This is a genomic window from Sivoneniella epilithica UHCC 1019 (assembly GCF_040830845.1).
Taxonomy (GTDB): Bacteria; Cyanobacteriota; Cyanobacteriia; order Leptolyngbyales; family Leptolyngbyaceae; genus ULC077BIN1.
In genome coordinates this window covers 57,672-115,342 of record NZ_JBFPDP010000008.1, presented here as the reverse complement: position 1 = coordinate 115,342, position 57,671 = coordinate 57,672, and the positions used below count along the sequence as shown (strand labels likewise).

Sequence of the window (57,671 nt, the reverse complement as noted above, 5' to 3'; positions counted from 1 at the left end):
GCTAACCAGAGAAAAATAAAGATAACAAAATCCTCCCAACTGGCAGAGGAATTCAATTGGACGGTCATGGATACTCAAAACAACCCATTTGAATCTCTTCGTTATTCGTGATGGCAACTCAAGCAACTCATTCAGATAAACCAGGGGTAATCCCGACGATGAATCGGCAAGCATATATCTGCCTGTTGGAAATGGCTCAAACCTGTCAGCAAATGAATCAATCAATCCAGACGATCGCCCACCAAACATGCCTAACTGAAATCGAGCGATCGCAACTCAACCAGATCGACCAGCAGCTTAGCGATCTCAGGCAGGCGCTTAAACAACTGGGCTTCACCCTGGTTGGAGTCACTCCCCAAAATCTCAATCTACCCACCGCTGAAACCAGTTATCCTGCATCAACCTCGGTGCAATGATTGGCAAACAAGTGAAAGGACGGGATTTTGGTGGCTGCGTCCGGTATGTGCTGGAAAAAGAAAACGCAGAACGAATTGGCGGCAACCTGCTGGGAGAAACTGCCCAGGAAATGACCGCCGAGTTCAATGCCTTTCGGTCTTTGAACGTTCGCCTGAATGTCGTGGTCTACCATGCCACCCTCTCTGTCCCTGCCCAGGAATGGCAAACCGATCAGCAATGGCGGGCGATCGCAGCAGACTATCTGCAAGGAATGGGGTTCCAAGACTGCCAGTACCTGATTGCTCGCCACAATGACCAGCAGCACGACCATATCCACATCATTGCCAGCCGCATTCGCCTTCCCGATGGCAAAACCGTTTCTGATAGCTGGGATTACCGCCGCTCCGAAACCCTAATCCGAGAATTGGAGCAAGAGTACAACCTCACCTCCACTCCATCCAGCCGCGATCGCTTGGAGCGTGCCCCGACCACAGGCGAAATGCGAAAGTTCAGGCGAGAGCAGCAAGCCTTTGAACAGGGCGATCGCCCCACTCTCCCCACAGATCCCACCCGCACAACGCTGCAAACCCTGATCAGCCAACTTAGTAACTCTCACCCCTCCTTCACAGAACTCATTACCCAGCTACAGAGCCAGGGCGTTGAAGTGCGACTGACCCAAACCAAAGCTAACCAGTGGGGCATCTCCTACCGATTTCAAGGGCAACAATTCAGCGGTACTCAGCTTGGTAAAGCCTACACCTTCAATGGACTGCAACACCACCAAGGAATTCACTATGAACCCATCCGAGACGATGTCACCCTCCTCGCTGCTGCTCGACCTGCAAACGAATCAACAGCAATTGATCCAACAACAGCAACAACTGATGCAGCAAGTGAGCGAGTTAACTACCTTTGTCCACCAGTCCCATCAGTCGCAGACGACCAGCCTGGAAGCTTATCACCAAGACTTCAATCAGGTATTAAGCGACTTTCTGATGCAATTGTCCAATACCTTAACGAGCAAGCCCTCAAACTCCTTGCAGACCCAATTAGACAAATTACTGAAAGCCTTACACAGTTTACAGACGCAACTTCAAGCAACGCTGCAACAGCAAATCGACTCCGAACAGCACTTACTGACCAATATGACCAACTTGCAGACCAGCTTGCTCAAGGACGAACAGGCTTCCTAAATCAATCTAAACAAGACTCTGTAGATTCTCAACAATCAACTAATCCACCAAAACTCTACAAATTTAAGCCAACCCTATCTGCCAAACAAAACCAACTGGAACTGTAATGCCATCAAAATTGGAGTTGACTCATGACTCAACATCGACACCACATCATCGAGCATTCTCATCAGACTCGATGTCCTGCTTGCCATAGCGTTAAAATTCAAACTGCGGCTCAAGTCTGGGCTGAAGGCACCACCTACGGCAACCATCAGGGCTATGCCTTATCGGTAGGTAAAATCCGCGCTCGCTCCGTCTACCAAACTGAGTTAGCTGCCCAAGTGAATCCGCCCATCAAACCTGAGATTGCCCAATTACCGTTTGTCCTCTGGCTGCTCTACTGGATGCCGGGATGGATCTGGGATCTGTTCTACTGCCTCACTGGAGGCATGAGCCAACCCCAGTACGTCAGGTTGGTCATCACAAAATTCATCACTTTAGTGATTGTCAGTCTGTTGATCTTTGGACTGCAAACACTGATCAATCTCCCCAGAGACCAACAATATGAGCGAGATCTGCGCCGCTGGCATAACACATTCGTGTGTGCTGATTGCGGCACTTGCTTTGTCAAAAAGTAGTTGACGTTCAACAGATACCCTTTATCCCCCACTTGGTAGAGGCTGCTTGGGAGATGATATTTCATCCACATCTACGCTATTTCTAAAGCATCTACCCTTCGCTACCGCGCCTCTGGACGTGACGTTGTTCACTTCTAGCGATGCTTCCATGCACTCTACAAACCTCAATCAGTTCATCTATCCCATTTTCTGTTGATGCCGAGGATTTAGCTGAACAAGCACAATCCGTTCTAGATGAATTAAATCGGCGACGGGAACCGGATCAACCTCAGTACAGCCTGGAGCAGGTGCAACAAGCCCTCACTGGCTGGCTTCAGGAAAGCCTGGAGCAACTCCTGGAAGAAGCGGTTTATCACTGCTGCACAGGTCCCCGTCACTATGCCGTCAACCGGGATGACTTCCACACTCATTTGCAACGAGCGATCCTTTGTCCAAACAGCCATCATGCAACCTCTAGAGTCCCATCAACTTAAACAAACCTTGCGGAAATTCCTCAATCGCATTGGTTTCAGAACAGGGAGTACTATCTGGTTGCGAGTGTCCTGGAACCATCCACTGGAAGCTGCCCCGTCTGCCTGGAGCCGTTATCAAACTCGGAGTGGAAAAAACCAGCTACGGCATTATCTGCTCAGAGGAGTGGTCACTGGTAAAGGTTTGATTGCTCAACTTTGTGAATGGCAGGGACGGGATGCCAATGGTAAAGCCTGCTGGAAACCGAGTGCTGGAGGCAAACGGCGTGGCTTCATGCATCTGCTGAAGCTCTCGCTGATGGGCGCAACCGTGAGCTTTTACCCTAACCAACCGCAAGATGGTATTCATAACCGGGATGTTCGGCGTTGCTATTGCCTGTTCTACGAAATCGATTCTCTTCCCCTACTTGAGCAACACGCGACGCTGGAGCGAGTCAAACGACAAACGGGATTGCACCCTGCCGCCGTGGTCTACACCGGTGGAAAGTCCCTCCACGTTTACTTTCGGCTCAACCAGCCTGCTTCGCCGAAACAGTGGTTGTGGCTCAACCGCAAGTTGACCGTCGTTGTCGGAGCCGATGCTGATCCAGCGATCTGCAATGTTGCTCGTGCTATGAGGCTACCAGGCATGATGCGCCGCAAATGGCTAGGAGAGCGCTTGGATGACCCCGTGCCAATTACGCTGGATATCGACTCCGACCATCAGTACAGCCTCAAGGAGATGAACCAAGCATTGAATGCCACTGGTTTGTTCCCGCATGGACTCTCGGAGCAACGTTGGCGAACTTGGGTGAGACTACTACGCAAGGCAAAGACCAACGATACTGTTGATCCTTACCATGCGGTGCTTGATGCCGACCTTTCCACCCGTCCCGACTGGCAACCAACCGTAGGACGGGCAGGGGACACAGCCCATGACCCTTCAATCATGCCCCAAGGACGACGCGATAGCGGCATGTTGTCATCCTTTTATTCCGCTTCGGTTTCTAGCGGTCTGCCTTTGGTAATCTGTCTAACTCAAGCGGATCAGCAGCTCTTGCAACAGGGCGAAAGTGAAGGCAATCGTAACAATGCAGGCTACAAACTGGCGCGTAATCTGATTGGCACCGCCGAGTTACTCGATGGTGAGGCTATTCGCTATTATCCCAGCCACGATGACTTGTTCGCTCAGTATTGCGATCGCTGCACCCCTCAACTAGATGCTGATGAAGCCGCCGCAATTTGGCAAAGTGCCAGCCGTACTCCCGCTAGTGCCAGTCGGACGCTTGATTCCATCTTGAGCAGTATCGCTTGGTGGCAACGGCAGGAAAAATGGCAGCCAGTCCGCGATCGCCCCCGTAAAAGACGCTTTATTGCTCAGGCGTAACCTGTTTGATTAATCCATGATTGCTCAATCTCAGTCTTTACCACCTTGTAGTCCTCCAGCTTTACGGGATTATCAATATCAGGTGATTGCCGATTTGCGGACTGCCATTCGGGAGGGGCATCGTCACTGCCTGTGTTATTTACCCACGGGTGGGGGTAAAACGGTAGTCGCGGCTCAAATCACTCACAGTGCTGTGAGCAAACAAAAGCGGGTGATTTTTCTGTGTCACCGTGATCCCTTAGTGACTCAGACCACTGCTACGTTTGAGCAATTTGGCATTCCCACTGGAATTATCAAATCGGGCTATCCGGTGAACCTGGACGCACTTGCACAAGTGTGCGCGGTACAAACCCTGGCGACAGGTAATTACCCTCTACCCGATTGGGATCTCTGTATTCTAGATGAATGCCACAGCACCACCTTCTTCAAGTTCGTGCAGCAATTGTTTGAAGCCAGTCAGACTAATCGCCGCAAGATCATGATTGGGCTGACTGCAACCCCGTTTCGTCTAGGTAAACAATCGCTGGATGAGTTTTACACTACCCTTGTCAAAGGACCGACTCCCAAAGAACTGATCCAGCGGGGATATCTGGTGCCCCCTCGCTATTTTGGCTTCAAACAACTGGATTTGAGTAAAGTTGGAGTTAACCGTCGCACTGGAGATTACAACGAAAAAGAACTCGAACGCGCCCTGAATCTGCACACCCTGAATCACCAACTCGTTGAGCAGTATCAGCACATTGCCCTAGGACGGAAAGCGATCGTGTTTGCCGTTGGGATTGATCACTCCAAAGCGATCGCCCAGGCATTTCAGGCAGCAGGAATTGCGGCTCAACATCTCGATGGAGCCATGTCCACCCCTAAACGACAGCGACTCTACTATGCCCTTAAAACGGGTGAAGTACAGGTTGTGACCAGTGTGGGTACGCTGACGGAAGGCTTTGATGAACCCTCCCTGGAATGCGTCGTTCTGGCACGACCGACTCTCAGCCGTGCTCTGTACGTTCAGATGGTCGGTCGAGGGCTGCGGTTGTCGCCAGCAACGGGTAAAACAGATTGCATCATCTACGATTTTGGCACTGGGAACATCAAACGCTTTGGCAGAATCACCGATCATCAGCCGATCGTGTTGCAGCCCAAGAAACAGCGAGAGTCAGACCAAGAAGCCCCGCTCAAGCAATGCCCGAATTGCAGTGCCTTGATCCGGCTGTGGCATCAGAACTGTCCTGAATGTGGCTATGTCTATGAATCGATCCTGGAAGAGGTTCCGATCGAAGACGTAATCGAACTACTGAACGAGGAAGAATTGGAGCAACGGACATTCCTGCATCAGCAATACCAGCTTGCTTTTGAGCGAGGATATAAACCGGGTTACGCCGTGATGCGATTCAAAGAACAATATAGTTATTTCCCGGCTGGCTGGTGGAGTTTTGGGGCAGTGTTCGGTAGCCATCCGACAGGTGTGCAAAAAGCACGCTATCGCAAGTATTTGAAAGAGATCGCTCAACGGCATGGACATGATCAGCAGTGGATTGACCGATACATGCAGCTTGAGTTCGGTCATGGTTTCTTACCAACTCTTTCCCTCGCTGAAATGGCGGATGCTGGCTGATTCGCGACTGCTGATCCTAGGTGTCCTCTTCCAACTCAGCCATGACCACATCTCTTGCCGACCTAATCCCGATTGACCGAAATCGCCTGATCCAGGCATACGCTCGAATGCACTACACCAAACTACATCGAGCACCGAAAGCAGCCCAACAACAGACATTCTATGGCTGGCAAATCACAGCCACAATGCTGCAACTCAGCTATCCCACTCTAGATGTGAATGATCCACGCTTTCAGCAAGAATTGAAGCAGCGTGTCTATCAATGGTGGGCAGTCAAAGGAGCCAAAGGCAAAGGTGTGGATTGGTAGTTGCAAAAATGCTACCGCACTCCAGTGGTGATGTTGTTTAACTCACTGCTATGACAATCACAGCAACCGTTCAGCCGATTCACTTGATCGTCTCGCCTGAGTGCCTGCCTGCCCTACACAAACTGCGAATTCATACCCTGCTCGATCTGCTGCACTACTATCCTCGCGATCACGTTACCTATCACGGGGTCACGATTCCAGAAGCCAGAGCCGGAGATCAAGTCATGATCACGGGCAAAATTCAGCAGCACCGCATCTTGACCCCGAAAAACGGCAGACTGACTGTCCAAAGCTGGATTGTGACGGATAAAACTGAAAATGCGATTCGCGTCACCCAATTTCATCATGGTTCCAGCTATCAATCGGAGCAGTGGCGAACCGAGCAGCACCAGTTTTATCGTGCTGGTAGAACTGCTATTGTCACAGGTAAAGTCAGGCAAGATGACTATACAAGAGCACTGACAATCGAGGCAACGGAAGTAAAAGTTGCTGATCTGGCTGGAAAGCCAGCTATGACCAAAGACAACTTGATTCAACCCATTTATGCCTTGACCAAAGGGTTAAATGCAGAAACTCTGCGGGATTGTATTCGAGCAGCATTGGACTATTCAGAACTAACCGACCCACTACCTAAAAAGCTGCGGCAACACTATGACTTGATGGAACTGAGTCAGGCGATCGCTCACATTCACTTCCCCTCCAATCCACAAACTCTATCCGCTGCCCGCCATCGTCTAGTCTTCGATGAATTCTTCTACCTGCAATTGAGGTTGCTGAAGCGAAGAGCCGCTTTGAAACAAGTCCAACGAGAAGCCCTATCTACACCAACCACCTTGCTAAAGCAGTTCTACATCGCCCTGCCCTTCAAGTTGACCGGGGCACAACAGCGAGTGATTGATGAAATCTTGTCTGACCTGGCAAAACCCTACCCGATGAATCGACTGGTTCAAGGAGATGTCGGGGCTGGCAAGACCGTAGTGGCTGTGGCAGCGATTTTAGCTGCAATCCAGTCTGGATATCAAGCCGCGCTGATGGCTCCGACTGAAGTACTTGCAGAACAGCATTTTCACAAGATTGCCCAGTGGTTCAAGTCCCTCCAGTTGCCCGTTGCCCTGCTGACGGGTTCGACTCCCACTGCCCAACGCCGGGTTATCCATGCAAATCTAAGATCGGGTCAACTACCCCTGTTGATCGGCACCCATGCTCTAATTCAGAAAGCCATTCAGTTTGATCGGCTTGGGTTAGTTGTGATTGATGAGCAACACCGCTTTGGCGTGCAGCAGCGGCTCAAGTTGCAGCAGAAAGGGAACCATCCCCATGTTTTGAGCATGACAGCGACCCCGATTTCCCGCACCCTTGCACTGACATTGCATGGCGATTTAGATGTCAGCCAGATTGACCAATTGCCACCCGGACGTAAGCCCGTGTTGACCAGAGTGCTAACCGAGAAACAGCGACACCAGGTAAAAAGAGTGATGCAGCGGAATCTAGCGTTGCACCGCCAGGTCTATGTGATTTTGCCGTTGGTAGAACAGTCCGAGAAGTCTGACCTACAATCGGCGATCGCAGCCCACCAAACCTACCAACAGCAGTTCAGTCAATACCGGGTGGGTTTGCTGCACGGTCGCATGAGTGCCGAGGAAAAGCAGAGTGCAATTGCCCAGTTTCGAGATCATCAAACGCACATCCTGGTCTCCACCACTGTCATTGAAGTCGGTGTTGATATTCCGAATGCCACCGTGATTGTAGTTGAACATGCTGAGCGGTTTGGCTTGTCCCAACTCCATCAGCTACGGGGACGAGTCGGCAGAGGCAATGCTCAATCCTATTGTCTGCTAATGAATACCTCCACCTCTGATGAAGCGAGAGACCGACTCAAGGTGCTAGAGCAGACACAAAATGGGTTTGTGCTTGCCGAAGTGGACATGCAACTCCGAGGAACCGGAGAAGTACTGGGTACGGCTCAAGCTGGATTACCTAAATTTGCCCTTGCAGACCTGATAAACGATGCTGGCGTGTTGGAGCAAGCGCGGAAAGCGGCTGAATTGGTAATGCAAAGAGGAAGCTGCTTGCAATGCTGGAATGATTTGGTGGCGGAGATACACCGCCGTGATCGCCACAAACTGGATGATGGGTCAACGCTTAATTAGCGACCGCTTTTTATGCGTGATAAGTTTCCAAACATTGAGTTGTAGTCATGTACATAATTTATACGGGACAACAAGTTATTGTTCATACTGGCGGTGTCACCATTCGAGGAATCGTTCAGCAAATTCAGCCTAATTTATGGGGTGAACCGTGCTATTTAATTCGTGATCAGTGGTATTGCCAAAAAGTTTACCCTGATCCAAACAATAAACCGAGGTCACAATGGTTTCTTGGCAAGCTCTACACCGAACCATCTGACCCGCCTGTTCTACTGGTCAAATATGAAGGTGAAAAATTTCAACAGTCGTATTTAGTGTTGAAATTGACCCAACCCTTTGACACTTTAGCTGACGGTGATTCAAGCCTTCAGGGGTTGTCCAGATTAGTAGAAGATCTAAGCGAGTTCAACCTTAGACATCTGATTACGGTAGCCAATGGATTGCTATGGTCGGAAGAGACTGAAAAACTTGTCCATCAGTTTGTTGCTCAACGATTGCAGCCTTTGATCAAAAAGGATATTCTGTGAATGGTTTAAGCAACGTGAAAGGCTACCGCTCCTCATGCTTGATCATCTACATGAGGCTTTTTCCCATGAACCACTACCTCAACTTCACCTTGATTGGCAAAGACGGTCGATTTCATGTACTGCTACCCTGGCAAAACGTATATTCTGTTGGGTTTAACGAGATCGACTCTCACCTGCAAACGGTAGTACCAGAAGCCGTGTTCAATCTCACCCGCCAACTAAAACTATCTGCACACCAGCCTGAATCGAGCAGCGTCGATTTTCATACCTGGCAGCGACAGCAAAAAATACAGAACTTTGAAGCTTATCAGCAACGCCTCTCGGCACTCATTGGTGGTGTGGTGCAACAGGTTGGCATCAGCACCACAGGTCTGACCTATCTTGTCATCGCTCATCCTGATACTCAACACACTTTTCGCGTTGCCGCAGAGCCAATCACAGACTCTACTCGTGTCGGATATTTGAATATCACCGAACAGCAACCCAATTCAGAAGAAACGAACGATCTGTTCAGAGCTTCGTAGCTTCAGGGAATAAATTTAAGGGTGTACGTTGGTGTCGCTACCGCGCTTTTGAGCCTGACGATTGATGGCTCAAACCCTATGACGTATTTGAATTTTCAACGATTGCAAAATCCACTCGAGTTAGGTTGGTTATGGATGCTTGAGTTCAATATTCCCATGCCAAAACCTAAATCACATCAAGCTCTGAAACAGGTAGAAGCCGCCCAATTTGAATCTGAAGTCGAAGCCCGTCGTGATTACTATCAAGTGGGTGGGAGGTGGTAACAATGTCGAAATCAATTTCTCCCTCTATTGCCATAAGATCGCTCAAAGGCATCAGCATTCTAGCCGCGCAAACCTGGCGACACTTGACTGGGGCTGAAACTCCAGAGCAAGAAACCGAAGTGCTGGAACAACTCTGGTTTCTACAAGACAGTCAGGAAGCCGCGATCGATGCCCATGCCGAACTTGTGGATCAGATTGATGCTGAACTAGCAGCTATCAAAGCCAGGATGGAACACCTGGTCAAAGTTCATGTTGTCGAGATCGATCGCTTGACCCGCTGGCGAGAAAATCTGGATTGCACCGTGTTACAACTCAACGAATCAGGACTGATTACCTCCGAAGCCGTTGGGCAGCAGCGCCGAATTCGGATCAAATTCAATCCACCTGCTTGTGAAGTCCTGGACATGAGCCAAGTGCCCACCGAGTATATCAGGGTCAAAATGATTGAAGAACAGCGAGTTGATAAAGCTGCCGTGAAAGATGCCTGGAAACAGGGTATTCCCGTCGCCGGAACGCACGTGGAACGGAAGCGTAAAGTAGTTTATGAACTCGCGCCCACTAGCCTGGAAAGAATGAAGGCATCGGTTTAATCACCAACTCATGGGGCATTAGAACCTGTGTTTGATGCCCTTTTGCATTTCATCATCCCCTATGACTACACCGAATGAATGGCTCACCCTCGAAGCTGCCGCTAAAGCCACCCAAACCGATGTCGCAATCCTAGAGGACTGCCTGAAAACAGAGCCGGAGAAACAGTTTCACAAATATGGGTTGCTGTACGATCGCGAACGGCGAGAGAGCGGCAAAACTGCCTACCTGCAACAATTAGAACCTACTCAACCAGAACCATTTCAAACCCGCAAGCCTGCCTGTGAAGTCAGCGATCGCGCTTATACCTGGGATAACACCCCAGTTCGATTAGAAATTCTCTGGCTACCCTCAACTGATGGGCAAGACCGCAAGGTGTTGATCAGCGCCACTAGCTACGACGACTTTCCCGTATCTGACCTGATTGCGGCAACTCAACTTGACGCACTTCCTGCCCCACTATTGGCATTGCTGGAGGAGCTAAAAGCTGATTTGCCGGTTCGCAAACTGCGTTATCAACAACAGTCGAAAGAACAGAAACCAGTGAGTCGCCCTGTATCCCTTAAATCTGCTACATCCATATCAATGCCAGTGCCCGCAAACTCCAAACCCTCCACCCAAATCAAACTATTTTGACAATGACCATCCCTGATGAACCCAAAGTCCTGGTGTTGCTTGAAACGCAGCAGCACTGGGTCAAACAAAGTATTGCCCAAAATGACGAGCTACTCCGCGAATTGTTCAAAGTCCTGCATCCTAAGTTTGCGGAAGCCGATATCAAGCGAGACAACGGCAGCATTGAAATCATTCCCCGCAAAGGCACCAAGGGACATCGCCCTGCCCCTAAAGTCCTTGCCCTGCTGGATGCATCCCCCACTGAAATTGACCCCGCGATCGCTACTTGCATCGCCCTACAACAGCTTGAACTGGCAGCAGGACTTGACCCTCAAAACGCCAAGCCTTTAAGTCAGCAAATCGAAACCGCGATCGCCCAATCAGAGCAATGGCGACAGCAAATCAAACAGACCCTTGATCGGCTTGAAACGGCACCCAGTTCCTCCATTATTGCTATTGGGTTCTGACCATGACCATTCCGACTGATAGCCAGGATGCCATTTATCGGCTGCGGACGTTTCAACCGAGTGCGGTGCTGCATCGCCAGGATGCCCTCGAATTTCTCCAGCGTCGTTTTTTGACCTATCGTTTGCTGGAACTCTACCAGACCTTCTTTCCCGACAAATTCATTAGCAGTCAGTCATCTATCTACCCCAGGCAAGGAACAGAAGAAGACACTCATAGCGATCGCGACCTGGAGTTTTTCAAATGGCTCGATATGAAACTGCCAATCTCCTGGTGGATGATCGAGCGGGCTGAAGACTGCCTCATCCACCGCTTTCCATTGGTCGATATGGGGATTGACTGGCACGAAGAAGGAGCACTTGAAACGCTGAAAAGTGAATGGAAATTCCTGTTGCCTTTTATCCAAGACGGACGCTACTGGCTGGAATCAATTGACCCCGATGGCATGGAGTGGTACGAAGCTGAAGCTGGCGTTCGGCTCAACGCCATTCAGCACCCAGATCACGTCTCACTCAAACACTTGCGTCGCCACTGTAACTCGCTGATTTCGCCTCTGAAATTTCTGCCGATGGTACTGGCGGTGCTGGAAAAATCCACGGGCAACCTCTGGCTGGACTCGACCAATAATGAAGCCTTCTACGGCTGCGAATGCGAAACCACACTGCCCTGGGCGGAAGACTCCTTGCGATACCTGGAACGGGAATGGCACCGCGCCAACCGCTACCTGAACTTGTGCCAAGAGTTTTCTGGGTGGCTCAACCAGGATTTAACCCCCCGCTTTCAGAAAGTGCTGAACTTATGGAATCAACCCTATCCCAAAAACTGACCTCAACAGATTTACAAACCATTGAAACAGAACTTCTGCGCGATCTGCTCTCCAATCCTCTGCAAGGCTGGAAAGAATTGGATGCCGCCATCCTTATTTCTAAAGGCAGATACTTCTATCAACGCCGCGATGGTAGCCATCCTGAAACCTACACCTACAAATCCCTATCTCCAGCGACCATCAGCGCTGCCTTCAATACCCAAACCTCTGACTCAGACTGGCTGCTGCCAGGAACTGTGCAAGTGGTGCGGCATGGGCGCAATGTGACAGGCAGTTGGGCAGTCCTGTGGATTCCACCTGGTCAGCAGACAATGACCCTGGAAGACCAAGCCCATCTGACGACTCCGTTACCGGGAATGCTCATGATTGGCATGGAGCAGAAGTATTGGATCACCGCGATCTCCACGAAAGAGCTTGAGCAATCTGCTCGTTGCTATCATGCGCCTCTGCCCAACATTTACGACGCTGGACAGGTTTGCTGGGGCAACAATCAACCTCCCACTGCCACTCCTCAAACTATCGCATCTGCCTGGGATTTGTTTATCACCAGCCCATTCAACACCCATCTAGTGATGGGCAAATCTAGAAAGCATCACGGTAATGTCTGTGCTCAACTTCAAAGCCTGCATCGACGCAAGACCTATCCCGTGAATGACCTGTTACCGATGGGTCATCCCACCTGGACTGTAGAGAAATGGGTTAATCACATCATTGGAGTAGACCATGACTGAGTTAAGCACTGATTTAATTGGCTATAAATTTGTTCAACAGTTGCCACTACCAACCCACACTAGCACCGGATTAGAATATCTGATTGGTGGCAATGGGATTTTTGCCAGAGCCATACGACCCGGACTCGAAGTCCTCATGCCGATCGCTCGTACCCAACCGATCAAAGGATTAGTAACCATTACCCCTTTTGTGGCGATCGAGCCAAAAGTTCCTGAAGCCCTACTGATTGAAATGTGGCGGCGATCGTGTCAGGCATGTGCTGATCCTAATAACCCGCTGGAGATTCTGTTTCATCTGTTGTGGGTAGAAGAAGACTGGCAATTGGTTGTGCCAGAACAAGAGCAAGGTAGGTTCCATTGCCGTCCAATTCGCATTGATGGCGATTCATCCGCAGTTCAAGCGGTGCTTGAAGTTCACTCCCATCATCAGATGTCAGCCTACTTTTCATCCACAGATGATGCCGATGAGTGTCATGGCTTTCGGATTTATGGTGTATTTGGCAAGGTGCGTAGCATTCGCCCTGAAATGCAATTTCGAGTGGGTTTGTTTGGACATTTTTGGCAGGTTCCAGCAACCTTAATCTTTGAGTTGAGTGCAGATGTTTTTGTAGATGATGTTACTAATCGGAGAGAGGATGATGACCTTATCTCTCAATGATGATTTGGTTAATGCAACGCCCGTTGTTCCTAAGCCCTACAGCCATTTGCACCTGTGGATTGTCGGCTGTGGTGGAACGGGTTCATTTCTGGTGCAACTGGTGTGCCGCATCGCCAGAGAATTAATTCGGTCTGGCAATACGGTTGATATTACCCTGGTCGATCCAGACCTGGTAGAAGCCAGGAATATTACCCGTCAGTGTTTTTGTGAAGCAGAAATTGGGCTCAACAAAGCCCAAGTGTTAGCGGCTCGATATTCCCTTGCCTGGGGACTGCCGATCCAAGCGGTTCCAGAACCCTTCAAAGGGCGCTGGGTCGCACGGAATGCGTTGACGGTGCTGCTGGGATGTGTGGATAACGGTACGGCTCGACGAGAACTGGCAAATGCATTAGACCTCGCCAACCACTACCCTGATACGCCCAATGCCTGGTGGATCGATGGCGGCAATCATCACCATTCTGGGCAAGTGCTGGTTGGCTCAACCCTCTCAACCAATCCTGACGACTTTCAGTTTCACCCAGAGCTGGGTTGCTTGAAATTGCCCGCCCCTTCCATTCAAGCTCCCGAACTCCTGCTTAATTCAGTCGCACAACCGTCCCATCCACCATTATCCTGTGTTGAAGTTGCTACTCTCGATGAGCAAGGGCTGCTGGTGAATCCCCAAACGGCGATTCTGATGGCACAAATGCTAGCGGAACTATTAACCGGAAAGCTAAAGCGGCTGGCAACCTATTTTGATCTGACCAGCGGCACAATGCAATCTGAATACACCACTCAATCCGCTATCATTCAAGGACTTCAGCAGAGAGAGGGAGGAATTCACGTCGTGTGAAAGATAGAATGCGATCGCACTCTAGAACCCTTAAACTAGTATCAAGACTAGAGGTCATGACGATGCCCACGCCGCCACAGCCAAATCAAAAACATCTCAGTTATGATGCTGCACTGACATTGTTGGCAATGTTGCCCGATCGCATCCGCGATGCTTATTTGAATCATGCGAAGCAAATCGGCTACACCATCGAATTAGTGCTAGAGATGGCGTTAGCAGATTTCCTAGACCCTGATTCCTTGACGTTTACCGATTGCAAGCCTCAAATTAGTTTGCCTCTAGATTCTGACCAAGTAGCATAATTTGACACACACAAGGCGATCGCCCAAATTCACCTTAAAATCGAGCCATAGTCTGAAATAAAGCCATCATGAGTAATCACCCGCTCCTAAAAATTGAAATCGCTCAACTCAGCATTGCTGAACGAATTCAACTTGCCGAAGATCTTTGGGACAGCATCTCAGAGCGGCAAGACGAACTTCCCTTAAGCGATGCCCAAAAGCAGGAGCTTGATCAACGACTAGAACGCTATCAGCAAGACCCAACTGCTGGCTCAACCTGGGAAGCAGTCAAGCAACGATTAGGCTTCTCCCAATGAGCTACAGTCTGATCATTCGCCCAGAGGCAGAATTAGATATTCAAGACGCTTTTGAGTGGTATGAGGCACAGACTTCAGGTTTAGGCTCTGAGTTTGTTCGTGCAGTCGATACCTGCCTATCTGGGATTGGGCGTAGCCCACTTGCCTATCCAATCATCCATCAAAAACTACGGCGAGCATTAGTCCGACGTTTCCCCTACGGAATCCTCTACGTCTTTGACCAGGACATCATTGCTGTTGTTGGTTGCTTTCACGGTAAACGCGATCCGCAGTCGTGGCAAGATCGGCTTTAGTTTTTTCTAAATTGTTCATAGTTTTGCTTTGTCCCATTTGCTGTCTGGTACAGACTCTTTCTTGCTCCTAAAACTAAAGTTCATAATCAGCAGATCGCGATCGCTTCTGTAGCGATGCTGCCTGTTGGCGATCTCCTCCCTCCTTTCCTCTTTCTCTTCTACCCGCCAACTCCACAACCACCGCCTGAGATTTGTGCGATGATTCTGGCTCCCGCTCTTGCCCAACGATTCGTACTGAATCTGGTTCCATATTCAACGACAGAGCTGACCGCGTTGCATCCCCAACTGTTGCCGTAAACCGAGTTCCAATCGGCAATTTGGCAGATTCCGGTGCGAACACTCCAAGCACCCCAGCATCCTCCACCTGAATAGCTGGAACTCCATTGTAGCGGTGATACTGAGGGTGATTTGAGTGCATTTCCATTGCCACTACAGAGAACGATCGCTCCTGTCCCTGCCAACGGTCAAAGTTTTCATTCGCGTAGTCATTGTGCCGCAAGCCAATCACTCGAATCTGGTCAACCTGATGTTGCTCCAGCAAGTTGCATATTTGCTCTGTCATCAACAGATACGCCAGTGCCGCCTTGCCCTGCATGACCTCGGATTGGGTTCGCGCTGCTAACTCCGGCGAAGGCGTACTCCGCAAATCGTGAGGCACCTGCCCATACAGACTCAAGCGGTCGGGAATTCGATTCTGTCCAAATCGTGCCTCCAGCATCTCAGCGTTGGCTTCCACCAGGTCAGGCAACACCAGATCGACCAGTGCTGGAACCTGGAGATTCTCCAGCACCTCCACGGCAATGCCATTTGCCGTTAACTTCTCAATCCATTCCTCTGCTTTGTTTTTGGGCACCGTCAATACATTGCAAGGCTGGGTGAACCCATCGTCATTGAAGTCATATTCCTGCTGCCCAAAGGTAACTGGCAGCGATCGCGATACCTCCGATGCGATCGCTGCTAATTCTTCGACTGATAGGTCTGGCATGACAAAATCTACTACAGGCAAATCTCTCGGAATCACTGCATCGTAATGGACTTCCCATCCATCTAGGCGATCGCACCAGTCCTCTGCCCGATCAAACGGCACTGTCAAGATATGCGCCTCTAGCTCAAACGGCACACCCGGTAATTCATAGCTCCCTTGCTCAAACAGCACGGGCAACCCCTCTGCTACCTCCAACGATGCCTGCCGCTCACGAGTTAGATCATCCCGTCGATGGGCAATATCCCAGATTGCCAATGCCACCTGTTCCTTCTCGGTTTCAGCCTCAAACACCTCTTGAATCTCTGCTCGATACGAGTCATACAGGATTGAAATTGCTTCCTTGAATGTCTGGTCATTCTCTCCAGCCTGTTCTCGCAGTTCACCCATGTCTCGATTCAATCGCGCCTTGAGTTCTTCGGCATAATCCAGGATGTTGACATCAACGCCCCGCATATCGCCAAACAAGCCGCGAAAATGCTCACGGGTATAAGCTTGCAGCTTCACCGATTCCCACCGTTGATTGACTGCTTCCGCCAACACACTGACCGCTGGTGTCTCTAACTGTCCCGGCACCTGAGTCGGCATCGCAAAGGTGCGATAGAGATTGGGATGTTTGTAGTAGTCGAAAAAGGGCGAGGGATGCTTGGTTGCCCAAGCGCGAACATCTTTGAGCAGGTCAGGATAGACATCCTCCACCCGCTCTGCACTTTTAGGACCATCCACGGCAACCTGCAATGCTCCCATCAAATCCATCAATAATTGCTGCTGCTGTCGCCCGAACAGTTTCAATCCTGCTGTCGATGACGTTTGCTCAACTGTGGGCAATGCCGTATGGACTCGTCCGATCGCCGTCGCCACCCGCCCAATGTCATTGTTGCAGTAGGCTGCCACCGCCACTTTGGACAGCGTGTCGTAAACATGGTTCCCCTGCTGATCTCGAACCGCCGTGTAGGGCAGTTTATCGCGTTTAGCGATGGGTGGAAACCGACCCGGTTCGCCCGCCCGTAACGTTTCTTGGGCAATATGGGGCAGGTGCCGAGCCGAATCCACCACCACCTGGTCGCCATCAAAGTCGCCCTGATGATGCTCCTGCCAATCCTGGGGATGCACCCAAACGCAGCCTTTGTATTGGCTCAATTTGGGAATGTGGCGATTCTCGTAGCGGCGAATATTGTCCGAGGAAATGATTGGCAAGCGAGTGATGATCACCTCTCCTTCCGGTAGATGGGGCACACAGACTACCCCACGCGGCAGGTCGTAGCTTTTGGGTATGGGCATTGCCATCCCAGAGTTGTGCAAATAGCCGCCGTTGATTGCCCCATTCTGCCACGCTTCTGCGGTTTGCTGCTGTAAGAAATCCACCACTTTGGGTGCCTTGCACAATAGCCCTAACGTATCAGCCCGAAGCAATGAAATCATCCGCGACTCCGTGCGTTTTTCTCCTACTTCATCCGCTTCCGTTGGGTCAGAACCGCCACTCAGCGCTGCTGTTCGTTGGTCACTGCGTTCCACCAAATACCGCGACAGGGACAGTGGATCACGCTGCCGTGCCGTGAGTTCATCCACCAGTTTGAGTGTTGGTTTGAGGAAGTCTGCCAACACTGCCTCCTTGGAAAACCACATGGAGAACTGCCAGCTATTGCGGTAAGGGATGTGCTGAGCATTCGCCCGATCGCCAATGGTGGCAGTTGGTAGCACATAGTCCCCACAGGGGAATGTGGAGTTCAATCCCTTAATGGCAGAGCGATCTAGAATCACGTCATAGCCATTCATCACGGTGTCATCCACCATGAAAGTGCCCTTTGCCAGAAATGCCTGCGGTGGAGCGTTTGGAGATTGCCCGGAAGACTCAGGCTGGTAGGCAAGCCGAAACTGGAACGGACGATTGGCTGACCCCTTTAAGCCCAGCTTTTGTAACTGCTGAAAACACGACGCTGACAACTTGCCGTGACAGTCTTCCGATTCAAACGCCGCATCTTGATCGTCTTTAAAATCGACCACCTTGACTCGCAAGCCTTTCGCTGCAACGACTCCCTTGTAGCAATCGCTGACGGGCAGAGAGCCATAGCGACAGGCAGTATCCCTGGCGGTGAAAAATGGGTCAAGCTTTGCTTTCAGTTGGCGATCGGCAAAGTAGAAATTACCATCCGAGCTAAAGGTGAGGTAGCGGGCGACCCCATCCCCGAAGCGACTGGGCTTGAGCAATTGGTGGGCGTTCTCTGTTTCTGCTGTGGGTCGATCCAGTTTGACCAGCAGCAGTGACTCCAGTTCTTTAGGTGACAACAGCGTCTCCAGAATTGAGTGACGCACGATCGTCGGCTCCACCCATCGCCGACTGCCATCTGCCAGCATGGAGCAGGTTGGAATCGATAACCCGCCGTCTTTGAGCCGCTCTGTTTTCATCGCAATGTCCTACCCCTGGATTAAAGCTGAGGTGTGGGCTGACGTAGGCGAGGGGATGGCTGCTGTTGCCGTCGAGGTCGCTGAGGGCGATCGCCCTGATCTGCTTGATCCGTCGGTCGCGCCTCATGGGTTTGAGCCTCTAACAGTGACTCCATTTCAGCCGTCGGAATCTGGCACTCTAAAATCGCAGGCGGATGATCTGGTTCCACTCGTGCCAGGAAAACGCGATCGCTCGTATCGGCGATGTACCCAGCTAACAGGCGAGATCCATTCGGCTGCACTGCCTCCCGCTCAAACTCGTACTTCAGATGCCCATCCTCTGCCCAACCAAAGGCAGACGATTGCGGATCTGCAAATGCCTCTGGAGATTGCTGCACGAATTGCTCCACCAGACTTTGAGCGGTTGCAAGCTGATGATAGTGCTCAGGGGTTTGAGGCAGTGCTAGGATTGCCTGCTTGTCTTCTGGTGACAGGGCATCTTGAGTGACTTGCCATTGCCCAAATCCGATGCCTTGCTCAAGTTCTGAATCAGGCAATGTTGCCGCAAATAACGCTTGCTTACTGAGTGTTTGCTCGTTTGATTCAGTCACTCTTAAATTGATTCCAGATGCCTCGTCATATCCAACCTGGAGTGCTTTTGTCGGAGAGAGGGGCACTGTGTCAATTGAATGTCCCTCAGCCGCAAGAGTTAATGCATAGCGATGTAAGTGATTGGCGCAGTCCTGTTGCTCAACGTTTTCCTCTGGTTGTGCGGCTTCAGTTGCATGGTCTATTTGAACTGACTGCACAGATTGAGCCGCCATCTGTTCTTCTAAGCGAGACATGGATTGCTCCAGCCGATCCAACCGCTTAGACAACTTCTCCAGGTATTCCTCTAACGCCGTCAGCCGATCTTCAATCGATGCCTTGGAGTTAAACCGAACAGGCTGTAATGGTTCTAGAGAGGGGTCAATGGCTTGCTGCACCCGATTCACCTGCTCACCCATGACCGTCATTGCCTCTGCCAGAGGTGCATCAGGGGGTTGGGTTTGGGGCGATCTCGGTTGATTCTGAAGCGATTGGATAGAAGGCACAGGGGCAATTGGCTCAACTGCGTCTGGCTCATCCAGCAGCGCCTCTGCCCATTCACCCAATGTATCAAGCCGCATCGCCTGTTGGTGTGCCCCCCGCGCTACTCGTTGCAACCGAGCTTTCAGACGTGCATCCTGGATCGCTCCATGAACGGCTCCAACTGCTAAAGCTCCCAATGCCGCCACACTATTTGCCATCCGCCCCGACGCTCCCATGACATTCATGCCATCCATCGGTCCGCCACCCGCTGCGAGAGATGCGGTTGCCTGGTCGGTTGCCAGTAACATTTCCTGTGCCAGTCGTCCGGTTCTGGATTGGGGTTGAGAAGCCGGTCGCCGTTGACTGTCAGCAGACGGTTGAGAAGGCGGTCGCCGTTGGGCATCAGAAGAGGGTTGAGAGGACTGCCGCTGAGATTTTTGAGCCGATGGACTGGGTGTACCCTCCACCGCGACCGCCTGGTCGATCAGCCCCAAATCTTCATCCTCTGGCTGAGGCGATGGTGTGGAATGCTGTGGCAGAACCGCTAGCTGGTCGATACTCCGTAGCTGGTTGTGACCATTGATCAAAGGTTCTTCCTGCAAGTCTGCATCATCTGTTCCGTCGCTATCACTCCAAGCTGCTGTTTCTCCTAAATCAAGGCTTGGTGCAGTCACCTCGCCCACTTCCCCTAAGTCGAAATTCCTGTCCAACCCCAAAGCTTCCGCTAGAACAGAGGGCGTAAAGTAGTTGTCCGGCAGTTTGGGATTGGCACCCGCTTCTTTGAGGTTAGCAATCAAATGCTTGCCGCTGGTGCGCTCGGCTGGCTCATCGGCATAGTAGAACCGAAAGCCCCCCACCATGCCATTGTTTTCCACCAGATCCATCCCCACTGCAACTCGCACTGAACTTTCGGTTTGAGCAAACCCTTCGATATACGCTTTGACATCCTGCCAGGATTGCAATGACCCATCTTGAGGGGCGGCGGCAACTGCCTCCTTCAAGGTTTTATAGATTGTCGCTAACTTCTTAGGATTCGTCAGGTTTTGCCACTCCCGTGCGGACTCCCGACTTCCGATTCGACCTTTGGTTCCACTTGCCATCGCCTCAATTCTCCTATTTCAATCCTTCAACCTTGCTGCCCCTAAACGCCCCTGACCAGAATGGTGGTCAATGCTCCGGTGAAGTTTGACACGGCATTGAGGATGGCGCTGGATGAATTGCTGATGGCGCTGTAGATCGCTACTCCACCCCGAAACGACAGCGTGGTGACAATCGATGGCGCAAAAATTGCGATGAACAGAGGGAATGCCAAATCCGTAATGGTCTGTGCCCCGGCAATCACCAGCACCGTTGACATAATCCCAACCAGCAGGTTCCATCCCAGTTGCATCGAATACAGGGATGCCAACCCAATCAGCCAGGTCCAAATGGGCTTCGGTTCCATCGGGATAATGCTGAGCGCCATCGCGATTGGCGCAAAGATCCCAGTCAGCAACAATGCCGCTTCCAAGGCATTGAGAAACGCCCAGGTTAAGCCCCATAGAATCAATTCTGCTAGCTTTTGCAACGGTGCAGACAAAGGGTCAAGCAATGTCCCACTCAGTCCCCGTTCAACAAATGACCCCAGCGGGTTTACAAGTGAATTGAGGTTTGACAAGTAATCTCGCAATACCTGCAATCCGTTGCCACCATTTGCTCGTTCAGCATCCGCCACAATCTGTTGTGCCGCTGTTTGCTTTGCCGGGTCATTCCAGCAGCGCACCAATGCATCCCCTGTCTTGTCTCGACATTCCAGGTAAATCGCATCAATTTGAGAGCGTGCCGATTGCGTTAGAGATGTATTGGCGATCGCCCGCTCAAACGTCAAATCACCCACTTGAATTTCCAGCACTTGCCGCACTTGAGTCGTCGAGAAGTTGCGAATAAACAGCACCGTATTGGATAGTAAATTGCCATCGCCGCTGAGAAATAGAATCACAATCAACGGCCAGACAAAAATCGCTGCTAAGTCTGACCAGGACTGCCGGGATACGATGTTTTTACCGTCCTTGATCGCCAGAAATAAAATACAAATGGCTGCCAGCGTCAACGAGAACCGCACCAATGACACCCACAGTCCCGCCTCTCCCGTCGCAATATTTTGGCGAAAGATTTCTGTCCAAACCCGGTTCCAGGCTTCTGCGGTACTGCGGCTCAGGTCGATTGTCTGCGTAATCACGGTAAAGGCAGAATCAGCCCCGGTTTGAGCCAGCACGAATGAATTGAATGTCCTCATTGATTTTCTCGCAATTTCCTACTCACCCAAAGCTCGTTGCAGATTTGATGGAGCCACCGCCTCTTGTGCTGCCCGAATTCCCCCCGGAATTGAGGCAGCACTGCTACCGTCCAACACTTTGCCACCCGGTAAATTGAGAAACGCCGCACCGCGTCCAGCCCCTCGATTGACCGCGATCTCTGCTCGTCGTTCAGACGCATTTTTTCCATTCAACAGTTCCGCCATCTGGGTCTGAAGGATCAACCCGTTTGCTCGGTCAATCCGTGCCTGATAGGCTTCGCCGTACAACGATGCCTGAATCTGAGCATCCTGCGCCATCTGCCCGGAGAGGTTCTGCATGATTTGCTGAGTCACATCCAACGTCTGAGACTCCTGCCCCAGTTGCGTGTTGACGGTTGCCGCATTACTCACCGATTGCAGTCGTTGCTGCCCTTGCGTCTGTGCCGATTCACTGATCGCGGAACTGTAAGCAATCCCCCGTGCGGCATCCCGATCCGAACTGTGATTTAGATCCGCTTTAACGCCAAAACTGGGCTGTTGCGTTTTGATCTCTAACCGATTGGCTAAAGTTGAAGACTCTCCGACATTGCCATCTTGAAAAATTGTAGATGCGGTTTTGGAAGCATCTGGAATTCCCAGTCCTGACAAATTGCCCTGTAATACTTGAGCGATCGCGCCGTCTGAACCAAAAATGGTACCCAGATTGAACCAGCCTGAGAGTTGGGCAAGGACTGAGCGAATTTCTGATGAAACATTACCAAGCCCCACGCCATCCAACACCGAAGTAATGGTTTGAACAGTCTGCTGAATATCATTAGGCACGGTTAAAGGCGTTGGGTTGAGTGCACTGTTCGGTAGTTGACCGCCATTAATCGGACCCGCAAATCCACCCGTATTCACAGGCACTCCAGTGGAATCGGTGTACTGTGCCAATGCTGGGTTGCCACTGTCCAACCATATTGCTCCCGCTGCGATCGGGGATACCAACAGCAGTTTCCAAATTGATGACCGATGCATATTGCCTCCTTACGTGTAAAAAGTCTAAATTAGTGAACCTGAATCAAAGGGTGATGAGATTCGGGTGGCTGGTCTGATGCCATTGGATGCCGCGATTGAGACTGAGAGGATTCGGCAGCAATCTGGTCAAACCCATTCCCCTCCTTGAGCGCTGCGATATACAGAGGTGTAAGCGCTGCCAGCCCTTGAATCCGCCCCAGTTCGGTATCGGGATACTGTGCTAAAACCCGTGCCCGTGCCGCGCGTTCGCCTTCGCCACTGGCAACGGTTGCCAGCAGCATCTCTGCTGGACTGTAGAAGGCACTCCAAAACTGACCAGATCGCTCAATTAACCAGCAAGATGACAGATTGGAGCGACGCGGTAAAAACTTCTCAGATGCATTCTCCACAATCACCTCCATTGGATAGCCCAGATAACGATGGAATGACGAACAGGCATTGGCGGTTAATCGCCCGGTCAATCGATAGGTCAGGTTCTGCATAATCATTGACCCCGCTGAACAAGTGGCGATCGTGTCGGGGTCTTGAGAAGAGAGCAGAATGGAAATGCCATCCTTACGAGCCGTGGCGCAGAGTTCTCCCACCACATTGGCAAAGCCATCTTTTTTGAATAGCGTGGACAACTCATCTCCGACAAACAGGCTCTTCGGACAAGAGAGCGCCGTCCGAATGCAGGCTCCATAGGCGACGATCGACAGCACGAGTGAGTCAAAGTCGTTGTCCAATCCAGTCAGGGCAAAGAACTTCATTAGGGGTTCCGGCGAGATGTTGCTGGGACGACCGATCGCATCGCCTAAGGGAGAAGCTAACACTGCTTGCAGGCGCGACCGAATCTGGTTAATTGCCTGGGCATCGATCGCTTCGTAGGAAGTCAACTGCAACCGCTCTTTCGAGACATACCGGATGAAATCATACAGCGTTGGCATCTGTTGCCATTGGGGCGATCGCCAACCAAACTGAAATGCCAGATTGTACCGCTCGATGATCTCCCCATCTTCTAAAAATACCTCCAAGGCTTGCAGCAGGATGTCATCGACTCGCTGTGCTAGGTGGGGAATGTGCAGTTTGCCCATGACCAGCGTGTTGAGCGCTTTGCGAACAAAACTTTTCCAGGACTTCAGCCGCGACTCAAACTGATCCTCATCAAACGACCTTAAGTCCGGCGGTTGCAGCAAATTATCCTGCTTGGAGCGGATATCTACATAAGCGCCCAGTTCCGGTCCTAAGGCTTCCACCAGCGTTTTGAACGTCGATTCCCCCGCTGCGGTTGGCATATCCATCCCAGTGACGGGAATGTTGCATAGCAATGCCCGGTAGATGAACTGTGCCAGCAGCACTGATTTTCCTGAACCCGTTTGTCCAGTGAGCAAGGCATGGACGGTCTGCCGCTCAAACAAATCTAAATGAATCGGTCTGCCGCCTGCCATCGTCACAAATTCTACGCCCTGAGCATCCAGCGATCGCGGCAGCATCAGCGGCATTACTCCCATCACCGTTTCGTTATCGAGCGTCAGACGACGGTCTTCTAAGTCGAGCGGTGAATTGAACTGCATCAGCCGCCTTAAAGTAATCGGTAGACTTTGCAGCCAGACATCCCAGGCGGTATGGCGCACCCGCACCACGCTGGCAGAGCCAAAGCTGTTTGCCAGTAGGTCACAGGCACTATCCAACTCATCGGTGGTGTTGCGCCACACCGTCAGCACCACCGAACAATGCAATGCCACCGAACCCTTGTAGAGCTTGCGCTGTGCCTCAAACGATTCCTCTGCCTTGACCTCCGCCCCGACATCGCGCCCCTGCCCTTTTTGCAATGACCGAGTGGATGACGTGCGGGATTGCCGCGCGGTTCGTGCCAGGTTGTCCTGGATCAACACTCGACTGGCGGGATTAATTTCTACCAATACTTCGGTATCGCGTACTTGAGAATGAGCCAGCACCTTCCAGAGAGCAGACAACTGAGCACGGGTGTTGAGCCAACCCTCCGGCGGGTCTTGCATCAACAGCAGTCCGCCCACTCGCCGATTCACCCAGATACAGGAGCGATTCTGCCGATGTTCAGGGCACGCCGACTGACCATCCCTACCTTGAATCAAAACAGTAGTGGAATGGCGGTGAGTCGTGGTAGCTTCCACCAGTTCCACTCCCTCCAATGAGTCTTGCCAGGTTAAGCACTGTGGCATGGGTGGTGCCGCAACCCGATTGAATCGGTGCCAAATCCACTGCCATAGCTCTTCCGCGCTCAGAGGTGAAACCTCCAGCCCCGCTTTGGTGTTGAGCAGCAGTTCCCAGGTTTGAAAGGACTCCCAGGCTTGAGCAAAGACCTGCACCAAAAACCGTTTATGTGACTCCCGCTCCGCGCCTCGTAACCAGTCTGAAAAGTTTTGCATCCCTGCTAATAGGCTGCGGGTGAGTTTGCTGATCACATCGCCCCACTGCGGCTGACCGGACTCGTCTATGGTGTAGGTGCAAAGTACCAGAGATTCCCACTGTCGGCGCATTCCCGATTGGGTGAGTTGCTGTACTCGTGCCTGCTCAGAGCGTCCCAGCACCCGTGCCAAGGAGGATGCAGTCTGATTCACCAGCGAGTCCAGTTCTTGTTGGCGACCAGTGTCATCGGCAAAACAACTCAGGTAGAAGCGCAGGGACTCCCCGGTTGGACAGTCTTTCATCGCCTCTTCTAGTTGCGTACTGATAGACATCAGTTCTTCGCGAGTCAGATGGGTGTGCAATCCGCGTAGCCGAAAGCCAAACACAAGTTGCCAACTGTTGCCCTGATTGAGCAGATAGGCACCCACTTCGCGATTCTCTTTGAGTAGTCGCGCCATGCAGCATAGGTCGAGTTGATTTTCAAACGGATGCAGCACTTGACGCTGACCCCACTGGTCGGTCACCACTGTTTTTGGAAGATGTTTCCGGTTCATAGCAACGGTCTCAATAACAGAAATCAAGGTGTGCGTGATCGACGCTGGATGGGCTGCTTGTTGGTTCGCTGAAGTAACGATCGGTAAGCGCGATCGCCCACTGTCCAATCGCTTCCCGGTGGATTTTTGAAGCGATCGGTAAATTCGTACGATCTATTGCCGGTCAGCAGCCACCAACTGACAATCAGCCAGAACGAGAGAGCAAAGAAGGCAAACAGTCCGAGACCCAGCAGTTCCCGCGTTACAAGCCAGGAGATGAGAAATATACCCGCCCAGGGCACCAGTTGATTCGCTGGAATCGGTCCAATACTGGGAATTTTGCCCAATGCTTTATTGACTTTGATAAAGTCCTTATCTGGATCTCGGAGTGTCATACTCAACGACCATTACAGCGACGATCTGAATCAAAACTAATAAACACAACGACTAGCCTTCAGGCTGCCTGCACGAACAGAGCGGTAATCACATCCAGACCCAACACCACGCCAAACGCCAGGGCAACCTGACCCGCGATCGGTCGCCAGTCATTCCCCTGTTGCGCCTGGTTGTAGGCAAATAGTGCCGCCACTGCCACCAGCAACAAAAAGATAGCGCGGATCACGTTAAACACCAGAGCGATCGTGTCATCTGGCACCCCTTCACCGCCTGCTGCACTTTGGGCTGCAATCTCGGCAATGAACTCCTCCAACCCACTTAAGAAAATGGCATGAGCAGGCTGTAGATTGCTGAGAGTGAAAGCGATCGCGGCAAACGGAACCAGGATGTACCAAGGACGCAACTTCAGTTTGGTGAAGCGATTCAATACTTGCAGTTGCTGGTCTAAAAACATGACTAACACTGTCAATGCAACTCCGATTGCGATCGGTAAGGATAAGACTGGATGACGATAAAAGAACCAGCCTGCCATTGCAGCAGTGGAAGCAATCCAGGGTACATCTTGCGAACTGATATTTAGTTTTGCACTCTGTTTTGCAAACATCGAAGTAGGTTGCTTGAATCGAGATTTTTGCATCAACATCAGAAAACAACTCTCAATGAAGAACATGAATGAATACGAAGTAGCCTTCATCTTGAAATACTAAACTTCACTTGAGATCTCCCAATCAGCCCAGTTTTATAGCCTGAAAAATTAGACCTGGATAAAGTAGCCAATTGGATAGGAAGATGCTACAAACACTGGTCTGAAAGCATTTGAGAACTTTATTGGGTCACAGGGATAGTCGATAATTCCCCATCCTGGCTATGCCATCTGGGAGAAATCGAGATGAGGAACTCGATAATTGCTGGATCTAATTAGAACTCGATTGCAAAACCTGCCGTTCATCCGATGTCACCCTTGCTCCAATTGCAAACAATGGAACGTCAGATGCTGTGAACAAAAGCTATGCAAAAAATTCGACGCTTTCAACCCACCCTGCTGCCAGAAAGCAAAAACCTCTTGCCCATGAGCTTTTTGGGACTGACGATTTTTGTGGCGCTTCAAACATTACTTCTCCTGTTTTTAGCGGCACGGGTGAATAGTTTGGCAACCCGGAAGACCACGTTTGTACAACTAGTAAATGGCAGTGCCTCTGTGATGACCGAGGAAGAAGGCACCTACCGCACACCGGACGTGATCAAAAATGTGGCGCGAAACTGGGCAATGCTGACCTGGAATTGGGAGAGCAAGCTACCCGGTACGACTGAACCCGATAAAGGCTACAAAGTAGGTCGTAAGCGTCTGACCACGACTGCCTACCTCGCTTCCTACCTGTTGCAGGGCAAAGCCAAAGAGTCTGAAGCTAGCAGTTTTCGGGACGAATCGAGAAAGGCAATTTCCGAACTGACTCCCAGTGGGGTGTTTAGCGGTGAAGTGCGATCGGTTCTCTTGATCAAATATCTATCTGAGCCTCGAACCATTGCACCGGGCAAATATCAGGTGGATATGATTGCTACCCGCACCATCATCAGTCAGCAGGGCGAAGAAGAAATTCCCTTCAACCGCACATTCACTCTGGAAGCGATCGATATTCCCAAATCTCCCCTCGGTAAGAATGCCCTGGAGGTTGAAAAGGCAGTCTATAGCCTCCGTGAAGCTGGCTTGGAAATCAGCAAACTTGAGCCTTTCACCCCTTCTAGCCAACCTTAACTGGAACCTGAAAACCATGCCTGAAAACGGACATAATTCCTCCCTTAATTCAGCCGCCTCACCGGTTACTTCGCCGATTCCATCTGCAACGGTCATCGACCCGAATGAAGCGGCACAACTGGCAGGCTATCAGCCAGAGCAGCCGGAGCAACTCTTGGAAACGGAGTATCGACTTGTACAGGAAAATGAAGGCGGAGACACGCGCCCGGTGCATGAGTCGCCGCTGCCTCGCATCGCGGCTGTGACTTTGCCCATTGGATTGCTGTTACTGGCGGGCATTGGCATCTGGTTTGGATTGTTGGCACCGACCTCCAAAAAACTACCAGAAGTTGCCACGGCTCCTACGCCCGTCCCGACTTTGAATCCTGATAATTCGGCGGAACTTAAAAGCCAGTTGGCGTTCCAGCAACAGCAGGTGAACGCTGAAAAGCCAATACCGAAATCTAGGCAAACGTCTGCTAAGCGGCAGGAATCGAGGGAACGAAAGGAGCGAGAAGTGCCCCAGCGGATTACCCGATCTGAACCGCCAGAACCTCGTGTGATTCAACGCTCTAGTCCATACCGAGAGCGTCCTGCACTAGTTGCGTCACGAGTAATCCCTGCTGCCAGGATGAACGAGGTTGATCCCTTCGCTCGTTGGAATCAACTGGCTCAACTTGGACAGCAACAAGCCAATAATTTAGAGGAGTCTGTTCAAGCTACGAATCCTGACAACACAATCCCCTCTGCTGCTACGACTCAGCAAATTGTGGCAGCAGCGACAGCGCCAGATGTGATTCCCACCGTGCGAGTTGGATTTGATTCCCAAAATGACTCAACGCAGCAGCCAACTGTCGATTTCACAACTAATAAAATTCTTGATCTCCCTGGACTAAACAACCCCATCCGGCTTGCTTCCAGACGCTTGATCGCGTCCACTAGTAATGATACAGAGCAGCGGATTCTGAATGAACGATCGCTTGATCATGAACCGATGCGTGTGGCGATTGGGACAACAGTTCCGGCAAAAGTGGTTGTGCCAATGATGGCATCTCAGGAAACTGGGCAAGGGTTAGGACGCTTTACTGTTGAACTAACCGAAGATGTTTTTGCCACGGATGGGCGGGTTGCTTTACCCAAAGGCACTTTGCTGGTTACAGAGGTGAATACTGTTGAGAAGTCCACCAGTCGAGTCGATCAAAGTGCCGTCGCGGTCGTCTACAAAGACTGGGCTGGAAACACCCAAGAACAGCAACTTCCTGCGAATAGTTTGCTAATTCGAGGTGCCAACAACCAACCGCTGATTGCTCAGTCATTTGAAAATGGGTCTGGCATCGTGGCTGGACAGGACTTGCTAGTGGGTGGATTAACTGCCCTCGGCAAAGTTGGAGAATTGCTTAACCAACCGGATGAAGAAAGCTTTTCCAGCTTCGATGCACCCTTTAGCAATGGGCAAACCTTTAGCCGCAAGCGCCGGAAGCCCAACATTTTCGGTGCATCCCTGGAAGGCTTTTTTGGTGTGACAGCCGATCGGCTGCGAAAGCGGGCTGACACCATCACAGATGAGCAATACTCTCGTCCCAAGTTGATGGTCGTGAAGCAAGGGCAATCTGTCTCCGTGGTGTTCAACACCTTCTTTGAAATTCAGCGTTAGCGGATAGGAGAAAAGCATGAAATTTCATTCATTAGCAGCAGTACTTACGATTGGAACGTTGCCGATCAGTCCAGTCAATCTACCATCTGCTCTGTCGATTCAATCGGTGGCTCAGGCACTTCCAGCTACAACCAGTGACATCATCCAGGTTTCGCCGCGTACTCCAAAGTTGACAGTAAAAGTGTGGGCTGGGCGGATTACAGCGATCGACTTTTCGCTGTTAAACCAGCGGATTACGAGTATTGTGCTGGCAGACCCTTCACGACTGGTTTACAACACGGATGTACCGCTTGAACAAGGCACTGCCAGCACAATCTACCTCCGGCAAATTCAACCGCTCCGATTTTCAGGTGCAACAATAACCTCTGTGACAAATCTGATCGTCAAGACAAATGCTCAACAGACCTATGTGTTCAATGTTGTTGCGGCAAACGGCAAACCAGACTACAGCGTCATTCAACTGTCCAACCGCACTCCGATCTACGATGTGACTCAACCATTATTGGCATCCACAAATCGTGCTGCTTTAACCCATCAGGTGATCGACTTGGATTGTGTGGAGGCAGGTATTCAGGTGGCGATTAATCGCAAGTTTGTCAAAGCTGATGATCTGCTCTTTGGCAAAGTGCGAAACTTTCTACGACAGGCGCGTTGGGGTGTGCCGATGGCGATCGCGGCAAGGCGGGCAGTCGTCTCACCCTCCCTGATCATTAAGCTCAATCAACTGGGCACTCAAACCGAATAATCTCACACCATCTTTTACAATTTATTTTACTCGTAGACGTTGATCCAGCAGCGTGTAGCGTTGACGATCCTTGACCTGCTTGACTGCAAGGGCGATCGCCTTCTGCGGACCCACTACAATTGCTAGCTTTTTGGCACGGGTTAACCCGGTATAAATTAGATTACGCGACAGCATCAGATAGTGCTGCATGTAGATGGGCAGAATCACTACCGGATATTCGCTGCCCTGGCTCTTGTGGATTGTCACTGCCCACGCCAGCGTGATTTCGTTCAGATCGGCATAGTCGTAACTCACGGATCGCTCTCCAAACTGCACCACCACCTCCTGTTCTTCCACATCCACCGCTGCAATCATGCCCAAGTCGCCATTGAACACTTCCCGGTTGTAGTCATTCACCTTTTGCATCACGCGATCGCCCACCCGCAGCCTCATTCCTGCCCGAATAATCTCAGATTTGTTAGGGCTGGGTGGATTGATTAGCTGTTGCAACACCATATTGAGGTTACGAGTGCCCACCTCTCCCCGTGTCATGGGACACAGCACCTGCACATCGCTGGCTGGATCAAAGCCCTGTTGGGGAATCAAGTCGCCCATCAGCTCTCGAATTGCCTGGACTCCGTGTTCTGGCTCTGAGGCACCCAGCCACAGGCAATCTGACTGAGGAGCGTTAGAGACTGGCTCTAATTGTGGAAACTGTCCCTCATTAATCCGGTGAGCATTGCGAACGATCTGGCTAGCTTGTGCCTGTCGGAATACCTGAGTTAACCGCACCACCGGAACTTGTTCAGAGGTAATCAAATCTTGCAACACCGATCCCGGTCCCACACTGGGCAGTTGATCGGTGTCCCCCACCAGTAACAGTTGGGCATCGGGGGAAACGGCTTTCATCAGCGAGTTCGCCAGAAACAGATCCAGCATCGAAGCTTCATCCACCACGATCGCCTCAGCCGGGATGGGATGGCCTACATCGCGCTTAAACTTCATCGTTTTGGGGTCAAACTCCAGCAGTCGATGCACTGTTTTTGCCTCTTGCCCCGTCATCTCGCTCAACCGTTGGGCTGCCCGTCCAGTGGGAGAAGCAAGGGCAATCGACTTCCCCATTGCCTTCCACAATGCCACGATCGTCCGGGTAGTAAACGTCTTGCCACAACCGGGTCCGCCTGTGAGGATTAGCACTCGTTGACTCGCTGCCATCTCGACTGCATGGCGCTGTTGCTCCGAAAGCGGCGTTCCCGTTTTTTCAATAAACCGCTCAATCCACTGTTGGACACGGTTCACATCGACCTTGAGCGGCTGCCTCAAAAGCTGTTGCAATCGTTCGGCTAGCTTGTATTCGGCTGCAAAAAAGGGTGGCGCATAGTAGCCAAATTGTTCCAGTCCCGCGATCGGCGTTTCAGTTTTGACCAACTCCCGCTCTTGCACCATCAAGTGAATCAAAAACTCTACAGAGTCAGGATTGGGATGGTGATCCTCAATGTCCAATCGCTTCACCACTTGCCCAATCAATTCGTCGTGGGGTAAGAAGCAGTGCCCATCTTCAGAGGCTTCCCCCAACATATGCAGAATGCCCGCGCGGTAGCGAAACTGAGAACTGGGAGCAATACCAAGATTTCGAGCGATCGCGTCTGCGGTAACAAACCCAATGCCGTAGACATCGGTTGCCAGTTGATAGGGATTATGGGTGACAGTGGCGATCGACTCATCCCCATACTGCTTATAGATCTTGACCGCGTAGGTGGTAGAAACGCCGTGACTTTGCAAAAACAGCATCACGTCCTTGATTGCTTTTTGCGTCACCCAGGCGGTTTGAATCAGCTTCACCCGCTTGTGGGCGATACCGGGAACCTCCACTAGGCGCTCAATCTGGTTCTCAATGATGTCCAGCGTTTCCAGCCCAAAGTGAGCAACGATGCGCTTCGCAGTGACATATCCTACGCCTTTGATCAAGCCGCTGCCCAAGTACTTCTCAATCCCTGTGATCGTGGCGGGTTTGGTTTCCCGATACTGCGTCACCTGAAACTGGGCACCAAACTTGGGATGGTCTTTCCAGATGCCTTGCAGTTGCAGGGTTTGTCCTGCCTGGATGGTGGCGAAGTTGCCTGTAATGGTAATGAGTTCGCTGGTGCGGGGTGCTTTCAGACGAGCGACGGTGTAGCCCGATTCTTCCGAGTGGTAGGTGAGCCGTTCGACCACGCCTTGTAGGGACTCCACGGGAGGAGCCTGATGAGTTCCTGGTTGTTGGCGTTGCTCATTCAACTCGCGTTCTCTGATTACTCAGGACAAACGTATTATAAGATAGCTGCTTGGGGCGATCTCGATTAGTTCATGAAAACCAAGATGATCATTGTTCATCTGTAATGGGTTAAGAGTGTAGCTTTCCTGCGTGGGCGATCGCGCGTTAATTCATCCATTCTTCAAAGGTTGTCTAGTTTCTGGAAGAGAATCTCCACGGCTTTTTCGTAGTCTTTCCCGATGAGGTAAGCAAAATGGTAATAACTGGCAATGTAAAAATCGCAGTCAAACTTCTGATAGCGGTCAGCAATTGCAATAAATCCATATCGGGCATCGGTCGGTCGCGTGAACCAATCCTGATGGTAAGAGTCCTGGAGAAATAGAGTTAGGGTTTGCTGTTCGGCACTGGCAATCAGGCGAATAGGATGAATCGCTGCATGATGAGATCGCTCCACCGGAAGCAATAAGTCATATTCCTCGACAGTGATGAAATCTGCCAGACTGTCTTCTGTACGCGGGTAATAAGACTCATCAGGGATTCTGAGGAAGTGGTGCCACGCCATCCAAAACTCGTGTTTGCTGTCAAATCCTGGATCAATATCTAATCGCCACTGATCTTCTTGACAGAGATCATCTAGAACCGCCTGTGGTAAGTCAGCAAGTTTCATCGTGGCTCCTTCAATCAAATAATCCTAGAAAGACCGCCCATTTTACTTCACCAAACTCTCAATCTTCAATGTGCCAAACTTGGGCGACCAAAAGCCATCGTGTCCTTCAAAGTACGCCACTTCCTTACATTTTCCGCGTCGATTCTCTAGCAGCGAACATCGCAACATCACCTTTTCCTTTCCCTCCTTTGTGTAGCGATAGCGTTCCAACAACGCGCCACAAACTGGACAGGGCACATCCGTAAACGCCTCTGGGTCAGGAATACGCTGAGCATAGGGCACCTCATACCGTTTTCCCTGGGGATTCCAGAACATGACTGCTCCACAGCCTGCCGCTCCACACTTGAGAAAATGATTTGCCTTCAGCTTCTTGGATTTGGAGGGAACTTTGCTCATCGCCTCCCCACACTTGGGACAGGCGGTTTTCGTCACTGTTGCCTGTGGCTTTGACTGGGTTGAGCTTGGCGTTCGCGCAGCGGCTGGTTTATCACATCGCGTAACCGTAGAGTTCCCGCTTTGAATCGCATTTGATTTCAACAGTTGACCCGCCTTCTCCAACGCAGGTGCAAAATAGGTGCGGTGCCAATCGGTCAGGTATCCCTGCCAATCCTGCTTTCCCTGGGCGATCGCGTCCAGTGCTGTCTCCATTTGTGCCGTAAACTCTGGCTGAATCAACTCCGGCAGCAACTTCTCTAAGGCTCCATCCAACGCCAGTCCCAACGATGTGGGTTGCAGTTTCCCCTTCTCGACCTGCACATACTCGCGCTCCTTCAGCGTCTTGATTGTGGGCGCATAGGTACTCGGCCGCCCAATGCCCTTGCGTTCCATCAACTGCACCAGCTTTGGTTCCGTATAGCGCGGTGGGGGTTGAGTCTGCTTCTTTTCTGAGTCTGCCTGCTTTAGCGTCAACGGCTGTCCATGTTGTAACACGGGCAATTGGGTATCAGCACTCAAGTTGTTCCAATAGCGGGTATAACCGGGAAACTCCACTACCTGTCCGGTTGCTTCCCACTGCACCGAACCTGATTGGGTCACCACTCGCGTTTTCCGCAATCGGACAGGGCAACACTGAGAAGCCACGGCTCGATTCCAAATCAACTCATACAGCTTTGTCTCATCTGCACTCGCTTGCAGTTGGGCAGGCAATTGATTCACATTCGTGGGACGAATCGCTTCGTGCGCTTCCTGCGCCCCTTTCACGGCTCGATGTCGCGTCGTTTTGCTGGGCACATTGGTTGGATCATGCTGCTCTAGATATTGCCGTACGGCTGCACAAAATGGCTCGGCTAAAGTTACTGAATCCGTTCGCATGTAGGTAATGTGACCCGCTTCATAGAGCGCCTGTGCCACCTTCATCGTTTTATCAGGACTGAAGCGCAGTTTCGCGCCTGCTGCCTGTTGCAATGATGAGGTGATGAAGGGAGGAGGAGGCGATTGATGTGCGACTTTACCTTCAACTGTGACGACTTGATGCGGCGTAGAACGAGCGATCGCCACCAATCGATCTGCCTCTGCCTGATGGGTCACTTTATCAGATTCCTGGCTTTCCTTGCCCTCCGCTGCATCATCCGGTTGCTCGGTTACGGCTGCCGAGTTTGTCCCAGGAGTTGCATTCAGTTTGGCACGATAAAACGCTTTGAACCCTTGTTCATACTCTACCCAAATGCTCCAGTAGTCCTGGGATTTGAACGCTTGAATTTCTTTTTCACGTGTACAGAGCAGATGCAGCGTGGCACTCTGCACCCGCCCCATGGACTTCGCGCCAATGTTGAGCCGCCAGACCACATGCTTGCTGCCCTTATAGCCCACCAGCTTATCAAGACAATCTCGCGCCCGTCCGGCGGCAATCAGGGATTGATCAAGAGTACGGGGATGGGCGATCGCGGCTCTAACGACTTGGGGCGTAATCTCGCTGTACACCACCCGGTGCGGATTTTTGAGTCGCAATTCCTGTTGTAAATGCCAGCCAATCGTTTCGCCTTCGCGATCAGGGTCAGTCGCAATGTAGACCGCATCCGCTTGCTTCACCGCTTGTCTTAGGTCTGCCAGCACCTTCTTGCCTCTGGCATCTCTCGGCTCATAGCGACACTCAATGCGCTGGTCGAGCAGGTCAAAGCCCAACGAATCTTCACCGTCATTAGCCAGTTCTCGCACATGACCCATACTGGCTCTCACGATCCAACCACTACCGAGAATTTGACTCAGCTTCTTGGATTTACCCGGACTTTCGATTAACAGTAGGTTGACCATCAGCGCACCACAGCAGTAGTCTTATGGTACAAGCAAACTATCTGAATAGCATCCGTGCAGTCGCTCTGCGTTCTAAAATAGCTCAATGCTCCTTCACCGTTGCAACGACATGACCAGCGCGACCCCCTCATCTTGAGATAAAGCTTGTAGATAGGAAGGTGAAGTCGCCACGGCTAATTCCCTAGAGCTTTGATTTTGCTTTGATTCTACGCCTCATTGATGGAATGGTAGTGCCACCCATGATTTTGTTATGTTCCTTAACATCAAGTGATGATATCGCGATTTGTTTTATCTATCTGATGTTCCCAGTTCATGCCTTTTGGAGTCGGATTGCTCCTGCAACCAGAGATTCCATTGCGCCAACTCCATATCATCCAAAAATGCCTGACTACATTTGCCAAACAGGTGTCTCAAGAGATCGCCTACCTGCTCTCGTGTCAATTTCAATCGCTGAATATGCACCGATATAGCCGCTAGCACCCCAGACAGATCACGCGCCGAGTCATCTAACTCCAAAGCCGCAAATAACGGTAGATTCAAGCGTTCTACCTGCAACACCCCCGGATTGATTTCAGCCCACGCCACCGCCTCCGCCATCAAAATCGGATCACCCGATTCTAAATACTGCTGCATTCGAGCAATCGGTGCTGCCTGCTTTGCTTGCTGGCGGATCTGATTTACCTGTTGATGAGCAGATTGAGAAGCTGCTTGACCCACATCAAACCAAGTTTGTAGGTCAAATAGAGGCGGTTGAACGTCGTGATCACTCCTCTTTAACCAACCTGGAACCTGCTCAGAATTGTTAGAAGATTGATCGATCTGAGCATTACTGCCTGTCGAGGGTAATGTTGGAGCTAGATGATCGCTCAAATCCTTATCCTGTACTGTATTACCGTCGTTTTCTAACAATAAGCTTGTAGGATTGTGCCAGTTAGATGCGTCCTCAACGCAATCTAACTGGGCATCCGTGTATGAAGCTGGGGGGTCTGGGGGGATTTCCACAGGCTCACTTACTTCTAGCGACAAATAGTTGGGATGCCATAAGTCCCGGTGGTTATAGAGCGATTCACCGCCAACGCCGTAGTGAGTCAGTGCTTTCCATCGAGCGGTGGCACCACTGGGTAAGGTGTTTTTATTGAGTAAGTCCGCGATCGCCTGTCGAATTCGCTCTCGCGCCGCCAGCGATTGACGTTGATTCCAACTGAGTGGTTCTGGCTGACTGACTTCAGGTTTTGATTTACATTTGCCATTTCTATCCCCATAGTGAAAGTAGCGGTTACCCTCGACGGATCTTGCCCAGTCTTCGGCTCGCTGTTCAATTTCATGTTGATGCTGACACCACTCTTCGTAGCCGGGTAATGATTGAGCAGTGGCGACAATTTCATCAATCAGTGCTTGCCCTGTTAATCGTTCTCCCCCACAGAGGACGTGATGGAAGATATAGGCACGCATCGCGATGCGACCGAGTAACCGATTGGTTTGTCCAGCGCCTGTCCAACCCAATTCAATCTCAGCATTCAGGTCGTTAACGAACTTCTCGGCTTTACCTGAGATCCGATAGTGTTTGCGCTGAAATTGTTTGAGCAGTCGTTTCAATGTTTTGCGTTCAACGGTGTTACGTTTCTGAGCAAACTGCCAGTGTTCGACGAAGGTGTGCGGGTCACTGCGGATGGGTTGGAAGTCGTTGTCGAGCAAATAGGAGCCTGCTTGTAGCGGCAGTCGGTGGGCATTGAACAGACTGAGGCTGCCTTTAATCGCATAGGGTCTGGGATTGGGAAATAGCTCCAGTTGTCCGCCTGTGAGACGAAATCCGGCATTTTCTAATAGCGTCGTCACGACGAGTGCGAGTTCCCAAGTGTTTTGAGTGACCTGAAAGGGGAAGTAGAGATGCAAGCCACCACTGTAGGAACTGGTGCAGGTGACAGCATTGACGAGTCCTAAGGGTTCAAGGGCAGTGAGGATACGGGAGACGGCAAAGCGATCTCGCTGGGGATGATAGATACTGCCTGCATCAATGTCGAGGATGCAGTAGTTGGTTGTTTTGCCAAAGCGTACTCCGAAGAGGGAGCAGCCTTGACACAGAATGCGATCTGACAGGGGATGACGGCTTTCGGTCTTCCAATCGGGTGTTTGCCTGGGTTCTGGATGTTTGGCGTAGATATAGTCATAGCGATGCGGAAAGAGTGCGAGAAATTTGTCTTCCCACTCTTGAACGTATCGAAACTGAGTTGTTGATTGAAAAATAGTCATTTTGGCTCCAATTAACTAATGGAACCAGTTCAGACAACCTCTGCTGATACGAGTAAAAGTTCAATACAATATCTGGCAACCCAAAAATTGTGATACAAAGTTTTCCTGCTTTTTAGCAAAAAAATTCACCAAGGATTACTAAATCCTGGCAATTTTTTTGTATGACAGATCATTGAGACTGCTATCATGCAAGCAGACAAAAACCAAACTAAAGGAATGGCTGTTCCTTTAGTTAAAGTTCGGGAAGCCGGGATAATTGAGACTTTGGCGAGGCTCTGTCCCGGTTTTCTAATTACTGTAGGTTGGCACAAGTAGGTTCTTTGAGTAGAACGTCTTTAAGCATTGGCTTTTGATAAGCCAGTTCATCATGATGTGTAGACCTCTGAGGGTGAACCATAAACTTTTTTTGTTTAGAACAAAAGAACTAAACTCCAATTAATGTACATTAAACACCCAAAATCTTACTGTAAAACACGCTGAAACTCCCGATCTGATTGCTTTACGCCGGAGTGATAGAGCCGTTTTACGCCGGAGTGATAGAGCAATTCATACGCGGGAGTGATAGAACAAAACTTGAATCTTCTTTCAAGCGGCAAAATAATTCATACGCCGGAGTGATAGAACAAAATGTCTAACATCTTTGGGTGGTAGGTTTCGCCGTAAAACTATTTTTAAGACATACGCGGGAGTGATAGAAGCATTCATATATGGAAGTGATAGAAAAGAAGACTCTTATACGCGGGAGTGATAGAAGGATTTATACGCGGGAGTGATAGAACTTGAATGTAAAAACATACGCGGGAGTGATAGAACTATTTGCGTAGAAATGTCTATTAGTGGAGTAGGTAAGATCATATTTCGACACATCTAGTAGAATTCATCTATCGCCTATCCCCATAACTGCATGGCTTCAATTGAAAGAGACTTAACTTTTCCGGTGGATGGTCAGCTACTGATGGTGTTGCCCAGAGCTGGAGCATCCATCAACAATCCAGATGTACGCTTACCGATTTTACGTTCAGATGGTGATGGGTACTATCTGGAGATGCGAGTTGAAGCTGATACAAATGATGCTGGTGAAGTCGCAGTCATACGGCGTGTTCCACTTGAAGATTTGACGACTGATGAGTGGGAAGAATTAAAGCAACAGTACGACAGCCTTGACCTTGAAACTCTAGCCGCTCAGGGAATTGCTAAAGGACTTGAAAAGATACAGGATCGCAAGATTCAGCGCCTATTCATGGCTCTGCTGACTTTTCTTAACCCTCGCCAAGTTGGAATTGTACTGTATCTCTATAAACTGGCAGATGAGCAAAATAATGGTCCGGTAGTTACTTTTCGCTCAAATAACTTGCTAGAGAACTTGGGCTACTCACGTACCAAAGGGGGCAGTTTCCATGCCAAGGTGCGATCGCAGTTAAACCGCGACCTAGTAGCGCTGCACCGAGTCGAATTAGTCCTAGCCAAGTCCCTGAGGGAAGGAAATAAAATTGGGGCAGAGGTAATCATCAAGAGTATTCTGCGAATTAAAAGCTACAAGATAGAAAATCTCTCACGCGACTTTGATTTGGCAAAAGCTGCTGATTATACTTATGAATTAGCTGACTCGTATACAGTATCTTTAGAATTTTTTGAAGGTTCTAGTCGTGCTGGGGATTACGTTTTGTTTGCTGGAGATGTAGATGTCACTCAAAAACTTGGCAGTAACACCAAAAACGACTACAGAACCAAACTATTAATCTACCTTGCAAGTCGGCTCAAATGGGATTCTCCCCAAGACGGACAGTATTTAACAATTTCTAAACAGTATTTGTTCAAGAATCTTGATTTATTAGGGAGCAACTCTTCAAGGAATAATCAGATTTTCTGGCGCACAGTTGAGGAGTTGCAGCAAGAAGGTTATATTCTTGGTGCCCAAGAACTGCCCGGTAAAAGGAAGACACCTAGCATTCAATTTCAAATCAATCCTCATAAGCTGAGACCGAGCGTAGCATAAACTTGTTTAAATCATTATCAAGGAAGTGCAAGCATTTGAGCATTTGCTTGCTCATTTCGAGAATAGAAGAACAGCCCCATCACAGTTAGTCTAATAGTGATGTTTCTTCAGATTCGCTTTCCTTGGTTTCAACAACTTCTGCAACTACCGTGTTTAGTTCCATTGCAAGTTGCTCCACAGTCGGTAGGTTTTCCTTAAGTGATTTGGGTAATGAGTCTTTTAACTGATAAGTTGAAACACCAATAGGACGATTGACATCCCTTAAAGCGTACTCGACAGCTGTTTTCTTCTTACCCTTGCACAGAATAATCCCGATCGTCGAGCGATCTTCTGGATGTCTCAATAAGTCATCTACGGCGGAAATGTAGAAGTTCATTTTTCCGGAGAACTCTGGCTGAAATTCGGTAACTTTGAGGTCGATCACCACATAACAACGCAGTTTCAGATGATAAAATAAGAGATCAATATAGTAGTCATCCCCATCGACTTCTAGGTGATACTGGCTTCCCACAAAGGCAAATCCAACTCCCAACTCCAGCAAGAATTCCCGAATGCGTTCAACGAGTGCCCGTTCAAGATCTCGCTCCTGAACAGACGAAGTAACGTCAAGAAAATCTAAATGATAGGGATCTTTGAGTAGTTGGGTTGCCAAATCAGATTGAGGGGGAGGTAGAGCGCGATCGAAATTAGTAATCGCTCCTCCCATTCGACGATATAGATCGCTTTCAACTTGATGCACCAATACATTGCGGCTCCAACCATGCTCAACTGTTTGTCTCGCGTACCATAGTCGCTCCTCATTAGATTTGAGTTTGTCTAGTAACGCTATGTTGTGATACCAAGTAATTTGTCCAAGCACCGCTTGGACAATTGCCTCATCAGGGAATGCTTGAGCAAACGCTCGCATATAAAGCAGATTAGAGCGGGAAAAACCCTTCATTTCCGGAAACTCGTGCTTTAAATCTTTTGAAAGGGTTTGAATGACTTTTGCGCCCCAACCTTGCTGCTGCTGACGAGTTAAAATGTCTCGACCAATCTGCCAATAAAGCAGCACTAGTTCTCGGTTGACGGCGAGAGCAGCACGAATTTGAGCACTGCGGATGCGAACTTTCAGGTTAGTCAGAAAGGTTTCGTAGTCTTTGAGATTGAATAAGTCAGACATGAATTAAATTTCAGTAGTCACAAAGTCTGTCGAGTAATTAAATAAGGCAAGGATATAGAGATGACCTCGATCAGGGCAAACTTTGTTACTAATGTTTGAGGATAGCAATTTCAAAACAACAACTTTGGGGGGTATAGCAGTTTGGAATCTGTTGCCTTTGACTCCTACAATAGCTGCAAAACCCTTTCCAAGGCTTGTTTTAACTCCTGACGTTGTTCAGTTGAAATTGCGGCTTTCTTAAGATCTAAGCTTTGAACAGCTATGAGGATATGATCAACGTGCTGATCTCTGCTTCCATTAGATAGTGCTTTTGTATTATCTCCTACAAGGTGTTTCTTCTGCTCAATGACCCACTGCTGAGCTTTGACCTCTGACAAATTGTTTGCCAAGGTTATTTCGATTCCCTCACTCCGTAGCTGTAATGCTTTTTCCTCAGAAAGCCCAAGATTTTCAGCCGTAAGCCGATTAAGTACGAGAGCTTGAGCGCAGCCTAAAGCTTTTTCTCGGACGGCCACTTTTAAGTCAGTAGTGAGACTGAGAGTAGGGAAGACGTTGCGATTCAACGTAGCAGGATGTTCCTGTAGTCCTAATAAAATTAGAAAGACTTGAATTTCTACTGGTTCAAGCTCGAATTGGGTCAAAATCGTATGTTGTTGCTCCTGATGTTGTAGATGTAACCTGTCACCTAGTTTCTGTTTTCTTCGCTTCAATCGCGTTAGCACACGATTCACAATTCTAGAAACCTCATCAGGCTTTAGTTCAGAAATTTCATCACAAACGATCGCGACTAAACTCGTTGCTTTGTCAAGTGCATTTAAATCTCGACGATGACGATTCGCTAGGTAAGTTCTACGCCGCAGAGTTTGATCGTTTTCAGGACGGGAGACAAAGACTGCCCGAATAGTTTTCCAGTTCAAGTTAGTAGCCGCTCTCCAGCGGCACTCTCCATCAAACAAGGTGCCATCATCGAACAACATGACATCATCAAGCTGACCTTCTTCTTGAAGCGATCGCTCCATTGCTTCAACCTCTTCCTTAAAGGTCTGTCGAGTCTGCTTTGGGTTGGGATGGATGTCGGCAATTGGATACTCAACTGAGCCTTGATTTTGCTTCAGATGTTCTCGTAGCTCATCAATCTGCTTTTGCAACAGTTGACGTTCGGTCTCATCCAAATCATTTGCTCGTAGATGCTCGATTTCACCAACTAATGTTTGCTCATGTTCATCCTTTTGTTGAAGTTGCTGCTCAAGCACCTCAATCTGCTGTTGTAGAACACTTTCGGTCAGATTTGCCCCCTCAATAAACTCATCTGGAGAGGTAGGTTTTGGTCTACGTTGAATTGGCATTTCTATCTATTCTCCTGAGCCAAGATCCATTTTTCGTCAAATACTGAACGGTAAAGTCGTGTAATTTCATCAATTGCTTTGGTGTCTTTTGGTCGATACTCAACCACCGCTTTACCTTCAGATGCCGAGCGTCGAAACGCCTTTCGAGTACCAATTGGCTGCTCCAGAAAAATCAACCCCTCTGTTTCTCTCGCAACTTGCGCTGCCTCTTCATTGTCTCCACCCTGAGCATCCGCCCGGTTAATAAAACAAATCGACTTCAGTTGGTCATTAAAAGTGCTTGCTTCATCTATTAACTTTGCAACACTGTCTAACGTCCATGCGTCAAAGCTACCCGGAAAGAGCGGGACTAGGTAGAGGTTGGCAACCAGCAGCGCTGCTCTATGTCCCGTATTGTCCCGCCCTCCTGCATCAATTACTACATCATCATATTTTGAAGCCATACGAGCCACTTCTGACCTTACTGCCTGCCCTCTAAGCTTGATAGCTGTGTAACCAGCCCCGCCATTTGGTTCAAAGATCTGATTTCGAAGCACTGTAAAGTCACTTGCACTATCTTGTTCATCAGCGTCAACTAACAAAATATCGTGACCAGCTAGCGCTCTCATTACTGCCAAATTTGTTGCTAATGTGGTTTTCCCACCACCACCTTTGATTCCGCCACAGACGACAATCATAGTCGTTTCCTACTGAAGAGTTTTTCAATGTACCGGGATTCCCCGGTACATTCCTATTTGAAACTTATAAAAACCGTACGGGGAAACCCCGGTACAGTTTTAGCTTGGAGATGAACTCAAAAAAACATCATTACAATGTGCTCTTGAGTTCATCTGACTCACGATATGAACACATTTTTCTAATTATTAGGGTATACCAGTTTTGCTTCGTGAATATGGCATCTTGCTAATTCTTCTGAGGATTTTTCCTCAAAAGGTCAAGTCAGTTGAGCTATTATTGAGCGTCATAAAAGCGGCTTGTATGATGGCACTCAATGATTATTCGTAAAAGTTTCAATCTCGTTAGGTCGATTCCTTATCCCTTTAAATGTAAGTCTGATGGGAGAAGATCTCGTGATTTAGGGTAAATAGAGATCGCTATTTAGTTCATACTGCTCACGAACTCGATGAAAAAAAACTCGCTAAATTAAACCGGCGTATTAAGAAGATTTGAACATAAAGCTTCGTCGAGTGTTTCTGCAATCACAGTTGCCTCAGATTATAGATTTGGAGCAGATGCAACTGATTCATCCTTTTCAGACGCGATCTCCCTACTCATCCTCATCACTTCATCGAACGCCTTCTCTGCCGCCTGCTGGTCTGCCGCCTTGGTATAGCGCCGAAAGTTCTGCACCGACTTATGCCGAGTCAACGTCATCACATGATAGGGATTCATCCCCTTCAATACCAAATTGGTCGCAAACGTATGCCGGAACTGATGGGCATGAAAATCAATTCCCGTCTGCTTTGAAATCGCATTCATCACCTTGCGAATCCCGTCATAGCCCAACCGCTGCCAGAGATTGCGCCGAGAATGGGAAATAAACAACGGACGCTCTGGCGATAATGTCTCCCCCGTCAGTTCCCGCCACTGGAGATACCGTTCTACCGCTTCCTTGCCTTGAGATGTCAGTGGCACCCATCCCTTACTATCTGCCTTCGCCTCCCGGATGCGTAGCCGTCGCCCATCATAATCTTCCAGATTCAATGCCGATACTTCCTCTGCCCGCAACCCATGCAGCAGCACTGCAATCAAAGCAATATTTCGCTCAGGTAATGAACTGGCTAAAGCTGTCTGAACAATTTTCTCCACCTCCCTATCCTTGAGATTCTGCGCCTCTGGTTCCGTCAGCTTCGGCAAATCTACTTCCGTCGTCGGATTGATACTGACATAGCGAGATCGCACCATCCATCCATAAAAGTTCTTCAGCGTTCCCAAAATTCTCCTGACCGTTGCGTCCGAGAGCGATCGCCGCCCTGTTGCTAAGTCCTGCCGCATCAAATAGGCTTTGAACTGGGCAACTTGACGAGGCGTAACCTCCGCCCAGCCCTTATCCGTCCAGTTCAGAAAGCACTGTAAGTCCTGCCGATAGGCTTTCTGACTTTTAGGAGCCAGCGATCGCGCCTGCAAAAACTCCTTGACCCGCTCCTCACGTAAATTCGGCAAACATGCGTGAGTCGGACTAACGGTTGAACCTGTCTTGCGATCAATTGATTGCAGTGGTATGACAATAGGATCTGGGACCCTTTTGCGGTGGTTCATGAGCGATGTTCCTCAATCAAAAACGTCCGACCATTCAGTGCATTTTACGACTTAAGCTGCTGGTGGAGACGGCTGATTTGAAACCACAACCAAATAACGGGCAGTTCCAGTGAGTTAGGATCAATGTGAAACCACATCGGTTGAAATCAAATTCACCTCGTGGTTGGGCGATCTGAACGAGTTAAGGATAAGGCTATGCAACTGCGCTCGATTGAAACTACCCCCAGTCCGAATTGCATCAAACTCAATCTGAACGAGGTAATTAGCGCCAAAGCCTTGACGCTGCAGAAAGGCGGAGACCAGACCAATGCCCCCGCGTTTGTCCAACGGTTGCTGGCGATCGAGTTCGTTCAATCAGTCTTTCTCGTCCATGATTTCATCACACTGACCCGTAAAGGGAATGCGGACTGGCAGCCAATCCTGACGGAAGCTGCTGGCATTATTGGGGTGGCTCAAGATGCTGGCTCAACGCTGCCAGATCAGGTTTCACAGTCCCAGGAGCCAATGCCAACTGCTAGTCCAACTAGCCAGCCGCACCGCTCAAACTTAGGTTCCGTTGAGGTCGCTGTTCAGGTGTTTCGTGGGATTCCAGTGCAAGTGAGAGCGATCTCTGCCGATGGTCAACAAGCGCGGGTAGCTTTGCCAGAGCGATTCAATCAGGCACTTCAGCGAGCGATTCGTGCCACGGGCGCAAATTACGTGGCAGAGCGACAGTGGGAACCCTATCAAGCTCCGGCTGGCTCCCCTGAAGCTATAGCGCAACTGGTCGCAGGCGAGATTGTTAGCCTAATGGACGATGACGAACTGGCTCGGATTGAAGCCGCTGTCATGTCCAACGACACCAAAAAGCAAGTCCATAACGCCGACCGACAGCAATCTCTGTTAGCGGATCTACATCACCTGAACTGGAAATATCGACTCAAAGCGCTACACCAGATTGAAGTCACCCCCGGAACGTTGCCGCAGATCGTCATGGTTCTCAATGACGAACAGAGCACGATTCGTCGCTGGGCTGCTGCTCTCCTCGGTGCTAGCGGTATAGATGCTGCCGTTCAACCACTGGCTCGGATTGTCCTTGCAGATCCATCCGCGATCGTCCGGCGGACAGCAGGAGATGCCTTAAGCGATTTGGGAAACCCCAGTGCCATGCTAACGATGACGCAGGCATTAGCAGACTCCTCGAAGCTCGTGCGCTGGAGAGCGGCTCGATTCTTGAATGAATTGGGCGATTTCACTGCTGTAGATGCCCTACGTAATGCAGTGGAACGCGAAGTGGAATTTGATGTGAAAATCGAGATGATAGCAGCGCTAGAGCGGATTGAGGGCGGCGGTGAAACTCAATTACCCATGTGGCAGCGCCTTACCCAGGGTGGCAGCGGCATCAATGCAAAGAAGTGAGAACAATTCAAATGGAGGATCGAACTTTAACGGCACTGACTACAAGCATGGTAAATGTAAATAGTACAAAGCAACTGTGCCATGACTCAAATTCCCTTCGATCAGTTAGCAAAAGAATTTCTCAAAGAATTTCTGACTCCGTTGGGTCGAGCCGAACGCAGTTTGGAAGTCCCCGGAGAATCCAAGTTTGTCGATGTTTGGTTTGAACCCTCTCCCCAACCTACGATTGATTCCAGTACTTTGGGCTTACTGGGTAAAATTGCCACAACTCCCTGTCTGATTGAACCCTTTCACAATCCGCCGACCCGCACTGAAGTGCGCACCTGCTTGCTCAAGCTCTTTTGGGTGCATGAAGACCAACGTCGGCAGGCGAATCGTCAAGAGAGCCGGATTTTGGAAGAGGAACTGCCTAAACTCTGGATTCTCGCCGGTGATGCTTCAAAGCCAGTTCTGAATGATTTTAGTGCAGTTCAAAATGAGCAATGGCTACCAGGCATCTATTTTCTAGCAAATGCGCTTAAGACAGCCATTGTTGCCATCAACCAGTTGCCAAAGACTGAAGACACTATTTGGCTCAGAATTCTGGGACGGGATGAAACACAACGGCAAGCGATCTCTGAAGTTTTGGCGCTACCAGCAACAGATTTTCGGCGTTCTAAAACATTACAAATGCTGACGGCATGGAAAGTTACAATTGAACTGACTGGTACCCAAACATCTGAGGATGAGCAGTTGCTTATGACCTTATCGCAAGCGTATTTAGAATGGGAACAGGAAACCGAGCGTCGAGGTGAACGCCGAGGTGAGAAGCAGGGCGAACGGAAGGTTATAGAAAATCTGCTCAAAGTTCGCTTTGGGGAACTCGACGAATCCCTGACTGCCCTGATTTCTCAAATCTTAGTCTTACCTCCTGAAGAGTACACCCCGCTGCTCCTACAACTCTCACAAGAAGAGCTATTAATCAGGTTTACTTCTTAGCCAACCCCCGGATGGGAGTTTATAGTCTGTGTGCGACTGAACCGAGTGCTCTAGGTTTACTGGTTCTCTCTCAAGTTTTGAGTCTTTTAGGGTCTCAATTGGCAAGATCGGGCTCAACTTGATTGGCTGAAGGATGGCTATTAAGCTTCCGGTTCTGTTGAGCGATCGCCGAGTCAACAGATGTTCATGTGACTTTACTCATAAGTTGACCAAAGCTGAACGCATAAGTTGTCCACGCTAACGGCTAGATCGCCTATTTTACCGTTGCAAGAACAGACGGGAACTAACCAGATTTAATCCATAACTTGTCCAAACGTTCGCAGTTGACTCATAAGCTGTCCAAACGTTCACTAGTCTGACGCTCCGGTTAAGAATTGTAAGCTGATTGAGAAAACAGACCCATTGACCCTGAGGTTGAAGACAACAACGGCAAAGTTTAAGATAATCCCTTTGCCTCACCGTGAGTCATGCTAAACGAGAAAGCCTTTAACGAGTGGTGCCTCAATCTGAACCTAAGCGCTCCCGCGTGTCATGCGATTGAACAAGTTCGTTCATCTGCCCCCTCCCGTCGAGTGCAGAGTAACCGACAAAATGTAGCTGGGAGTTACCCCAGTCGCAAAATGGGGATGACCATTCAGTTTGAGTCTCACCGCACCGAATTGGCACGTATCTACGAACTAGAGCGCGATGGCGCCGTATTAGAATACTACGACCAGCCCCCCGCAATTGAGTTGGTATACCCCAGCAAAACTGGACGAACGAATCGGCATTCTTACACGCCTGACTTTTTCATCCTGAGAACTGATAGTGCCGGATGGGAAGAATGCAAAACTGAAGAAGACCTGTTCAAGCTGAATGAGCGCAGTCCTAATCGGTACACCAAAACTGGTGAAGGGGAGTGGTGCTGCCCGCCCGGTCGAATTTATGCAGCTCGATTTGGCTTGACGTTTCAGGTCTGGTCGAATGCTCAAACCAGTTGGGTGTTTCAGCAAAACATGATCTGGTTGGAAGATTACTTCCACGCCACGATGAATGCTGTTGATAGCGAACGGATATCCACAATTAGTGCGATGGTTCAAACCCAACCTGGAATCACCTTAGCAGCATTATTCCAAGGCATTGAACATGCCACTGATGACGACTTCTACCGGCTGATTGCCACAGAACAACTCTACGTTAATTTGCATACAGATCCATTAACCGACCCTCAACAAGTTCGCGTATTTGCCAATTCATCCATCGCCCTAGCGTATGAACGGGTGATTCAAATGCCACCGCCTGCGGTCAGTTGCCCAATACAACGGCTCCCCATCCCCGTTGGCAGTACCTTGTTGTGGGACGGAGAACCCTGGACGATTGTCAACACAGGGATGACCGCAACAGGACTCCTACAGACAGACGGCAAATTCGTGGAGTTGCCCAATACAACACTTGCGGATCTGATTGGAATGGGCACGATTCAACAAGATCAAGTGACCATTCAGTCAGAGGCACAGGCGAAAGTCACCGACCTGCTACGCCATGCTCGCCCCCAAGATATCATCGTTGCCAACCACCGCTATGAACAGCTTCAACCCTATCTGGATAGCAATAGCCCTGCACCGCCCTCTCGGTCGATTCGGCGCTGGTGCAAGCAGTACCACACTGCTGCCGAAATCTACGGCAGTGGGTATGTTGGACTTCTGCCTCAGCACCAGGCGAAAGGCAATCGTGCCGCTCGGCTAGAGCTAAGTGTAATGGACTTCATGGGAAAGTTCATAGCAGATCACTATGAGACCCCCAAGAATCGACGTGCAGCACGAGTTTATCAGGCGTTCATCCATGCCTGTGAAACCCACAATCCACTCTTGACTCCACCCAGCTACCGTCGCTTTCTGTTAGAAATTAAGCGCCGCTCCGGGTATAACCAAACCCAAAAACGAGAAGGACATCGGGCTGCTGTTGCCAAAGAACCGTTTTACTGGCAACTGGAATTGACCACTCCCCAGCACGGCAGTCGTCCCTTTGAGATTACTCATATTGACCACACCCAGTTAGATGTTGAACTGGTCAGTTCCCTCGTAACACTAACTAATTGTGTACTCAACACCGACTCAGCAATTGGGCGACAGAATCTCGGTCGCCCTTGGGCAACCTTTATGGTAGATGCCTACAGCCGCCGACTCCTTGCTGTTTATCTGAGCTATGAAGAACCCAGCTACCGCTCCTGCATGATGGTGCTGCGGATTTGTGTACAACGCTTTCAGCGATTTCCGCAAACCATCGTAGTAGACAACGGCTCCGAATTCCACAGCCACTATTTTGAGCAACTGCTCGCCCACTTTCACTGCACTAAAAAGTATCGTCCTCCAGCCGCCGCCCGATTTGGCGGCGTGATTGAACGGCTGTTTGGCACCGCCAATACCCAATTTATTCATGAAGTGCAAGGCAATACCCAGATTAATCGTAAGCAGCGCCAGGTGACAAAAGCCGTTCGCCCAGAGAGGCACGCGATTTGGACTCTGGGTGAACTATATGAGTGTCTGCGTGAGTGGGCATACACGGTTTATGACCAGTGCCCCCACCCCAGCTTGGGGAACAGTCCGCAGCAAACGTTTGCAAGTGGCTTAATTTTGGGTGGTAATCGCCTCCATTTGAGAATTGAGTACGATGAAGCTTTTCGGATACTGACCCTACCCTCACCCGAACGAGGGCAACGTACCGTGCAGCCTGGGCGGGGTGTGAAGATTCATACCATCTACTACTGGTGTCATGAGTTTCGGCATCCTGATATTGAGCGGTCAGTGGTTGAAGTGAAATATGACCCCTTTGACGCGGGCATTGCCTATGCTTTGGTGCGCGGTCAATGGATGCAGTGCATTTTATTACCAATATCTCCAAGGACGATCTGAAAAGGAGATCGCACTGGTGAGTGCAGAACTCAACAAACGTAAGCGCGACCAGGGACGTAATGCATCGCGCTCCGATAGAGAGTTGGTGCAATTTTTGAACTCAGTTGCCGCCAAAGAAGAGCAATTTCTAACGCAACGCTTACGAGCAACCGAGAACAAAGCCGTTGTAAAAGCAGCAGAGAGCCGACCATTAAGCCCTACAACAGAAGTAGCTGTAGAGCCTATTCTGGCAACCCCAGTGCCAATAACAACGGAGATTTTAGACCCAACGACAACTGGCTTTAACTCGCTTGAATACTATGGAGAGTTCTAATCATGCCTCCAGATCGATTCCCTCTAGCACTATTGGAGCAACCCGTATCGCAACGTCTGGCTTATTTCCAGGGCTACACAATGGCACACCCGCGCCTGGTAGATACGGCTCATCAACTCATGCACGCCATCTACCAGCCATCTGGAGCCTCGTTGATTTTTATCTTTGGTCCAACGGGAGTCGGAAAATCTACACTCTTGCGGCGCATTTGCCAGAAAATTATTACAGATGCTCTGCCTGATCTCGAAAATAACCCCAACCGTATTCCCATTGCCGGGATAGAAGTGATTGCGCCAGAGTTCAGTGACTTTAGTTGGAAAGAGTTCTACTTGCGGGCACTGAAAGCGTTACAAGAACCGATGCTGGAGTACAAAGTCAGCCCGACTGACACTAAACTCAAACTGCGGATGGCATTGGAACACGCACTCCACTATCGCCAACTGAACGCTTTCTACATCGACGAAGCCCAAAACCTGGCAAAGGTTGCCAGTGGGCGCAGGCTACGTGACCAGACGGATTGTATCAAGTCCCTGGCTAGCCTTTCTGGCGTGCCGTTTCTGCTATGTGGCACCTACGAACTCCTGATGCTCCGCAATCTCAGTGCTCAGTTGTGTCGTCGGAGTATTGATATCCACCTCTGCCGGTATCGAGCCGAGTCGGAAGCGGATCTCAAAGTATTCCAAAGCGTGGTTCAAACCTTCCAACAGCACTTGCCCTTGGCTGAGATTCCAGCCTTGCTGCCTGCTTGGGAGTTTTTCTATGAGCGCAGTATTGGCTGCGTTGGGATCTTAAAGGACTGGTTAGTCCGCACCTTGTGTGCCGTTCTAGATAGCAATCCCAACGCCAAAACCTGCACGATGCGTCAACTGGAGTCCCAGGCTTGGTCCGCAGAACAATGCTTGCTGATGCTAGCAGAAGCCAGGGAGCATGAACGCCTCCTGTTGGAACGAGACACTGCGGGTGCTGATTTGCGTTTGGCACTGGGATTGCAGCCAACAGCGCATCAGCAGTGCCCCTCTTCCGCTCAAGAGTCTGAGGCACCGCAACCCAATCGGGTGGGACAACCCTTTCCTAAACGGCGTACTGTGGGTGCTCCACAGGATAATTGACGCGATGAAGACATACAGATCCTGGCAGTTTGATTTATCCACAATTCCAGAGCGCAGTCGCCTTTATGGGCTGCAACCCATTGGAATTGGTACAGTAAAGGTTGAAAGCCTGACCAGTTATCTAGCGCGCTTAGCAAGCGCGCACTGTGTGCATCCGTCAACCTTGATTCACCAAGAGATAGAACCGCTGCTGGAACAACGATTAGACTTTGCGATTCGGTTTAAAAATCCCTCTGTTTCAGGTCCAGATTCGCCGAATGGGAAGGGTCAGAAAGCACGCAAATATGTCCTTGCTTTGGAAGCGCTCACAGGGCAGAGTAACCTGTATTGCTTAACACTACTGCTTCTGAACGGCTTACATGCAAACCGTGGACTGCTCAATCCGGTTCGGGCTTGGTGCCCACTGTGTTACCAGCAGTGGCAGGCATCAGGACAACCCTTCTATGACCCCTTACTTTGGATGTTTCGGGATGTGACTGTTTGTCAGCACCACCACAGCTTGTTGCACACCCACTGTCCGCAGTGTCAGTACTCTCAGCGCCACTTGACTCGTATTTATCGCCCAGGTTATTGCTCCAAGTGTCATCAGTGGTTGGGGACATCTATCGCACCTTGCGACAACGGGGGCATCGTGATGGAACCAGATGTAGACTGGCGAGTTTGGGTTTCTACATCCCTTGCAGCCGTGCTAGCAGTAGCTTCCCAGATGCCTCAGCAATTTGGTGACCCACATGTCTTGGGGCAAACCATTGCAGCTAACATGTTCTGTTATTTGAGTGAATTAACACCGGAGCAGCAAGCTCAGTTTATTGCTCGAACTCGCGCTCATCAGAAGCTACTGACAGGTCAGTGTCATCCTCAAAAGGTGCCAGAGCTAACGTCACTCCTAACGTTTAGTTATTTTGCAGGAATGAGTCTGTTGGATCTTATGACCAACCACTAGCAATGGCGAACAAGACAAGGGTTTTGATCAAAAATGCCAGACAGGATCGATCTGTAGCAGCAAACTGCGTCAATTATCTCGATTCAATACTGATTCTTTGGGCGATCTCGACGGGATGCATAAGTTATCCAGGCGTTCTTGTAGGCAATACCTGTCCAATTGGTCAACTCATGAGTCAACAGATGTTCAGGGCAAGGGATTCAAAATCCTATCTTAATTATATTCCGGATAATAACCATTATCTGGAATATGATGAGGCTTAGACAAACTTGAGATTTGCTTCTGGAGTTAAAGACTATAATGCTCTCATACTGCCTGTTTGGGAGTCTTGCCATGCCTTCCCCCTTTCCTGGAATGGACCCCTATTTAGAAGGATATTTATGGGTTGATGTCCATAATGCGTTAGCCAGTAAGATTCGGCAGCAGCTTGCTCCTAAGCTCCAACCGGGCTATACGGTACGGCTAGAAGTCTACTTGGTGCAAGACACGGCTCCCGAAAGTGAAATTGGGATTCTTTACCCCGATGTGGAAGTGCTGCGTCAGAAATCGGCTCTTCCAGCGTCAATCCGTTCAACTCTACCCATAGAAAGGGGTAATCTCCTGGTCACTCCGGCTCCCCTCACCCTACCCCTGATGCCGCCCGTTGAAGTGCGGATCACCAATGTTGAGATTCGTGATACCGCCAGTAATACCCTAGTGACGAGTATTGAAATCCTGTCACCAGTGAACAAGCGAGAGCCGGGAATTACACCCTACCGCCAAAAGCGGCAGCGGCTCTACAACGCAAATGTGCATCTGATTGAGATTGACTTGCTGCGGCGTGGGACTCGTCCGTTTGCTCATCCGCGCCTGCCTGCCGTCCCTTACTTGGTAACACTGACCCGTGCTGGGGCGCAGGAGGTTGAGGTGTGGCCGATCGCCCTGCCAGATCCCTTACCGATTATTCCCGTACCGCTGCGCCCCCCGGATGCTGATGCACCGCTGGATTTAGCGGCCGCCCTACACGACATCTATAATGAGGCATTTTATAACTTGTCGATTGATTATCGTGAACTTCCTCCTAAACCCGTGCTAGCAGCAGACGATTTAGCGTGGGTAGATGCCTTACTCGCACCGTTGAGAACCGAGGCGTAATGTCTAAAAGAGCCTTACCGGAAAAATGCCGTAAGTGTGCCATGTTGTCTGCACAGCAAGCACAGACGTTGCATGGAGCAGAGGAGGATAACTGCTGGAATCCGGCGGTTTGTTACAGCCGTCGCTCGTATGCCAGAAACCGCGATCGCATTAACCAGACTCGCAGCCGCAAACGCAAGGAAGGCGAGTTAGAGCAGATTTCAGTGGAGTTTGAGCCGCTGAGTCAATTGGTGTTTGCGGTGCTGGTGGTGTATCGCAAAGCGGGAGTGGATACGCCTGTTCATGCGATCGCCGCTGAAATTTGGCAGGGACAAGAGAAGGTGGCAATTATTCCTTCCGTACATTGCGCTGGTATGGTGCCGAGTCAGGTTCACCAGTATGTCGGCAAAATGTTGAGTGTGTTGGAAGAATGCTATGGCGTTAAGAAGTTCGCGAGTCAAACGCGATTTGACCCGGAGTTGTGTGCATCTCGTCCGTGTCCGCTGCATAGGTGAGGTGAAGAAAATGAGGCAGATTGAGCAACTGGAGTTGAGGTTGTGGGAGGTGCTGAAGGAAGCGACGCTCTTGCCCGACGAGGCAAACTTAGGACAACTGCTGGATGGGCTGGATGCGGCGTTATTGGGGTTGGATACGGTGGGTCAGTTGCAGGTAGCGGCAGAGGCGATCCAGCAAATTGCTCAAGTCTTTTGCGCTCGCTCGACTCTAACGTTTGAGGAACTGGAAGCAACGAACAGCGATGAGGGTCCGGTAATGCCAGAGGATGCTTTCGATCGCTACGTTCGCCAAACAATGGAGATAGATTTTGACCAATTCATTGAACCTTTGGCGAGTCTACCTAGAAAAAGCCCAGAGCGAAACGTTCTAGAGGGCGGCTCGGTCGTTGGGGAGTTAGATCGAGCAGCAGTGCTGCAAGTCCTGGATGAGCAGATGAGCCAGGAACCAAAGTTAACGGAAGCAGAAATCTTCAATCAGGCGTTGGCGTTGGCGCATGATGAGGATGTGTCGGCTTGGTCAGAGGCGATCTCTCAGTGGATGATAGAGCAACGGGTTTCCACGACTCCACTCGTTAAGCTTCAGCAATCGATGGGTATGCCGCTGATTCAACTGTGGCTGGCGTTGCTGCTGGGAGGATTTTCGATCGAGCAACGGGGGGAATTTTATGAAACTGGACAAGTTTGGGTTTTGGGACGGTGCTAATACTGATTTGAGAGGTGTAGTTAGAAGCTAAGGAATTGGCGGAGCAGGAATGGCCGGATGGCAGAGTCTTCTACTAACCAGATCCTTCCTTTGCTTGCCTATGCCTCCTATCAATTGAGAAACGCTGTAATCGTCCTTGACGCAATGCTACGGGACATTATCGCCATCGCTTTGTTTGCCGTGCTATCTGGAGCATCCTCGCGAGAGTCACTATGAAGTTTTGCAATCTTCAAGGCGCGGAAAAATATGATAGTACAAATAAGAGCCGATAACTCCAATGGTGCTATTACGATAGGTTTGCCAGCCCGGCGTTGGCAAATGACCGACAGGAGCTTCAATCCTAAACGTCACGACATCCTTATAGAGGATTCCACGTTTTTCTCCCCAGCCGACCCGTCTATTGAATTCTCGCCCAACCTCAGTAGAGGGACACTGACCGTCAAGCGATCCACCACTTTGCAGATAAATATCTTTCTGAATACTGAAGCCAAACTGCCCTTGGCTAGCATCAACCCAAAGTTGGTCAATTATTTGAAGTTCAATGCAGGGAAAACACCGCAATTCCTCATCAGGAATTTTCTCTCCCGGTTCTCTACCCAACACTTGCGGCATGAGCAAGTAGGTTTCGTAATCTGCTTCTTTCCATTGCCCTGCTGCCAGGAGATTGCGTAACTTAGTGTAATTGATTTCAGGCTTTCGCTCAGAGAAGATGTATTCATACCGACAATTCCCAAACTCTCCTATGTTCGCCCAAAGCGGTAAATGTCCTGCCGGAGAACTGAGATGAAATTTAATGTCCTTATACTCGCCTAAAAAACCAGCCACGATCCAGCCAACGCGCTGACAAAACGCCTGCCAAACGCGATCGCCTGGATATTTGCCATCTATCGTCCCGCCGCACTGAAGATAAATTTCTCGTTGCACGTTGAAACCAAAGTGTCCCCGGCTGGTGCTTGTCCACAGTTGATAGATCGTTTGCAGGACTTCAGAGGAAAGTGTTAATACCTCTTCCAAGCGGATTACACTACCTGCTTTTCGTCCCAACTTTCTCAGAATCAAATCGTAGGTTTCGCTGTCAGCTTGTCTCCATCGTTGAGCCTTCAGCAACTCACATAACTCTGTATAGTCGCTGTCGCAGTCAGTGGGAATTTCTGGAATCTCGATTGAAATATCTGGTAAGGTTTCTGATTCATCAGGGCGATCGCTCTTTGTTTGCTCAGCGTGTTTGGCAACTCCACGGAAGGCAGTCAATCGTATAGGCTTATCGGGTTCATCGGTAGCAAGATTGTTCAACAACTCGATAGCTTCAGCGTGGCTCAAAAAATGTTCGCTAAGCACCTTCACGGATGCATGACGTAATGCATTGGGGATGTGAGCATTATCAATGAGATCCTTCAGCCAAGAGAAGAGTTGCGAATCCCCCGCATAGCATTCACCAATCGTACTCATGACCCAGTAATAGTCAAAATCTTGCTGATTTTGACTATGTTGATCGATACATTGGCGTAGCAATGGCAGAGTTTCAGGATTGTCTGTGAAATGAGCTATCCACTGTAGGGCGCGTGTTTGATTAATGCCATCATCATTCTGAGCAATTTCGAGTAGAAATGGCAGAGTTTGTGGTTCGTTCCGATAATGTTTAACCAGGAGTGCGATAAATTTGTCTTTGAAAACCACTCGTTCTTGTTTAATAAGATGATGTAAAACAGCCAAGGTTTGCGGATCGTCGTGGTAGTTCTGAACAAGCAACTCCACAGCTTTTTCCAGTTCATGACTACTATTATCAGCATCCTGATACGTTTGGATGATCTCCAGCCACAAGGGTAAAACTTGCGGATCGTCCCGATAATATTCAATTGCTGCTTCCATTGCCTTTACCGCCTGCTTTTTCAGACGCTCGTCATCACTTTGAATCAGAGATTGGATAAAATCCCGTAACAAAGGGAGGGTTTGAGAATTGCCTCGGTAGTATTGGGCAAGGAGTCGTACTGCTTCGATTGCTAGATGGGGTTGAAGCTGTATTGTTTGCATTGCTAAACGGGAGCTTGGATCTTGGAGCTGATGGAGTAGCAATGGCAGAGTTTGCGGATCGTCTGTGTAGTGTTCGGCAAGTGCGTACATAGCGATCTTTATCAAACGCTTTTGATCGCTTTGCACGTAGCTCTGTAGCAACGGTAAGGTTTGCGGATCGTCTTGATAGTGTTCGATAATCTGGCTCAGTGCTTCTTGTTGAATCTGATGATTTTCATCATTCTCAAGACGATCGCGTAACAAGGCTAGCGTTTGCGGCTCATTCTGGTAGTAAGCGCCTAACGCAACAACTGCGGGGTATCGAACAAATTCATCTTCAAAGTTTTGAACGCGATCGCACAGCCAGGAATAAGTTTTTGGGTCGTCGTGATAATACGTGCCAATTGCCTCAACTGTGTCTTGCCGAACATGAGCATCTTCAGAATTTTGAGCGCGATCGCATAGCCAGGAATAAATCTGAGGAGCGTCGTGATAATACTTACCAATTGCTTCAACTGCTGCCTGTTTGATCCCGCCATAGACATCATTTTCAGCCCGATCTTTTAATAGAGCAAGAGGAAGAGGACGAGGACGATCTCGATAGTAATCAGCAAGTTTCATGATTTGCCGAAAAATCGCCTCTTGTTCATGGCAATCAAGGGCATTGTTATAGTGATTGAATAGCATAGCCGAAGCTTGAGGATGATCTGGATAGAGTTCCAGAATTTCCTCCACTGTTGCTCGTTGAATCGGTTCAAGGGCTTTAGGTGGGTTTCTGTCTTTTGCAGTATTACTGTCCATTGTTCAACAACTCCTTAGAACTACAAGTTTAGTTTTGTATTAACACACTAATTTCTTACTTCATAACTATTTGCGAAATATATCTAGCAGATGCTCCGTCAATGCCTAGCGTTCTTTTTAGGTAATTGAAGCAATTTTCTGCACTCACTATCTTCTAGATATCTACATCATTATCTTGCCGAGTCACGAAACGCGATCGCATATCGAATGGCAAAGTAATTGATATCAACAAAGTAGCGATACATTCTACGAGCAGAATACTGTGACAGATATGCAGCCTCCCATGAACTCTAGGATAATCAAACTCATCTTCAATCTGAGCATCAATAGGTAAAATGTTAGATTGAAGATGCTTCACGAATTGCGACCATTGTTGAGTTTCATTAGTCATGCTTAAGCACCTCAAATTTGAGATTTTTGCCCGTCGAGGAACTGAATCTGGTCGCGGATTGGGTCAAAATCTTCATCGTTAATTGCTGACTCGGCTAACTCTGGGTGGAGTTCTAGCGCGTGATGGAGATCGGCGATCGCCTGCTCGAATTGT

At 49.8% G+C, this 57,671-nt stretch carries 52 protein-coding genes (1 of these 52 only partly in view); 35 read left to right on the top strand and 17 right to left on the bottom strand.

The features are described from left to right. Nucleotides 1-110: 110 nt before the first annotated feature. From AB3R30_RS07580 to AB3R30_RS07480, 21 genes are all read left to right on the top strand, one after another. Nucleotides 111-416 (top strand): hypothetical protein, encoded by a 306-nt coding sequence (locus AB3R30_RS07580; RefSeq protein ID WP_458648557.1) that lies wholly within the window; start codon nucleotides 111-113, stop codon nucleotides 414-416. Further along, a complete protein-coding gene (locus tag AB3R30_RS07575; protein WP_458648556.1) occupies nucleotides 413-1,696 on the top strand; it encodes a relaxase/mobilization nuclease domain-containing protein in 1,284 nt (427 codons plus the stop codon). The genes AB3R30_RS07580 and AB3R30_RS07575 overlap by 4 nt, the downstream gene beginning before the upstream one ends. Before the next feature lie 24 nt (nucleotides 1,697-1,720). Beyond that, nucleotides 1,721-2,209, top strand: a complete 489-nt coding sequence (locus AB3R30_RS07570) for a hypothetical protein (protein ID WP_458648555.1) — start codon at nucleotides 1,721-1,723, stop codon at nucleotides 2,207-2,209. Nucleotides 2,210-2,349: 140 nt separating this feature from the next. After that, nucleotides 2,350-2,682: a hypothetical protein gene (locus tag AB3R30_RS07565; RefSeq protein WP_458648554.1), complete on the top strand. Its 333-nt coding sequence runs from the start codon at nucleotides 2,350-2,352 to the stop codon at nucleotides 2,680-2,682. Beyond that, nucleotides 2,654-4,045 carry a hypothetical protein gene (locus AB3R30_RS07560; RefSeq protein WP_458648553.1) on the top strand — a complete coding sequence of 464 codons (1,392 nt, stop codon included), beginning with the start codon at nucleotides 2,654-2,656 and terminating at the stop codon, nucleotides 4,043-4,045. Before AB3R30_RS07565 ends, AB3R30_RS07560 begins: the two co-directional genes overlap by 29 nt. Before the next feature lie 16 nt (nucleotides 4,046-4,061). Then, nucleotides 4,062-5,657, top strand: coding sequence for a DEAD/DEAH box helicase (locus tag AB3R30_RS07555; protein WP_458648552.1), 1,596 nt, complete (start codon nucleotides 4,062-4,064; stop codon nucleotides 5,655-5,657). A 41-nt stretch (nucleotides 5,658-5,698) separates the two neighbouring features. After that, the gene (locus AB3R30_RS07550) at nucleotides 5,699-5,965 is read left to right on the top strand and encodes a hypothetical protein (protein ID WP_458648551.1); all 267 of its coding nucleotides are present in this window, start codon (nucleotides 5,699-5,701) and stop codon (nucleotides 5,963-5,965) included. Nucleotides 5,966-6,015: 50 nt separating this feature from the next. Continuing rightward, nucleotides 6,016-8,115, top strand: coding sequence for an ATP-dependent DNA helicase RecG (recG, locus tag AB3R30_RS07545; protein ID WP_458648550.1), 2,100 nt, complete (start codon nucleotides 6,016-6,018; stop codon nucleotides 8,113-8,115). Nucleotides 8,116-8,162: 47 nt separating this feature from the next. Then, on the top strand, nucleotides 8,163-8,639 hold the full coding sequence (locus AB3R30_RS07540) for a hypothetical protein (RefSeq protein WP_458648549.1): 477 nt from the start codon (nucleotides 8,163-8,165) through the stop codon (nucleotides 8,637-8,639). A gap of 65 nt (nucleotides 8,640-8,704) precedes the next feature. Beyond that, nucleotides 8,705-9,163 (top strand): hypothetical protein, encoded by a 459-nt coding sequence (locus tag AB3R30_RS07535; protein ID WP_458648548.1) that lies wholly within the window; start codon nucleotides 8,705-8,707, stop codon nucleotides 9,161-9,163. A gap of 78 nt (nucleotides 9,164-9,241) precedes the next feature. Then, nucleotides 9,242-9,427 (top strand): hypothetical protein, encoded by a 186-nt coding sequence (locus tag AB3R30_RS07530; RefSeq protein ID WP_458648547.1) that lies wholly within the window; start codon nucleotides 9,242-9,244, stop codon nucleotides 9,425-9,427. 2 nt (nucleotides 9,428-9,429) lie between these two features. After that, complete coding sequence (locus tag AB3R30_RS07525) at nucleotides 9,430-10,017, top strand: siphovirus Gp157 family protein (protein WP_458648546.1); 588 nt, start codon at nucleotides 9,430-9,432, stop codon at nucleotides 10,015-10,017. A 61-nt stretch (nucleotides 10,018-10,078) separates the two neighbouring features. Next, nucleotides 10,079-10,651 (top strand): hypothetical protein, encoded by a 573-nt coding sequence (locus tag AB3R30_RS07520; protein ID WP_458648545.1) that lies wholly within the window; start codon nucleotides 10,079-10,081, stop codon nucleotides 10,649-10,651. 2 nt (nucleotides 10,652-10,653) lie between these two features. Next, on the top strand, nucleotides 10,654-11,097 hold the full coding sequence (locus AB3R30_RS07515; protein ID WP_458648544.1) for a hypothetical protein: 444 nt from the start codon (nucleotides 10,654-10,656) through the stop codon (nucleotides 11,095-11,097). A gap of 2 nt (nucleotides 11,098-11,099) precedes the next feature. Next, nucleotides 11,100-11,921: a hypothetical protein gene (locus AB3R30_RS07510; RefSeq protein ID WP_458648543.1), complete on the top strand. Its 822-nt coding sequence runs from the start codon at nucleotides 11,100-11,102 to the stop codon at nucleotides 11,919-11,921. Then, the gene (locus AB3R30_RS07505; protein WP_458648542.1) at nucleotides 11,894-12,652 is read left to right on the top strand and encodes a hypothetical protein; all 759 of its coding nucleotides are present in this window, start codon (nucleotides 11,894-11,896) and stop codon (nucleotides 12,650-12,652) included. Before AB3R30_RS07510 ends, AB3R30_RS07505 begins: the two co-directional genes overlap by 28 nt. After that, nucleotides 12,645-13,310: a Mov34/MPN/PAD-1 family protein gene (locus AB3R30_RS07500; protein ID WP_458648541.1), complete on the top strand. Its 666-nt coding sequence runs from the start codon at nucleotides 12,645-12,647 to the stop codon at nucleotides 13,308-13,310. The genes AB3R30_RS07505 and AB3R30_RS07500 overlap by 8 nt, the downstream gene beginning before the upstream one ends. Next, nucleotides 13,288-14,142 carry a ThiF family adenylyltransferase gene (locus AB3R30_RS07495; RefSeq protein WP_458648540.1) on the top strand — a complete coding sequence of 285 codons (855 nt, stop codon included), beginning with the start codon at nucleotides 13,288-13,290 and terminating at the stop codon, nucleotides 14,140-14,142. The genes AB3R30_RS07500 and AB3R30_RS07495 overlap by 23 nt, the downstream gene beginning before the upstream one ends. Before the next feature lie 62 nt (nucleotides 14,143-14,204). Further along, complete coding sequence (locus tag AB3R30_RS07490; RefSeq protein ID WP_458648539.1) at nucleotides 14,205-14,444, top strand: hypothetical protein; 240 nt, start codon at nucleotides 14,205-14,207, stop codon at nucleotides 14,442-14,444. A 68-nt stretch (nucleotides 14,445-14,512) separates the two neighbouring features. Beyond that, nucleotides 14,513-14,740, top strand: a complete 228-nt coding sequence (locus tag AB3R30_RS07485) for an addiction module protein (RefSeq protein WP_458648538.1) — start codon at nucleotides 14,513-14,515, stop codon at nucleotides 14,738-14,740. Continuing rightward, complete coding sequence (locus tag AB3R30_RS07480; protein ID WP_458648537.1) at nucleotides 14,737-15,033, top strand: type II toxin-antitoxin system RelE/ParE family toxin; 297 nt, start codon at nucleotides 14,737-14,739, stop codon at nucleotides 15,031-15,033. Before AB3R30_RS07485 ends, AB3R30_RS07480 begins: the two co-directional genes overlap by 4 nt. A gap of 73 nt (nucleotides 15,034-15,106) precedes the next feature. Here AB3R30_RS07480 and AB3R30_RS07475 read toward each other — a convergent pair whose 3' ends face one another. The 7 genes from AB3R30_RS07475 to AB3R30_RS07445 are packed head-to-tail and all read right to left on the bottom strand — an operon-like array spanning nucleotide 15,107 to nucleotide 26,663. Then, a complete protein-coding gene (locus AB3R30_RS07475) occupies nucleotides 15,107-18,421 on the bottom strand; it encodes a hypothetical protein (protein ID WP_458648536.1) in 3,315 nt (1,104 codons plus the stop codon). A gap of 20 nt (nucleotides 18,422-18,441) precedes the next feature. After that, nucleotides 18,442-20,571, bottom strand: coding sequence for a hypothetical protein (locus AB3R30_RS07470; protein WP_458648535.1), 2,130 nt, complete (start codon nucleotides 20,569-20,571; stop codon nucleotides 18,442-18,444). 41 nt (nucleotides 20,572-20,612) lie between these two features. Further along, nucleotides 20,613-21,746: a hypothetical protein gene (locus tag AB3R30_RS07465; protein WP_458648534.1), complete on the bottom strand. Its 1,134-nt coding sequence runs from the start codon at nucleotides 21,744-21,746 to the stop codon at nucleotides 20,613-20,615. Nucleotides 21,747-21,764: 18 nt separating this feature from the next. After that, entirely contained in the window at nucleotides 21,765-22,763 is a 999-nt protein-coding gene (locus AB3R30_RS07460; protein WP_458648533.1) for a hypothetical protein, read from the bottom strand. A gap of 29 nt (nucleotides 22,764-22,792) precedes the next feature. After that, nucleotides 22,793-25,684: a hypothetical protein gene (locus AB3R30_RS07455; RefSeq protein ID WP_458648532.1), complete on the bottom strand. Its 2,892-nt coding sequence runs from the start codon at nucleotides 25,682-25,684 to the stop codon at nucleotides 22,793-22,795. 23 nt (nucleotides 25,685-25,707) lie between these two features. Next, nucleotides 25,708-26,058 carry a hypothetical protein gene (locus tag AB3R30_RS07450; RefSeq protein WP_458648531.1) on the bottom strand — a complete coding sequence of 117 codons (351 nt, stop codon included), beginning with the start codon at nucleotides 26,056-26,058 and terminating at the stop codon, nucleotides 25,708-25,710. A 59-nt stretch (nucleotides 26,059-26,117) separates the two neighbouring features. Next, nucleotides 26,118-26,663, bottom strand: a complete 546-nt coding sequence (locus AB3R30_RS07445; protein ID WP_458648530.1) for a hypothetical protein — start codon at nucleotides 26,661-26,663, stop codon at nucleotides 26,118-26,120. A gap of 405 nt (nucleotides 26,664-27,068) precedes the next feature. Here AB3R30_RS07445 and AB3R30_RS07440 point away from each other — a divergent pair, with 405 nt between their 5' ends. From AB3R30_RS07440 to AB3R30_RS07430, 3 genes are read left to right on the top strand one after another with little or no spacing between them, the layout of a single operon-like run. Beyond that, a complete protein-coding gene (locus tag AB3R30_RS07440; protein WP_458648529.1) occupies nucleotides 27,069-27,812 on the top strand; it encodes a hypothetical protein in 744 nt (247 codons plus the stop codon). Nucleotides 27,813-27,828: 16 nt separating this feature from the next. After that, entirely contained in the window at nucleotides 27,829-29,445 is a 1,617-nt protein-coding gene (locus AB3R30_RS07435) for a hypothetical protein (protein WP_458648528.1), read from the top strand. A gap of 16 nt (nucleotides 29,446-29,461) precedes the next feature. Further along, a complete protein-coding gene (locus AB3R30_RS07430) occupies nucleotides 29,462-30,190 on the top strand; it encodes a hypothetical protein (RefSeq protein ID WP_458648527.1) in 729 nt (242 codons plus the stop codon). 21 nt (nucleotides 30,191-30,211) lie between these two features. Here AB3R30_RS07430 and recD2 read toward each other — a convergent pair whose 3' ends face one another. The 4 genes from recD2 to AB3R30_RS07410 all read right to left on the bottom strand — a co-directional run bounded on the left by recD2 (nucleotide 30,212) and on the right by AB3R30_RS07410 (nucleotide 37,590). Next, on the bottom strand, nucleotides 30,212-32,446 hold the full coding sequence (gene recD2, locus AB3R30_RS07425; protein WP_458648526.1) for an SF1B family DNA helicase RecD2: 2,235 nt from the start codon (nucleotides 32,444-32,446) through the stop codon (nucleotides 30,212-30,214). Nucleotides 32,447-32,604: 158 nt separating this feature from the next. After that, nucleotides 32,605-33,090, bottom strand: a complete 486-nt coding sequence (locus tag AB3R30_RS07420; RefSeq protein WP_458648525.1) for a hypothetical protein — start codon at nucleotides 33,088-33,090, stop codon at nucleotides 32,605-32,607. Between the two features lie 42 nt (nucleotides 33,091-33,132). Next, nucleotides 33,133-35,340, bottom strand: a complete 2,208-nt coding sequence (gene topA / locus AB3R30_RS07415) for a type I DNA topoisomerase (protein WP_458648524.1) — start codon at nucleotides 35,338-35,340, stop codon at nucleotides 33,133-33,135. A gap of 288 nt (nucleotides 35,341-35,628) precedes the next feature. Then, on the bottom strand, nucleotides 35,629-37,590 hold the full coding sequence (locus AB3R30_RS07410) for a hypothetical protein (protein ID WP_458648523.1): 1,962 nt from the start codon (nucleotides 37,588-37,590) through the stop codon (nucleotides 35,629-35,631). Between the two features lie 904 nt (nucleotides 37,591-38,494). Here AB3R30_RS07410 and AB3R30_RS07405 point away from each other — a divergent pair. After that, the gene (locus AB3R30_RS07405) at nucleotides 38,495-39,586 is read left to right on the top strand and encodes a hypothetical protein (RefSeq protein ID WP_458648522.1); all 1,092 of its coding nucleotides are present in this window, start codon (nucleotides 38,495-38,497) and stop codon (nucleotides 39,584-39,586) included. 85 nt (nucleotides 39,587-39,671) lie between these two features. Here AB3R30_RS07405 and AB3R30_RS07400 read toward each other — a convergent pair whose 3' ends face one another. The 4 genes from AB3R30_RS07400 to AB3R30_RS07385 form a co-directional block, all read right to left on the bottom strand. Beyond that, nucleotides 39,672-40,748, bottom strand: a complete 1,077-nt coding sequence (locus AB3R30_RS07400; protein ID WP_458648521.1) for a PDDEXK nuclease domain-containing protein — start codon at nucleotides 40,746-40,748, stop codon at nucleotides 39,672-39,674. 164 nt (nucleotides 40,749-40,912) lie between these two features. Beyond that, nucleotides 40,913-42,094, bottom strand: a complete 1,182-nt coding sequence (locus AB3R30_RS07395; RefSeq protein ID WP_458648520.1) for a ParB/RepB/Spo0J family partition protein — start codon at nucleotides 42,092-42,094, stop codon at nucleotides 40,913-40,915. A gap of 2 nt (nucleotides 42,095-42,096) precedes the next feature. Then, nucleotides 42,097-42,771, bottom strand: coding sequence for an AAA family ATPase (locus AB3R30_RS07390; protein WP_458648519.1), 675 nt, complete (start codon nucleotides 42,769-42,771; stop codon nucleotides 42,097-42,099). A 538-nt stretch (nucleotides 42,772-43,309) separates the two neighbouring features. Beyond that, entirely contained in the window at nucleotides 43,310-44,257 is a 948-nt protein-coding gene (locus tag AB3R30_RS07385) for a tyrosine-type recombinase/integrase (protein WP_458648518.1), read from the bottom strand. A 291-nt stretch (nucleotides 44,258-44,548) separates the two neighbouring features. Between AB3R30_RS07385 and AB3R30_RS07380 the strand changes: the two genes are divergently transcribed. The 10 genes from AB3R30_RS07380 (at nucleotide 44,549) to AB3R30_RS07335 (ending at nucleotide 54,532) form a co-directional block, all read left to right on the top strand. Next, on the top strand, nucleotides 44,549-45,751 hold the full coding sequence (locus AB3R30_RS07380) for a virulence factor (RefSeq protein ID WP_458648517.1): 1,203 nt from the start codon (nucleotides 44,549-44,551) through the stop codon (nucleotides 45,749-45,751). Nucleotides 45,752-45,832: 81 nt separating this feature from the next. After that, nucleotides 45,833-46,729: a flagellar assembly protein H gene (locus tag AB3R30_RS07375; RefSeq protein ID WP_458648516.1), complete on the top strand. Its 897-nt coding sequence runs from the start codon at nucleotides 45,833-45,835 to the stop codon at nucleotides 46,727-46,729. A 467-nt stretch (nucleotides 46,730-47,196) separates the two neighbouring features. Beyond that, nucleotides 47,197-49,620, top strand: a complete 2,424-nt coding sequence (locus AB3R30_RS07370; RefSeq protein ID WP_458648515.1) for a DDE-type integrase/transposase/recombinase — start codon at nucleotides 47,197-47,199, stop codon at nucleotides 49,618-49,620. A 16-nt stretch (nucleotides 49,621-49,636) separates the two neighbouring features. After that, on the top strand, nucleotides 49,637-49,933 hold the full coding sequence (locus AB3R30_RS07365; RefSeq protein WP_458648514.1) for a hypothetical protein: 297 nt from the start codon (nucleotides 49,637-49,639) through the stop codon (nucleotides 49,931-49,933). 2 nt (nucleotides 49,934-49,935) lie between these two features. Continuing rightward, entirely contained in the window at nucleotides 49,936-51,042 is a 1,107-nt protein-coding gene (locus AB3R30_RS07360) for an ATP-binding protein (protein ID WP_458648513.1), read from the top strand. Nucleotides 51,043-51,046: 4 nt separating this feature from the next. Further along, nucleotides 51,047-51,985 carry a TniQ family protein gene (locus AB3R30_RS07355; RefSeq protein ID WP_458648512.1) on the top strand — a complete coding sequence of 313 codons (939 nt, stop codon included), beginning with the start codon at nucleotides 51,047-51,049 and terminating at the stop codon, nucleotides 51,983-51,985. A 333-nt stretch (nucleotides 51,986-52,318) separates the two neighbouring features. After that, on the top strand, nucleotides 52,319-53,119 hold the full coding sequence (locus tag AB3R30_RS07350) for a DUF4058 family protein (protein WP_458648511.1): 801 nt from the start codon (nucleotides 52,319-52,321) through the stop codon (nucleotides 53,117-53,119). Between the two features lie 41 nt (nucleotides 53,120-53,160). Then, a complete protein-coding gene (locus tag AB3R30_RS07345) occupies nucleotides 53,161-53,613 on the top strand; it encodes a hypothetical protein (protein ID WP_458648510.1) in 453 nt (150 codons plus the stop codon). 10 nt (nucleotides 53,614-53,623) lie between these two features. Continuing rightward, nucleotides 53,624-54,316 carry a hypothetical protein gene (locus AB3R30_RS07340; protein WP_458648509.1) on the top strand — a complete coding sequence of 231 codons (693 nt, stop codon included), beginning with the start codon at nucleotides 53,624-53,626 and terminating at the stop codon, nucleotides 54,314-54,316. A 57-nt stretch (nucleotides 54,317-54,373) separates the two neighbouring features. Next, the gene (locus AB3R30_RS07335) at nucleotides 54,374-54,532 is read left to right on the top strand and encodes a hypothetical protein (RefSeq protein WP_458648508.1); all 159 of its coding nucleotides are present in this window, start codon (nucleotides 54,374-54,376) and stop codon (nucleotides 54,530-54,532) included. On the opposite strand, the gene AB3R30_RS07330 is transcribed toward AB3R30_RS07335, so the two are convergent. After that, entirely contained in the window at nucleotides 54,527-57,127 is a 2,601-nt protein-coding gene (locus AB3R30_RS07330; RefSeq protein ID WP_458648507.1) for a GUN4 domain-containing protein, read from the bottom strand. The genes AB3R30_RS07335 and AB3R30_RS07330 overlap by 6 nt on opposite strands. Before the next feature lie 402 nt (nucleotides 57,128-57,529). Further along, nucleotides 57,530-57,671, bottom strand: partial view of a leucine-rich repeat domain-containing protein gene (locus AB3R30_RS07325; RefSeq protein ID WP_458648506.1) — the 3' portion only. The gene runs 2,732 nt beyond the window's last position; only the last 142 of its 2,874 coding nucleotides appear in the window; the start codon falls outside the window, past its right edge — the gene reads right to left on this strand; it ends in the stop codon at nucleotides 57,530-57,532.

Excerpts from the sequence above, each read along its gene's own strand:
- AB3R30_RS07580 (WP_458648557.1), top strand. The coding sequence starts at position 111 with ATGGCAACTCAAGCAACTCATTCAGATAAACCAGGGGTAATCCCGACG.
- AB3R30_RS07575 (WP_458648556.1), top strand. The coding sequence starts at position 413 with ATGATTGGCAAACAAGTGAAAGGACGGGATTTTGGTGGCTGCGTCCGG.
- AB3R30_RS07570 (WP_458648555.1), top strand. The coding sequence starts at position 1,721 with ATGACTCAACATCGACACCACATCATCGAGCATTCTCATCAGACTCGA.
- AB3R30_RS07565 (WP_458648554.1), top strand. The coding sequence starts at position 2,350 with ATGCTTCCATGCACTCTACAAACCTCAATCAGTTCATCTATCCCATTT.
- AB3R30_RS07560 (WP_458648553.1), top strand. The coding sequence starts at position 2,654 with ATGCAACCTCTAGAGTCCCATCAACTTAAACAAACCTTGCGGAAATTC.
- AB3R30_RS07555 (WP_458648552.1), top strand. The coding sequence starts at position 4,062 with ATGATTGCTCAATCTCAGTCTTTACCACCTTGTAGTCCTCCAGCTTTA.
- AB3R30_RS07550 (WP_458648551.1), top strand. The coding sequence starts at position 5,699 with ATGACCACATCTCTTGCCGACCTAATCCCGATTGACCGAAATCGCCTG.
- recG (WP_458648550.1), top strand. The coding sequence starts at position 6,016 with ATGACAATCACAGCAACCGTTCAGCCGATTCACTTGATCGTCTCGCCT.
- AB3R30_RS07540 (WP_458648549.1), top strand. The coding sequence starts at position 8,163 with ATGTACATAATTTATACGGGACAACAAGTTATTGTTCATACTGGCGGT.
- AB3R30_RS07535 (WP_458648548.1), top strand. The coding sequence starts at position 8,705 with ATGAACCACTACCTCAACTTCACCTTGATTGGCAAAGACGGTCGATTT.
- AB3R30_RS07530 (WP_458648547.1), top strand. The coding sequence starts at position 9,242 with ATGACGTATTTGAATTTTCAACGATTGCAAAATCCACTCGAGTTAGGT.
- AB3R30_RS07525 (WP_458648546.1), top strand. The coding sequence starts at position 9,430 with ATGTCGAAATCAATTTCTCCCTCTATTGCCATAAGATCGCTCAAAGGC.
- AB3R30_RS07520 (WP_458648545.1), top strand. The coding sequence starts at position 10,079 with ATGACTACACCGAATGAATGGCTCACCCTCGAAGCTGCCGCTAAAGCC.
- AB3R30_RS07515 (WP_458648544.1), top strand. The coding sequence starts at position 10,654 with ATGACCATCCCTGATGAACCCAAAGTCCTGGTGTTGCTTGAAACGCAG.
- AB3R30_RS07510 (WP_458648543.1), top strand. The coding sequence starts at position 11,100 with ATGACCATTCCGACTGATAGCCAGGATGCCATTTATCGGCTGCGGACG.
- AB3R30_RS07505 (WP_458648542.1), top strand. The coding sequence starts at position 11,894 with ATGGAATCAACCCTATCCCAAAAACTGACCTCAACAGATTTACAAACC.
- AB3R30_RS07500 (WP_458648541.1), top strand. The coding sequence starts at position 12,645 with ATGACTGAGTTAAGCACTGATTTAATTGGCTATAAATTTGTTCAACAG.
- AB3R30_RS07495 (WP_458648540.1), top strand. The coding sequence starts at position 13,288 with ATGATGACCTTATCTCTCAATGATGATTTGGTTAATGCAACGCCCGTT.
- AB3R30_RS07490 (WP_458648539.1), top strand. The coding sequence starts at position 14,205 with ATGCCCACGCCGCCACAGCCAAATCAAAAACATCTCAGTTATGATGCT.
- AB3R30_RS07485 (WP_458648538.1), top strand. The coding sequence starts at position 14,513 with ATGAGTAATCACCCGCTCCTAAAAATTGAAATCGCTCAACTCAGCATT.
- AB3R30_RS07480 (WP_458648537.1), top strand. The coding sequence starts at position 14,737 with ATGAGCTACAGTCTGATCATTCGCCCAGAGGCAGAATTAGATATTCAA.
- AB3R30_RS07475 (WP_458648536.1), bottom strand. The coding sequence starts at position 18,421 with ATGAAAACAGAGCGGCTCAAAGACGGCGGGTTATCGATTCCAACCTGC.
- AB3R30_RS07470 (WP_458648535.1), bottom strand. The coding sequence starts at position 20,571 with ATGGCAAGTGGAACCAAAGGTCGAATCGGAAGTCGGGAGTCCGCACGG.
- AB3R30_RS07465 (WP_458648534.1), bottom strand. The coding sequence starts at position 21,746 with ATGAGGACATTCAATTCATTCGTGCTGGCTCAAACCGGGGCTGATTCT.
- AB3R30_RS07460 (WP_458648533.1), bottom strand. The coding sequence starts at position 22,763 with ATGCATCGGTCATCAATTTGGAAACTGCTGTTGGTATCCCCGATCGCA.
- AB3R30_RS07455 (WP_458648532.1), bottom strand. The coding sequence starts at position 25,684 with ATGAACCGGAAACATCTTCCAAAAACAGTGGTGACCGACCAGTGGGGT.
- AB3R30_RS07450 (WP_458648531.1), bottom strand. The coding sequence starts at position 26,058 with ATGACACTCCGAGATCCAGATAAGGACTTTATCAAAGTCAATAAAGCA.
- AB3R30_RS07445 (WP_458648530.1), bottom strand. The coding sequence starts at position 26,663 with ATGTTTGCAAAACAGAGTGCAAAACTAAATATCAGTTCGCAAGATGTA.
- AB3R30_RS07440 (WP_458648529.1), top strand. The coding sequence starts at position 27,069 with ATGCAAAAAATTCGACGCTTTCAACCCACCCTGCTGCCAGAAAGCAAA.
- AB3R30_RS07435 (WP_458648528.1), top strand. The coding sequence starts at position 27,829 with ATGCCTGAAAACGGACATAATTCCTCCCTTAATTCAGCCGCCTCACCG.
- AB3R30_RS07430 (WP_458648527.1), top strand. The coding sequence starts at position 29,462 with ATGAAATTTCATTCATTAGCAGCAGTACTTACGATTGGAACGTTGCCG.
- AB3R30_RS07420 (WP_458648525.1), bottom strand. The coding sequence starts at position 33,090 with ATGAAACTTGCTGACTTACCACAGGCGGTTCTAGATGATCTCTGTCAA.
- topA (WP_458648524.1), bottom strand. The coding sequence starts at position 35,340 with ATGGTCAACCTACTGTTAATCGAAAGTCCGGGTAAATCCAAGAAGCTG.
- AB3R30_RS07410 (WP_458648523.1), bottom strand. The coding sequence starts at position 37,590 with ATGACTATTTTTCAATCAACAACTCAGTTTCGATACGTTCAAGAGTGG.
- AB3R30_RS07405 (WP_458648522.1), top strand. The coding sequence starts at position 38,495 with ATGGCTTCAATTGAAAGAGACTTAACTTTTCCGGTGGATGGTCAGCTA.
- AB3R30_RS07400 (WP_458648521.1), bottom strand. The coding sequence starts at position 40,748 with ATGTCTGACTTATTCAATCTCAAAGACTACGAAACCTTTCTGACTAAC.
- AB3R30_RS07395 (WP_458648520.1), bottom strand. The coding sequence starts at position 42,094 with ATGCCAATTCAACGTAGACCAAAACCTACCTCTCCAGATGAGTTTATT.
- AB3R30_RS07390 (WP_458648519.1), bottom strand. The coding sequence starts at position 42,771 with ATGATTGTCGTCTGTGGCGGAATCAAAGGTGGTGGTGGGAAAACCACA.
- AB3R30_RS07380 (WP_458648517.1), top strand. The coding sequence starts at position 44,549 with ATGCAACTGCGCTCGATTGAAACTACCCCCAGTCCGAATTGCATCAAA.
- AB3R30_RS07375 (WP_458648516.1), top strand. The coding sequence starts at position 45,833 with ATGACTCAAATTCCCTTCGATCAGTTAGCAAAAGAATTTCTCAAAGAA.
- AB3R30_RS07370 (WP_458648515.1), top strand. The coding sequence starts at position 47,197 with ATGCTAAACGAGAAAGCCTTTAACGAGTGGTGCCTCAATCTGAACCTA.
- AB3R30_RS07360 (WP_458648513.1), top strand. The coding sequence starts at position 49,936 with ATGCCTCCAGATCGATTCCCTCTAGCACTATTGGAGCAACCCGTATCG.
- AB3R30_RS07355 (WP_458648512.1), top strand. The coding sequence starts at position 51,047 with ATGAAGACATACAGATCCTGGCAGTTTGATTTATCCACAATTCCAGAG.
- AB3R30_RS07350 (WP_458648511.1), top strand. The coding sequence starts at position 52,319 with ATGCCTTCCCCCTTTCCTGGAATGGACCCCTATTTAGAAGGATATTTA.
- AB3R30_RS07345 (WP_458648510.1), top strand. The coding sequence starts at position 53,161 with ATGTTGTCTGCACAGCAAGCACAGACGTTGCATGGAGCAGAGGAGGAT.
- AB3R30_RS07340 (WP_458648509.1), top strand. The coding sequence starts at position 53,624 with ATGAGGCAGATTGAGCAACTGGAGTTGAGGTTGTGGGAGGTGCTGAAG.
- AB3R30_RS07335 (WP_458648508.1), top strand. The coding sequence starts at position 54,374 with ATGGCAGAGTCTTCTACTAACCAGATCCTTCCTTTGCTTGCCTATGCC.
- AB3R30_RS07330 (WP_458648507.1), bottom strand. The coding sequence starts at position 57,127 with ATGGACAGTAATACTGCAAAAGACAGAAACCCACCTAAAGCCCTTGAA.